Raw genomic sequence first — 57,169 nt, forward strand, 5'->3', positions numbered from 1 at the left:
GCCCGGTTACATTCCGAACCCGGAAGCTAAGCCTTTCAGCGCCGATGGTACTGCAGGGGGGACCCTGTGGGAGAGTAGGACGCCGCCGAACAATCTTTAGCCTCAACCCCCGGACTCTGTCCGGGGGTTGAGGCATTTTTGCGTTCAGCACTTGTCTGAGGCCCCAGGACCCCGGAGCTGCCGGGGAGTTCACGGAACCACCGGGGAGTTCAAGGGCCGGCGGGATACCTGTGTACGGGCGATGGACGGCGACCAGAGACCGGACTGAGTTGGTTGGGAACACACGCCAGTTCGGGGTATGATTCTTCTCGTTGCCGCGAGGGAAACCCCGCAGTCAACAGGCCCCTATAGCTCAGTCGGTAGAGCGTCTCCATGGTAAGGAGAAGGTCTGCGGTTCGATTCCGCATGGGGGCTCTTACGAAAGAAGGCCCCCCGCCCAACGGCGGGGGGCCTTCTTCGTGTTCAGCGCTGGTGGGGCTCCGGGAGGCGCATCGCCAGGATGGCCATGTCGTCGGAGGCTGGTTCCGCCGCGAAGCGTTCGACCGCGCGGAGGATGCGGGCGGCGACGGCGCCGGCCGTCAGGCCCGTACAGGTCGTCAGGACGTCGCTCAGGCCGTCGTCGCCGAGCATGCGGGAGCCCTCGCGGCGTTCGGTGACTCCGTCGGTGACGCACAGGAGGACGTCGCCCGGGTCCAGGGTGACGGTCTGTTCGTACAGCTCCAGGTCGTCCATGACGCCGAGCAGCGGCTGGGGTTCGGCGGCGGGTTCCACCGTGCCGTCCTGCCGCAGGCGCAGCGGGAGCGGATGGCCGGCGCAGACGATTTTGAGGATGGCGCTGCCGTCCTCCTGGGGCCACAACTCGCCGTAGAGCAGGGTGAGGAAACGGCTGCGGGCGCCCTCGTCGAGGATCGCCGCGTTCAGTCGCTCAAGGACCGCGGGGCCGCCGAAGCCCTCGCGGGCCAGCAGGCGCAGGGCGTGGCGGGCGAGGCCGGTGACCGCGGCGGCCTCCGGGCCCGTGCCGCAGACGTCGCCGATGGCGAAGCCGTACACGCCGTCGCGGATCGGGAAGAGGTCGTAGAAGTCTCCGCCGACCTCGTTGCCCTCGCCGGCCGCGCGGTAGATGACCTCGACCTCGACGCCGGGGATCTGAGGCTGGTCCGGCGGGAGGAGGCTGCGCTGGAGGGACTGGCTGATGGCCGTGCGCTCAGAGTAGAGGCGGGCGTTGTCCAGGGCGAGGGCGGCCCGGCGGGAGAGGTCCTCGGCCAGCTCCAGGATCTCCTGGCGGAAGTGGTCGTCCGAGGGCTTGCCGAGGGTGAGCATGCCGATGACGCGGTTGCGGGCGACGAGGGGGAGGACCACGGTCTCGCCGCCGACTGCCGCGGCGGTGGCGAGGGTGGAGCCGATGCCGGAGGAGAGCGGGCTGGACGCGCCGTCCAGTTCACGCCTGGACGTGCGCAGGGCAGCCTGGTGGGCCTCGTCGGCGGGGGCGGTCCAGACGCGGGCGCCGGGGGTGGGGACCGGGTCGGGCGGGGCGATCCTGGACAGGAGTGCCTTGAGGCCGTCGATGCGGTCCTCGTCCTCGTGCAGCACGTAGGAGAGGTACGGGTCCGACGACTGGTCCGCGATCGTGTAGACGGCGCACCAGGTGGCGAGCGTCGGGACGGTCATCTGGGCCATGAGGGCCAGTGTCTGGTCGCGGTCGAGGGTGCCCGCGAGGAGGTCGGAGGCCTCGACCAGGAAGCTGAGGGAGCCGCGGCGGAGGCGTTCGAGCTCGCCGAGGCGGGCCGACTCGACGGCGAGGGCGATCCGGTCGGCGGCGAACTGGAGGCGGAGGGCCTGTTCGTTGGTGTAGCGGCCGGAGGCTTCGGCGGCGACGCCGAGGGAGCCGGTGAGGCGCCCCTCGACCTTGAGGGGGACGGTGACGACCGACCTCATGCCGGTGCCGTTGAGCAGTGGTACGGCGCCGGGGACGGCCGCGAGGTCGTCGTGGACGGCGGGCATGCGGGCGGAGCCGTACCGGCCGGTGCCGGCCTCGACGGGGACGCGGGCGAAGCGCTGGCGGGCGGAGGGGAGGCCAGTGGTGGCCCGTACTTCCAGTTCCGTCTCGTCGTCGGTGGCCAGCAGCAGGAAGGCGGAGTCGCCGTCGAGCATGTCGCGGGCGCGTTCGACCGTGCGCTGGAGGAGGCCGTCCAGGTCGTCGGGGGCCGGGGAGCCGATGAAGACCTCGAAGGGGTCGGTCGGGTGCTTCTCGGCGCTGGAGTCGACGGGGGTGCGGGGCGGGGACTGGAGCACGGCGCGTTCGTAGTCCCGTACGAGCAGACAGACCGTGGAGGGTTCGCCCTGGGTGTCGCGGACGCGCAGGTGGGAGGCGTAGACCGGGATGACGCGGCCGTCCGCGCCGCGGATTCCGTAGCTGCCCTCCCAGCGGGAGAGCTGGAGGGCCTCGGCCAGACCGGTGCCGATGCCGGGGGTCTGCGGCCAGGCGGCGAAGTCGCCGAGAGGCTTGCCGACGACCTGCTCGGAGGCGTATCCGAAGAGCTCCTCGGCGTCTTCGTTCCAGGCGGCGACGGCGCCGCCGCGGTCGATCTGGACGACGGCGACTCGGACGCGTTCGTCGGCGACGGGGAGCATGTCGACGGGGAGGACCGGGCCGGCGGAGCGGGTGCCCACCATGCGCTGCGGGAGGTCGAGTTGGAACCAGACCTGCTTGCGGGTGGGGGAGTATTCGACGCCCCAGCGGGTGGCGAGTGCGGCGCACAGGAGCAGTCCCCGGCCGTTCTCGCTGTCGAGGTTGGTCAGGTGGGGGCCGGTGCTCTGGATCGGGATCTCGCGTTCGGGGTAGCGGTCGGCGACCTCGACCCGGACGCCGTCCTCCGTACGCAGACACAGGACGTCCGCCGCGGTGCCGGCATGGATGACGGCGTTGGTGACGAGCTCGCTGGTGAGGACGACGGCGTCGTCGACGACATCGGTGTAGCCCCAGCCCTGGAGCGTGTCTCTGACGAAGGCGCGGGCGGTGGCGACCGACCGCCCCACGGGGTCGAAGCTGGCAGCCGCCCGCGCGGTGATCACAGAACTCCTCGTACGCGTCTCGACGCCCGGCTGTGCCATGGTCGGCCCTGCCCCTCCCGGTGCCCGGTTGTCGTCCACGCGCCATGCCGCCCCCGCCGGGCGGACGGGGCGGTTGGACAGCCGGATGCCAGGTTACTTACCTTCACTGTCCGAGCGGATGCCGGTCACCGCTGTTTCCGTCCCCCGAGGATGGGGACGTTATGCCAAGCTGCCGAAGTGTTATGGCCTGGTTCGGCTGCGGTGAAACACTGGGCAGGCTTCCAGAGACAACCCGAGCACTATGGTCAACCCCTGCGGGAGGGACACGGTGGAGTCTGGCGTGACGGCGCGGGGCATGAGCACGCGTACGAAAAGCGGACGGTCCCGGAGCAATGGGACGGTGGAGGTCGACGCCGCGGCGCTCGACCGGCTGCTGTCGGCCCTGGTGTCGATGCGTGACGGCAATTTCCGTAGGCGGCTGACCGTCTCCGGTGACGGTGTGATGACGGAGATCGCGGCCGTCTTCAATGAGGTCGCCGATCGGAAACTGCATCTGACCGGCGAGTTGTCCCGGGTCCGCCGGATGGTGGGGCGTGAGGGCAAGCTCTCCGAGCGGCTCGAGGTCGGGGCCAGTGAGGGCGCCTGGGCGGCCGCCATCGAGGCCGCGAACGCGCTGGTGGACGACATGACGCGGCCCGTCTCCGAGGTCGGGAGGGTGCTGTCCGCGGTCGCGGAGGGCGATCTGGACCAGCGGATGGAGCTGCGGTCCGAGGGGGCCGAGGGGCGTCCGCTGCGGGGCGAGTTCCTGAAGGTCGCGCGGACGGTCAACAACCTGGTCGATCAGCTGTCGGCGTTCACGGACGAGGTGACGCGGGTCGCACTGGAGGTCGGTACCGAGGGCAAACTGGGCGGCCAGGCCCAGGTGCGCGGTATGTCCGGTTCGTGGAAGGATCTCACGGATTCGGTCAACACGATGGCGTACCGATTGACCGCCCAGGTACGTGACATTGCTCTCGTCACCACGGCCGTCGCCAAGGGCGATCTGTCGCGGAAGGTCACGGCTCATGTGGCCGGCGAGATGCTTCAGCTGAAGAACACCGTCAACACGATGGTCGACCAGCTGTCCTCGTTCTCCTCCGAGGTGACCCGCGTCGCACGTGAGGTGGGTACGGAGGGTGAGCTGGGCGGCCAGGCCGAGGTGCCCGGCGTCGCCGGTGTGTGGAAGGACCTGACCGACTCCGTCAACACGATGGCGGGCAACCTCACGTCGCAGGTCCGGGGCATCGCCGAGGTGACGACGGCGGTCGCGAACGGTGACCTGTCCCAGAAGGTCACGGTCAGCGCGCGCGGTGAGGTGGCTCAACTCGCCGACACGATCAACCAGATGACCGAGACGCTGCGCACCTTCGCCGACGAGGTGACCCGGGTGTCGAGTGAGGTCGGCGCCGAGGGCGTGCTGGGCGGTCAGGCGCAGGTGCCGGGCGCGGCGGGGACGTGGAAGGACCTGACCGATTCGGTCAACACCGTCTTCCGCAACATCACCACCCAGGTGCGGGACATCGCGCAGGTGACCACGGCGGTGGCGAACGGTGATCTGTCGCAGAAGGTCACGGTGGACGTGGCCGGCGAGATGCTGGAGCTGAAGAACACCGTCAACACGATGGTGGACCAGCTCTCCGCCTTCGGTTCCGAGGTGACCCGGGTCGCCCGGGAGGTCGGTGTCGAGGGCCGGCTGGGCGGTCAGGCGGAGGTGCCGGGCGCGGCGGGGACGTGGAAGGACCTCACGGACTCGGTGAACACGGCGTTCCGCAACCTCACCGGCCAGGTGCGGGACATCGCGCAGGTGACCACGGCGGTGGCCAATGGTGATCTGTCGCAGAAGGTCACGGTGGACGTGGCCGGCGAGATGCTGGAGCTGAAGAACACCGTGAACACGATGGTGTCGCAGCTGTCGTCGTTCGCCGACCAGGTGACCCGTATGGCGCGGGACGTGGGCACGGAGGGCCGGCTGGGCGGTCAGGCGCGGGTCGACGGTGTCTCCGGTACGTGGAAGGAGCTCACCGACTCCGTCAACTTCATGGCCGGCAATCTGACGTCGCAGGTGCGCCAGATCGCGCAGGTGACCACGGCGGTGGCGCGTGGTGATCTGTCGCAGAAGATCGACGTGGACGCGCGCGGCGAGATCCTGGAGCTGAAGAACACCATCAACACGATGGTGGACCAGCTCTCCGCGTTCGCGGACCAGGTGACGCGGGTGGCCCGTGAGGTGGGTACGGACGGCCGGCTCGGGGGTCAGGCGCAGGTGCCCGGCGTCGCCGGTGTGTGGCGGGACCTGACCGACTCGGTGAACGGCATGGCCGGGAACCTGACGGCGCAGGTCCGCAACATCGCGCAGGTCGCGACCGCGGTGGCGCGTGGTGATCTGTCGCAGAAGATCGACGTGGACGCGCGCGGCGAGATCCTGGAGTTGAAGAACACCCTCAACACGATGGTGGACCAGCTCTCCAGCTTCGCCGAGCAGGTGACGCGGGTGGCCCGCGAGGTGGGTACCGAGGGCATTCTGGGCGGCCAGGCCGAGGTGCAGGGTGTCTCGGGCACCTGGAAGGACCTCACCCAGTCCGTGAACTTCATGGCGAACAACCTGACCATCCAGGTGCGCAACATCGCCGAGGTGACCACGGCGGTCGCCAAGGGCGACCTGTCGAAGAAGATCACGGTCGACGCCAAGGGCGAGATCCTGGAGCTGGTGACGACCGTCAACACGATGGTCGACCAGCTGTCCAACTTCGCCGACGAGGTGACCCGGGTGGCCCGCGAGGTGGGCACGGAGGGCATCCTCGGCGGCCAGGCGCGAGTGCGCGGGGTCACCGGCATCTGGAAGGACCTCAGCGACAACGTCAACCTGATGGCCAACAACCTGACCAGCCAGGTGCGGAACATCTCCCGCGTCTCGTCCGCGGTCGCCAACGGTGACCTGACCAAGAAGGTGACGGTCGAGGCGCGCGGCGAGGTCGCGGAGCTCGCCGACACCGTCAACACGATGGTGACGACCCTGTCCTCGTTCGCGGACGAGGTGACCCGGGTGGCCCGCGAGGTGGGCACGGAGGGCGAGCTGGGCGGCCAGGCCCGCGTACCGGGCGTCTCCGGTACGTGGAAGGACCTGACCGAGTCCGTGAACTCGATGGCCTCCAACCTCACCGGCCAGGTGCGGCAGATCGCGACCGTCACCACCGCCATCGCCAAGGGCGATCTCACCAAGAAGATCGACATCGATGCCCAGGGCGAGATCCTGGAGCTGAAGAACACCATCAACACCATGGTCGACCAGCTCTCCTCGTTCGGTGAGGAGGTGACCCGGGTGGCCCGTGAGGTGGGTACGGAGGGCATCCTCGGCGGCCAGGCCCGGGTCCGGGACGTCGACGGCACCTGGCGCGACCTCACCGAGTCGGTGAACGAGATGGCCGGGAACCTGACCCGTCAGGTGCGGGCCATCGCGGCCGTCGCCACGGCGGTGACCAGGGGTGATCTCAATCTGAAGATCGACGTGGACGCGGCCGGGGAGATCCAGGTCCTCCAGGACAACATCAACACCATGATCGCCAACCTGCGCGACACCACCCTCGCCAATGAGGAGCAGGACTGGCTGAAGGGCAACCTGGCCCGTATCTCCGGTCTGATGCAGGGCCGCCGGGACCTCGACGACGTCGCCTCGCTGATCATGAGCGAGCTGACGCCGGTGGTCTCGGCGCAGCACGGCGCGTTCTTCGTGGCGATGCCGACGGGCGGCTCGGAGCTGGGCGCGCCGGGGGAGGGTTCGTACGAGCTGCGGATGCGCGGCAGTTACGGGTACTCGGCCGGTTCGATGCCGACGTCCTTCCGGCCCGGGGAGACCCTGATCGGTACGGCCGCCGAGGAGAAGCGGACGATCCAGGTCAATGTGCCGCCGGGGTATCTGAAGATCTCCTCCGGGCTCGGCGAGGCGTCCCCGGCGCATGTGATCGTGCTGCCCGTCCTCTTCGAGGGGAAGGTCCTCGGGGTGATCGAGCTCGCGTCGTTCCAGCCGTTCACGCAGATCCAGCGGGACTTCCTGAACCAGCTCGCCGAGATGATCGCGACCAGCGTCAACACCATCAGCGTCAACACGAAGACCGAGGTGCTGCTGAAGCAGTCGCAGGAGCTCACCGAGCAGCTGCGCGAGCGGTCGGCCGAACTGGAGAGCAGGCAGAAAGCACTTCAGGACTCCAACGCCGAACTGGAGGAGAAGGCCGAGCTGCTGGCCCGCCAGAACCGTGACATCGAGGTGAAGAACACCGAGATCGAGGAGGCCCGGCAGGTGCTGGAGGAGCGGGCCGAGCAGCTCGCGGTGTCCATGCGCTACAAGTCCGAGTTCCTGGCGAACATGTCCCACGAGCTGCGGACGCCGCTCAACTCGCTGCTGATCCTCGCGAAACTGCTCGCGGACAACGCCGACGCGAATCTGTCGCCGAAGCAGGTGGAGTTCGCCGAGACGATCCATGGCGCCGGCTCCGATCTGCTCCAGCTGATCAACGACATCCTCGATCTGTCGAAGGTCGAGGCGGGCAAGATGGACGTCAGCCCGACCCGTATCGCCCTGGTGCAGCTCGTCGACTATGTGGAGGCGACGTTCCGGCCGCTGACCGCGGAGAAGGGGCTCGACTTCTCCGTACGGGTGTCGCCGGAGCTGCCGGCGACGCTGCACACCGACGAGCAGCGGCTGCTGCAGGTGCTGCGCAATCTGCTGTCCAACGCGGTGAAGTTCACGGACACCGGGGCGGTGGAGCTGGTGATCCGGCCGGCCGGGACGGATGTGCCGCAGTCGATCCGGGAGCAGTTGCTGGAGGCGGGTTCGCTGCGCGACCCGGAGGCCGATCTGATCGCCTTCTCGGTGACCGACACCGGTATCGGCATCGCGGCGAGCAAGATGCGCGTCATCTTCGAGGCGTTCAAGCAGGCGGACGGGACGACGAGCCGCAAGTACGGCGGCACGGGTCTGGGGCTGTCGATCAGCCGTGAGATCGCGCGGCTGCTGGGCGGCGAGATCTACGCGGCCAGTGAGCCGGGCCGCGGCTCGACCTTCACTCTCTTCATGCCGCTGCACGCGAGTGAGCTTCCGCCCAACGGCTACGGGCAGACGATGCCCGGCGCTCCGGACGAATACGGCGACACGGAGGACGCCGGGATCGACCTGGCCCTGCAGGCGCCGTCGTTCGCTCCCGCGCCCGGCTCGGCCGATCCGCGCTCGGGCACGGGGGCGCTGTTCCGGCACCGCCGCAAGGTGCTGGGCAGTGTGGAGCGGCGGCCCGCGGTGCCGGGTCAGCCGGCCGGGTCGGCGGGGCAGGACAACTGGGCCGAGGGCGCCCAGGAGGAGCCCCAGCCCAGGCGTACGTTCGAGTTCGGCGGCGAGAAGGTGCTGATCGTCGACGACGACATCCGTAACGTCTTCGCTCTGACGAGCGTGCTGGAGCAGCACGGCCTGTCCGTGCTGTACGCGGAGAACGGCCGCGAGGGCATCGAAGTCCTTGAGCAGCATGACGATGTGACGGTCGTCCTGATGGACATCATGATGCCCGAGATGGACGGGTATGCCACGACGACGGCGATTCGCCGGATGCCGCAGTTCTCGGGGCTGCCGATCATCGCGCTCACGGCCAAGGCGATGAAGGGCGACCGGGAGAAGGCGATCGAGTCCGGGGCGTCCGACTACGTGACGAAGCCGGTCGACCCCGACCATCTCCTCTCCGTGATGGAGCAGTGGATGCGCGGGGAGTGAGCGGCCGACGCCCGGACCCCGGCGCGGTGTTGACTCGCTGTGGCCGAGGGCGTGTGAGACGGCGGTATTCGGGGAACCTTCTGGTCTCCCACCGCGTTTCTGCTACGTGCACAGTGACATCGCGGTGACAGGGTGTGGCGACGGGCGGGGTGCGGCTACCATGACCGGCACAAGGACGGACGGCGCAAGGGAGCCGTCCCCTGGGGCGGCGCCCGGTGCTTCCCCCGGCTCGGCGAGTCGGGGTGAGACCGTGCCGGGGCGAGGAGGACGGGGCATGGTGCAGAAGGCCAAGATCCTCCTGGTCGATGACCGGCCGGAGAATCTGCTGGCGCTGGAGGCCATCCTCTCTGCGCTCGATCAGACGCTGGTGCGGGCATCGTCAGGGGAGGAAGCGCTCAAGGCGCTGCTGACGGATGACTTCGCGGTCATTCTGCTCGACGTCCAGATGCCGGGAATGGACGGTTTCGAGACGGCCGCGCACATCAAACGGCGGGAGCGGACCCGGGACATCCCGATCATCTTCCTCACCGCGATCAACCACGGCCCCCACCACACCTTCCGGGGATACGCGGCGGGCGCGGTCGACTACATCTCCAAGCCGTTCGACCCCTGGGTGCTGCGCGCCAAGGTGTCGGTCTTCGTCGAGCTGTACATGAAGAACTGCCAGCTGCGCGAGCAGGCCGCACTGCTCCGGCTCCAGCTGGAGGGCGGCGGCCAGGGCGGCATGGCCAAGGAGTCCGCCGGTCTCCTCGCCGAACTCTCCGCACGCCTCGCCGCAGTTGAGGAGCAGGCCGAGGCGCTGTCCAAGCAGCTGGACGACGACTCGGCGGACGCCGCGGCCGTCGCCACCGCCGCCCACCTGGAGCGCAAGCTCACCGGACTGCGGCGCGCGCTGGACGCGCTGGAGCCGGGAGCCGGTCCCGGCGGCGGCGCGCACACCCTTCCCTCGCAGAGCTGACGGGCACGGCCGCACGGCCGAGCCCTGTCGGTCATCGCCGTACCGCCCGTCAGTTCACCGTCCCCGCAAGGGCGACACGAACGGGTGAAGCGGTACGCACGCGTGTCCACCGCCGTTCACACCGGTAACCTCACCCCCATGGCCTCACGTACGTCCGGCAAGGGTTCCCAGGGCACGGCGGGCACCGCGAAGCCGCGTGCCGGCCGTACGACTGGCGCCGCGAAGAAGGCGGCCCCCGCCAAGGCTCCCGCGAAGAAGACCGCGGCAGCCAGGAAGACCGCCCCCGCGAAGAAGGCAAGGAAGGCCGCCGCGAAGAGGGCGGCGCCCAGGCCGGCCCCGTCACCCACCGGGGGCGTGTACCGGCTCGCGCGCGGGCTGTGGCTCGGTCTCGCCCACGCCATCGGCGCGCTGTTCCGGGGGATAGGGCGGGGCGCGAAGGGCCTCGACCCCGCGCACCGCAAGGACGGTCTGGCGCTGCTGCTGCTCGGCGTCGCCCTGATCGTCGCGGCCGGAACCTGGTCCAACCTGCGGGGCCCGGTCGGCGACCTCGTCCAGATGCTCGTCACCGGGGCCTTCGGCCGCCTCGACCTGCTCGTCCCGCTGCTGATCGGCGCGATCGCGATCCGGCTGATCCTGTATCCGGAGAAGCCCGAGGCCAACGGGCGGATCGTCATCGGCCTCTCCGCGCTCGTCATCGGTGTGCTCGGCCAGGTGCACATCGCCTGCGGCTCCCCCGGCCGCGGTGCGGGCACCGCCGCCATGCAGGACGCCGGCGGGCTGATCGGCTGGGGAGCCTCCAAGCCGCTGATCTTCATGATGGGCGAGGTCCTCGCCGTCCCGATGCTGGTGCTGCTCACCGTCTTCGGTCTGCTCGTCGTCACGGCCACCCCCGTCAACGCCATCCCGCAGCGGCTGCGGGCGCTCGGCGTCCGGCTCGGCATCCTGGAGGCTCCGTACGAGCCGGAGCACGGCGAGCCCGACGCGTACGACGAGGAGTGGCGCGAGGCGGGTCCCGTCCGGGGACGGCGGCGCGGGCAGGCCCCCGCGGGCCACGACCCCGAGCGGGCCGAGGAGGACGCGCTCAGCGGGCGCAGGCGGCCGCGCAGGTCCTCCGTCCAGCCCTCCTTCGACCGGCCGATGGACGCGGTCGACGTGGCCGCCGCGGCGGCGGCCGCCCTCGACGGAGCCGTACTGAACGGAATGCCGCCCTCGCCGCTGGTCGCGGACCTCACACGGGACGTCACCGCGGACCGGGACCGGGCGGTCACGGCGTCCGCCCCCGAGGCCCCTGCCGCCGCGCCCGTCCCGCCGGCCCGCGACTCCGAGCGGCCGCGCGCGGGCGGGGCCGTACCGGATCTCACCAAGCCCGCGCCCGAGCGGTCCGAGCCGCTGCCGCCCCGCGCCGAGCAGTTGCAGCTCTCCGGGGACATCACCTACTCCCTGCCGTCGCTCGACCTGCTGGAGCGCGGCGGGCCCGGAAAGACCCGGAGCGCGGCCAACGACGCGGTCGTCGCCTCGCTCAGCAATGTCTTCATGGAGTTCAAGGTCGACGCGGCCGTCACCGGCTTCACCCGCGGCCCGACGGTCACCCGCTACGAGGTGGAGCTCGGTCCCGCCGTGAAGGTCGAGCGGATCACCGCCCTGACCAAGAACATCGCGTACGCCGTCGCCAGCCCGGACGTCCGGATCATCTCGCCCATCCCCGGAAAGTCGGCCGTGGGCATCGAGATCCCGAACAGCGACCGGGAGATGGTCAACCTCGGAGATGTCCTGCGGCTCGCCGCCGCGGCCGAGGACGACCACCCGATGCTGGTGGCGCTCGGCAAGAACGTCGAGGGCGGCTACGAGATGGCCAACCTGGCGAAGATGCCGCACGTCCTGGTCGCCGGTGCCACCGGCTCCGGAAAGTCGTCCTGCATCAACTGCCTGATCACCTCGGTGATGATAAGAGCGACTCCGGAGGACGTCCGGATGGTCCTCGTCGACCCCAAGCGGGTCGAGCTGACCGCGTACGAGGGCATCCCGCACCTGATCACGCCGATCATCACCAACCCCAAGCGGGCCGCCGAGGCCCTCCAGTGGGTCGTGCGCGAGATGGACCTGCGCTACGACGACCTGGCCGCCTTCGGCTTCCGGCACATCGACGACTTCAACGCGGCCATCCGCAGCGGCAAGGTGAAGCTGCCCGAGGGCAGTGAGCGCGAGCTTCAGCCGTACCCGTACCTGCTGGTCATCGTGGACGAGCTGGCGGACCTCATGATGGTCGCGCCGCGCGACGTCGAGGACGCCATCGTCCGCATCACCCAGTTGGCCCGCGCGGCCGGAATCCATCTGGTGCTCGCCACCCAGCGCCCGTCGGTCGACGTCGTCACCGGTCTGATCAAGGCGAATGTGCCCTCCCGGCTCGCCTTCGCGACCTCCTCGCTCGCCGACAGCCGGGTCATCCTCGACCAGCCGGGCGCCGAGAAGCTGATCGGCAAGGGCGACGGGCTGTTCCTGCCCATGGGGGCGAACAAGCCGATCCGTATGCAGGGCGCCTTCGTCACCGAGGACGAGGTCGCGGCCGTCGTGCAGCACTGCAAGGATCAGATGGCCCCGGTCTTCCGGGACGACGTCACCGTCGGAACCAAGCAGAAGAAGGAGATCGACGAGGACATCGGCGACGACCTGGACCTGCTGTGCCAGGCCGCGGAACTGGTCGTCTCCACGCAGTTCGGCTCGACCTCGATGCTCCAGCGCAAACTGCGCGTCGGTTTCGCCAAGGCGGGCCGGTTGATGGACCTGATGGAGTCGCGCAACATCGTCGGGCCGAGCGAGGGCTCCAAGGCCCGCGATGTGCTGGTGAAACCGGACGAACTGGACGGAGTCCTCGCGGTGCTCCGCGGAGAGGATTCCGCCTGACGGACGCCGAGGCTCACTCGTAAGGGAACAGTGGGCAACCGTTTCCCTTGGTCGTACGTCAAGTTGGAGGGAGGGACAGAAGCTTGTCCCGACCTCCCCGTCTCCGGCGGCCGCACAACAGCCATTCCGATGGCGTACAAAGTGCGTCCGCCCGGTTGCCCCACCCTTTCGTACCACCCATAGACTGAACATCCAGCAGGTGGTTACACGCTCGAAAGGCGCCCTCGTGTCCATCGGCAACTCCCCCGAAGACGACCGGCCTTCCGACCGGTCTTCCGACCGGCCCTCCGAGCGGCCTCCCATCGGCCGCACACTCCAGCAGGCCCGTATCGCCTCGGGTCTGACCGTGGACGAGATCAGTGCGTCCACACGGGTGCGCATCCCGATCGTGCACGCGATCGAGGAGGGCGACTTCTCGCGCTGTGGCGGCGACGTCTACGCCCGCGGCCACATCCGCACGCTCGCCCGCGCCGTCGGGCTGAATCCCGCTCCGCTGGTCGAGCAGTACGACGCCGAGCACGGCGGCCGGCCGTCGCCGACGCCCGCCGCCCCGCTCTTCGAGGCGGAACGTATCCGCCCCGAGCCGCGCCGCCCCAATTGGACCGCCGCCATGGTCGCGGCGATCGTCGCCGTGATCGGTTTCGTCGGCTTCACGATGTTCAACGGCGACGACGGCGACGACCGGGCCCACCACGTGGCCGAGGGCCCGGCGCCGGAGAAGAAGCCCGCCCCCAAGCCGACCCCGACCAAGCCGGCGCCCAAGCCCGCCCCGTCCGAGAGCGCCATCGCCGCGGCGCAGGACAAGGTCACGGTGATGATGACCGCGGTCGGCGACAAGAGCTGGATCTCGGCCAAGGCGCACGACGGCAAGCTGCTCTTCGACGGTCTGCTGCTCAAGGGCGAGACCAAGACCTTCCAGGACGACGAGCGGATCGACCTCATCCTGGGCAACGCCGGGCCGATCGAGCTCTTCGTCAACGGCAAGAAGGTCGAGGAGAAGTTCGAGGACGGCCAGGTGGAGCGCCTGACGTACACCAAGGCGGACCCCGAGGTCGGCTGATCCGCGCTGATCCACTCGGGGGGTCAACCCTGAGCGGCGGGGGCGGGGCCGGGACGAAGTAGTCTTGAGCCCATGCCCGAACGCCGTACCGTCGCCCTTGTCACTCTTGGCTGCGCCCGTAACGAGGTGGACTCGGAGGAGCTCGCAGGCCGCTTGGCAGCGGACGGCTGGGAGCTCGTCGAGGACGCCTCCGACGCGGATGTCGCCGTCGTCAACACCTGCGGGTTCGTCGAAGCCGCCAAAAAGGACTCCGTCGACGCCCTCCTCGAAGCCAATGATCTGAAGGACCACGGCCGGACCCAGGCCGTGGTCGCCGTCGGCTGCATGGCCGAGCGGTACGGCAAGGATCTCGCCGAGGCGCTCCCCGAGGCCGACGGAGTCCTCGGCTTCGACGACTACGCCGACATCTCCGACCGACTCCAGACCATCCTCAACGGCGGCATCCACGCCTCCCACACCCCGCGCGACCGCCGCAAGCTGCTGCCGCTCAGCCCGGTGGAGCGCCAGCAGGCCGACGTCGCCCTCCCCGGCCACGGCCAGCCCGCCGACCTCCCCGAGGGCGTCGCGCCGGCGTCCGGGCCGAGGGCGCCGCTGCGCCGCCGTCTCGACACCAGCCCCGTCGCCTCCGTGAAGCTGGCCTCCGGCTGCGACCGGCGCTGCTCCTTCTGCGCCATCCCGTCCTTCCGCGGCTCCTTCGTCTCCCGCCGCCCCGGCGATGTCCTCAGCGAGACGCGCTGGCTCGCTGAGCAGGGTGTGAAGGAGGTCATGCTGGTCTCCGAGAACAACACCTCGTACGGCAAGGACCTCGGCGACATCCGCCTGATGGAGACGCTGCTGCCCGAGCTGGCGGCGGTCGACGGGATCGAGCGCGTCCGGGTCAGCTATCTGCAGCCCGCCGAGATGCGCCCCGGGCTGATCGACGTCCTGACCTCGACCGAGAAGGTCGCGCCGTACTTCGACCTCTCCTTCCAGCACAGCGCCCCCGCCGTGCTGCGCTCGATGCGGCGCTTCGGTGACACCGACCGCTTCCTGGAGCTCCTCGACACCATCCGGAGCAAGGCGCCGCTGGCCGGTGCCCGGTCCAACTTCATCGTCGGCTTCCCCGGCGAGACCGAGGCGGACTTCGCGGAGCTGGAACGCTTCATCACGCACGCGCGGCTCGACGCCATCGGCGTCTTCGGCTACTCCGACGAGGACGGCACCGAGGCGGCCACCTACGAGCACAAGCTCGACCAGGACGTGGTCGACGAGCGGCTCGCACATCTGTCGCGGCTCGCGGAGGAGCTGACCGCCCAGCGCGCGGAGGAGCGACTCGGCGAGACACTGGAAGTACTGGTCGAGTCGGCCGGTTCCGACGAGGAGGAAGAGCCCGCGGTGGGCCGCGCCGCCCACCAGGCCCCCGAGACCGACGGGCAGGTCGTCTTCACCACGAACGAGGGACTCGTCCCCGGCCGTATGGTCACGGCCAAGGTAGTGGGGACCGAGGGCGTCGACCTCGTGGCCGAGTGCGTCGAACTTCTGGGGAGCGACCCCCGGACCCCTTGTAGGGAGGCGGGCAGATGACGGGAGTCCCGGCACCCGCCGCGGGCGGCACGGGCAGGCCTGCGCCCGGCGGCAAGCTGGGCGCCGCGGCCGTCAATCAGGCCAGCCTCTGGAACATCGCCAACATCCTGACCATGGTGCGGCTGGTACTCGTCCCCGGCTTCGTGCTGCTGCTCCTGCAGGACGGCGGATACGACCCCGTCTGGCGTGCCTGGGCCTGGGCGGCCTTCGCCGTCGCCATGATCACCGACATCTTCGACGGGCACCTGGCCCGTGCCTACGACCTGGTCACGGACTTCGGGAAGATCGCCGACCCGATCGCCGACAAGGCGATCATGGCGGCCGGTCTGATCTGTCTCTCCTGGCTCGGCGATCTGCCCTGGTGGGTGACCGGAGTGATCCTCTTCCGGGAGCTCGGGATCACGCTGATGCGGTTCTGGGTGATCCGGCACGGTGTGATTCCGGCCAGCCGCGGCGGAAAGATGAAGACCCTCGCCCAGGGCGCCGCGGTCGGTATGTACGTCCTGGCACTGACCGGGCCGCTCGCCACCCTGCGCTTCTGGGTGATGGCCGTGGCCGTCGTGCTGACGGTCGTCACCGGCCTCGACTATGTGCGCCAGGCGGTGGTCCTGCGGCGCCAGGGGCTGGCCGCGGAGCGCGCGACGGCGGCCGCGGCGGGCTCCCCGGCGGGGCCGGCGCGATGAAGACGGCCGCCCGCGTCCTGCGACTGCTCACCGAGCGTCGCCAGACGGTGGCGGCCGCGGAGTCCCTCACGGGCGGTCTGGTGGCCGCGGAGCTCACCGACGCCCCCGGAGCCTCGGTCGCCTTCCGCGGGTCCGTCACGGCCTACGCGACGGCTCTCAAGGACGAGCTCCTCGGTGTGGACGGGACCCTCCTGGAGGAGCGCGGGGCGGTCGACCCCGAGGTCGCGCTGCAGATGGCAAGGGGTGTCCGCAGCCGGCTCGGCGCGGACTGGGGAGTCTCCACGACCGGAGTCGCGGGTCCGGAACCACAGGACGGACAGCCCGTCGGCACGGTGTACGTGGCCGTGGCGGGTCCGGTCGGAGCCGGGAAAGTGGCCGCTCTGCGGTTGAACGGCGGCCGGGAGGAAATCCGTAGAGAGACTGTACGGAGCGTGCTGGAATTGCTCGCGGACGAACTGTCGGGGAATGCGCGGGCACAGGATACGGAACAGAACGGGGGGAATTGATGTTTGCAGCCCTGAGTGAACACGACATCGCTCCCCGCACGGCCGCAGCGCGAGGCGGTACGGTGGGGCGTGAAGGATGCGGCTACGCGGTCCGAGGAGGGAGCCACCGATGATTCTGCTCCGTCGCCTGCTTGGTGACGTGCTGCGTCGGCAGCGCCAGCGCCAGGGCCGTACTCTGCGCGAAGTCTCCTCGTCCGCCCGAGTTTCGCTCGGCTATCTCTCCGAGGTGGAGCGGGGGCAGAAGGAGGCTTCCTCCGAGCTGCTCTCCGCGATCTGCGACGCGCTTGACGTACGGATGTCCGAGCTCATGCGGGAAGTGAGCGACGAGCTGTCCCTGGCCGAACTGGCCGAGTCGGCACGGGCCAGTGAGCCGGTGCCTGCGCCGGTGCGCCCGATGCTCAATTCCGTATCGGTGACGTCGGTGGCGGGTGTGCCGACGGAGCGGGTGACCATCAAGGCACCCGCGGAAGCGGTCGACGTCGTCGCTGCTTGAAGGTGAAGTGGGCTGAGCCCTGGTCAGTGCCCGAGTGGCGGACCGGGGCTTTCGCCATTTCCGGGACGTCGTGTCCCCGCTCTCCCGCCCGGAACCACGCCTTTCGGCCTTTCCTTCCGGCACCTTTCGGCCGCCCTTCCCGGCTGCTTCCCGGGCACTCTCCAAGTGCCTGGTTTAGGTCAAATGTGCAAAGGTAGACGGTACGTACGACCGTTGCACGACTGTTGGGAGAGTACGTATGTCCGTCGTGAAGAGCCCGCTGTCCGACACGGATCTGAAGACCGTCGGCGAAGCCCTGCGAGGCGCGCTGGTGGATCTGGTGGACCTCGGCCTGGTGGCCAAGCAGGTGCACTGGAATGTCGTCGGACCGCGTTTCCGCTCCGTCCATCTCCAGCTCGACGAGGTCGTCGACACGGCGCGCCAGCACTCCGACACCGTGGCGGAGAGGGCGTCCGCGATCGGTGTCGCGCCGGACGGGCGGGCCGCGACGGTGGCCGCCGCCAGCGCGATCAAGGCGGTGCCGGAGGGATGGATCAAGGACACGGACGCGGTACGCATCCTCGTCGACGGCTTGGCGGCCGTGATCGTGCGCATGCGGGAGCGGATCGAGGCGACCGCGGAGCCGGACCCGATCAGCCAGGACATCCTCATTGGACTGACCGCCGACCTGGAGAAGCACCATTGGATGTTCCAGGCGGAGAGCGCGTAGGGCGGGCGCCGCGTGGTGCGCATACGCGCCCGTGAAGTCACCCGTGCGCCCTGCCGCCGTGTGATCGGTCCGGTCTAGCGTCGACCGGAGGAGGCGGCATGGCACGGCGACGGGTCTCGCTCATAGCACTTGCGCTGATAGTGGGCGGGCTGTGGTGGTGGGCGGTACTGCGGGTGACGCTCGAACCGGAGCGCGCCGGGCTCGTCGAGGGTGCGGTGGCGGCCGGTGGCTGGGGTCTGAGTCTTCTTCCGGTGCATGTGACGGCGCCTCCCGGGCGGCGGACCACGGGGTCCGCATCCGGCGGCGCCGCCTCGGCGTTGAGGATTCTCTCTACCAGGGCATCGCCACGCCGCCGTTGGGGCGCAGGATCTGGCCGGTCGTGAAGGCCGAGGCGTCCGAGGCGAGATGGAGGACCGCGTGCGCGATGTCCTCCGGCTCGCCGACCCGACCGAGCGGCGACATCCGGACCATGGCCGACTCGATCCGCCGGCGCATGTCTGTCTCGTGGCGGTCCGTCATGGGCGTACGGATCCAGCCGGGCGCCACCGCGTTGACCCGGATGCCTTGGGGGCCGACCTCGGTGGCCAGGGTCTTCGTCAGCTGGACCACCGCCGCCTTGGCCGCGCTGTAGCAGAGCAGACCCGCGCTCGCCGCGTCCATCGCGCCCGAGGCCATCGTGATGATGGAGCCGCGCGTGCCGGCGTCGATCATGGAGCGGGCCGCTTCCTGGCAGGCGTACAGCACTCCCTTGAAGTTCACGGCCAGGACCCGGTCGAGGTCCTCGTCGCGGGTCTCCAGGACCGTGCTGGTGTGCATGATGCCGGCGATGGCGGCCATGACGTCGATCGGGCCGGCCCGGTGGACCGCTGCCCGCAGCTGGGCGCGGTCGGTGACGTCGAGCGGGTACAGATGGGCGGCGCCGCCCCGCTGGGTGACGAGGGAGCGGGTCTCCTGCAGGCCGACCTCGTCACGGTCCGCGCAGTGGACATGGGCGCCCGCCTCCGCGAGGAGGACGGCGGCCGCGCGGCCGATACCGCTCGCGGCGCCGGTGATGAACGCGGTCCGGCCGGTGAGGTCGTACGCGGTGAGGGGCATGCCGGGACGGTACGACTGTATCTGACGGGTCGTCAACCAGTGGGTCCGCTCTGGCAGCCGGGGCACCAGTAGGTGACCCGGTCGCCCAGTTCGGCCTTGCGGACGGCGGTGCCGCAGCGCAGGCAGGGGCGGCCCTCGCGGCCGTAGACGTAGAGCTGCTGGGCTGGATGCCTCGCCGTCGTGGTGCGCCGTTCGAACTGGTTCTTGTTCGCCTCCAGGAGGCGGTGTGCGGTGGCGACCAGGCGTTCGGGGATGCCGGGGGCCAGTTCACCGAACGGCAGCCAGGGGGTGACGCCCGCCAGGAATGCGAGCTCCGACTTGTAGACATTGCCGATGCCGGCCAGGTTCCGCTGGTCCAGCAGTGCGTCACCGAGGGGTCGTTCGGGGGCGGCGGCCAGTCTGCGGACCGCCTCGTCCGGGTCCCAGTCCGGACCGAGGAGGTCGGGTCCCAGATGGCCGACGGCGTTCTCCTCGTCGGAGGTGCGGAGCAGTTCCAGGACCGGGAGGCGGTAGCCCACGGCGGTGTGGGCGGCGTTCGCGAGGATCGCCCGGATCTGGTGATTGGGGCCGCCGCGCCACCGCTCGTCGGGGTCGTAGATCCGCCAGGCGCCGTCCATCCGCAGATGCGAGTGCAGGGTCAGGCCGCCCTCGACACGGGTGAGGAGGTGCTTGCCGCGCGGGGTGACGTCGAGGACCGTCCGGCCGGTGAGGTCGGCGGTGGCGAACCGCGGAACCCGCAGGTCGGACCGGGTCAGCACCCGGCCGGCGAGAGCCTGGTGCAGATGGCGGGCGGTCAGCCAGACGGTGTCTCCTTCAGGCATGGCATCCATGATGCGGGACGGGCGGCCGGGGGGCGGGATCCTGGGTCGGTTGTGGGGGCCGGCAGCGCGGGAGGGCGGCTCCCGGGGCCGCAGCCCCAAGCGGTGCGGCCCCTGGGCTGGGGCTCATCGGGGTGCCAGGCGGCCGGCCCTCCCGTTACGCGCGCAGGCGGAGGCCTCTTGGTGTCGCGTGGAAGCCGGCCGTCTCGAGGGTCCGGGACAGCGGTGAGGTGAGGGCCGCCTCGCCGTTGATCCGTTCCACCGTGACCGTGCCGAGGGAACCCGCGTGCGCTGCGGATGCCAGTGTCTCGGCGGCCGCCGCCAGTGCGGGATCGTCCGGGGCGGTCCGCCAGCACAGCAGCGACTTGCCGCCGCGCTCCATGTAGAGCGTGAGCTCGCCGTCGACCAGGACGACCAGGGCGCCCGCCTTGCGGCCCGGCTTGTGGCCGGCGCCCATGGGGGACTCGGGCCAGGGAAGCGCCGCACCATACGCGTTGGCGGGGTCGGCTGCGGCGAGGACCACCGCGCGCGGAGCGGTCGTCTGCTCGGCGCGGTCGCGGGCGGTCGCCGCCGCGCGCAGTCGGTCGACGGCGCCGTCCATCGCGAACTGCGCGGCGCCCAGACCCTCCACCACATAGCCGCGCCTGGCCTGCCCGCTGTCCTCGAAGGCGGAGAGGATCCGGTACGTGGCCGAGAAGCCGCCCTCCACGCCCTCGGCGGCGACCGCGCCCCGGGTGACGACGCCGTGCCGGTCCAGCAGCGTGCGGGCCAGCGCGTGCGCGCGGTGGGTGGGATCCGGCTCGGCGGGGGGCAGCAGGGACCAGCGCCCGCTCACGGTGGGCGGGCCCGTCCGGGACGCGGTCCGGGCGGCCGCGGTCAGCGTCCCGTACCGCCCGCGGGGGATCGTGCGCCGGGCACGGTGCGCGGTGGAGCCCGCCGTGCGGCCGGAGCCGAGCAGGGCGCGCAGGGGGGAGAGCGTGTCGTTGGTGAGTCGGCCCGACCACGCCAGGTCCCAAAGGGCGTCCGCGAGCTGGGGATCGGTCGCGTCGGGGTGGGTGGTGGCGCGGACCTGGTCGGCGATCTGCCGGAAGAACAGTCCGTAACCGCCGCTGAGGGCGGTCAGTACGGATTCGTGCAGGGCGGTCAGCTCCAGCGGGTGGGCCGGAGGGAGCAGCAGGGGCGCGGCGTCGGCGAGGTAGAGCGAGACCCAGCCGTCCTTGCCCGGCAGGGCGCCGGCCCCGGCCCAGACGACCTCGCCCGTTGTGGTCAGCTCGTCGAGCAGGGCGGGGGAGTAGCCGGTGACCCGGGACGGCAGGATCAGCTTCTCGAGCGCCGAGGCGGGCACGGGCGCGCCCTGGAGCTGCTCGATGGCCCGTGCCAACCCGTCGATGCCCCGTAGGCTGCTGCTGCCCAGGTGCTGCCACTGGGGGAGGAACGTGGCGAGCGCGGCCGGCGGGACCGGTTCGAGCTCATGGCGCAGGGCCGCGAGCGAGCGGCGGCGGAGCCGTCGCAGTACCGCCGCGTCGCACCACTCCTGGCCGATCCCGGACGGATGGAACTCGCCCTGGACCACCCGGCCCGCGGCGGTGAGACGCTGGAGCGCCCCGTCGGTGACGGCCGCGCCGAGGCCGAAGCGGGCAGCTGCCCGCGTGGAGGTGAAGGGGCCGTGCGTGCGGGCGTACCGGGCGAGCAGGTCGCCGAGCGGATCCTTCACCGGCTCGGTGAAGGCTTCGGGGACACCCACCGGGAGCGCGGTGCCCAGCGCGTCGCGCAGCCGGCCCGCGTCCTCGACGGCCGCCCAGTGGTCCGTTCCCGCGATACGGACGCGGATCGCGCGGCGCGTCTCGGCGAGCCGTCCGGGCCAGGCCGGATCCGCGCCCCGCTCCACCAACTCGGCCTCGGTGAGCGGGCCGAGGACCCGCAGCAGGTCCGCGACGCCCTCCACGTCCTTGATCCGGCGGTCCTCGGTGAGCCACTGGAGCTCCTGCTCCAGCTCCGTGAGGACGTCCACGTCCAGCAGCTCGCGCAGCTCCGCCTGGCCCAGCAGCTCGGCCAGCAGCCGGGAGTCCAGGGAGAGCGCGGCGGCGCGCCGCTCGGCGAGCGGCGAGTCGCCCTCGTACAGGAACTGCGCCACATAGCCGAAGAGCAGCGACCGCGCGAAGGGGGACGGCTCGGGGGTGGTGACCTCGATGAGGCGGACCCGCCGGGATTCGATGTCCCCCATCAGTTCCGTGAGCCCGGGGACGTCGAAGACGTCCTGCAGGCACTCCCTGACCGCTTCGAGAACGATCGGGAACGAACCGAACTCGCTCGCCACCTGGAGCAGTTGCGCCGCGCGCTGGCGCTGCTGCCACAGCGGCGTGCGCTTGCCCGGGTTGCGCCGTGGCAGCAGCAGGGCGCGGGCGGCGCACTCACGGAACCGGGCGGCGAACAGCGCGGAGCCGCCGACCTGGTCGGTGACGATCTGGCTGACGTCACCCTTGTCGAAGGCGACGTCGCCCGCCCCGATCGGGGCCTGCTCGCTGTCGTACTCCAGGCCGGGCGCCGCTGGATCCTGGTCGAGGAAGTCAAGCCCCATCAGGTCAGCGTCGGGCAGCCGCAGGACGATGCCGTCGTCGGCGTGCATGACCTGGGCGTCCATGCCGTACCGCTCGGCGAGGCGGGCGCCGAGCGCCAACGCCCACGGGGCGTGGACCTGAGCGCCGAAGGGGGAGTGCACCACCACGCGCCAGTCGCCCAGTTCGTCCCGGAACCGCTCGACGAGGATCGTGCGGTCGTCGGGGATGTGTCCGCAGGCGCGCCGCTGCTCGTCCAGGTACGCGAGGACATTGCCGGCGGCCCAGTCGTCGAGCCCCGCCGCCAGCAGACGCAGGCGTGCGTCGTCTGGGGCCATGGACCCGACCTCGCGCAGGAACGCCCCGACCGCGCGGCCCAGTTCGAGCGGCCGGCCCAGCTGGTCACCCTTCCAGAACGGCAGCCGTCCCGGGACGCCCGGGGCCGGCGACACCAGGACCCGGTCGCGGGTGATGTCCTCGATGCGCCACGAGGTGGTCCCCAGGGTGAAGACATCGCCGACCCGCGATTCGTAGACCATCTCCTCGTCGAGCTCACCGACCCGGCCGCCGCCCTTCTTCGGGTCGGCGCCCGCCAGGAAGACCCCGAAGAGCCCCCGGTCCGGGATGGTGCCGCCCGAGGTGACGGCGAGCCGCTGCGCGCCCGGGCGGCCCGTGACCGTGCCCGCGACGCGGTCCCACACCACACGGGGGCGCAACTCCGCGAAGGCGTCGGACGGATAGCGCCCGGCCAGCATGTCCAGTACGGCGGTGAACGCCGACTCGGGCAGCGAGGCGAACGGCGCGGCCCTGCGGACCACGGTCAGGAGGTCGTCGACCTGCCAGGTGTCCAGGGCGACCATCGCCACCAGCTGCTGGGCCAGCACGTCCAGCGGGTTGGCGGGGATGCGCATCGACTCGATGGAGCCACTGCGCATCCGCTCGGTGACGACCGCCGCCTGCACGAGGTCGCCCCGGTACTTGGGAAAGACGACACCGGTCGACACCGCGCCGACCTGGTGTCCGGCGCGGCCCACCCGCTGGAGGCCGGAGGCGACCGAGGGCGGTGACTCGACCTGGACCACCAGGTCCACCGCACCCATGTCGATCCCCAGCTCCAGGCTGGAGGTGGCCACGACGGCGGGCAGCCGGCCCGCCTTGAGGTCCTCCTCCACCAGGGCGCGCTGTTCCTTGGAGACCGAGCCGTGGTGCGCCCGGGCCAGCAGCGGCGGCGCGCCCTGCGCGGCGCCGGACTGGGCCATGATCTCGGCCGGGGGCGAGCCCTCCGGAAGGGGCTCGCCCATGGCCCGTTCGTACGCGATCTCGTTGAGCCGGTTGCACAGCCGCTCGGCGAGCCGCCGCGAGTTGGCGAAGACGATCGTCGAGCGGTGCGACTGGACGAGATCGGCGATCCGCTCCTCCACATGCGGCCATATCGACGGCTTCTCGGCCTGGCCGGCATCCGACGCGGGTGAGCCGCCGAGCTCGCCGAGATCCTCCACCGGCACGACCACGGAGAGATCGAACTCCTTGCCGGAGGCCGGCTGGACGATCTCCACCTTGCGCTGCGGGGAGAGGTAGCGGGCGACCTCGTCCACCGGCCGCACGGTCGCGGACAGGCCGATCCGGCGGGCCGGGCGCGGCAGCAGCTCGTCCAGCCGCTCCAGGGAGACCGCGAGATGAGCGCCCCGCTTCGTCCCGGCGACCGCGTGCACCTCGTCCAGGATCACCGTCTCGACACCGGACAGCGCGTCGCGTGTGGAGGACGTGAGCATCAGGAACAGCGACTCGGGCGTCGTGATCAGGATGTCCGGCGGCTTGGTGGCCAGCGACCGGCGCTCGGCCGGCGGGGTGTCGCCCGAGCGGATGCCCACCCGCACCTCCGGCTCGGGCAGCCCGAGCCGCACGGACTCGTGCCGGATGCCCGTGAGCGGGCTGCGCAGATTGCGCTCGACGTCGACCGCGAGGGCCTTGAGCGGCGACACGTACAGCACCCGGCAGCGCTTCTTCGTCTCCGCGGGAGGCGGGGTGGACGCCAGGCCGTCCAGCGCGGCGAGAAAGGCGGCCAGCGTCTTTCCGGAGCCGGTCGGGGCCACCACCAGGACGTCGGAGCCCTCCTGGATCGCCCGCCAGGCGCCCTCCTGGGCGGCGGTGGGCGCGCTGAAGGCCCCCGTGAACCAGGCGCGGGTCGCGGGGGAGAAGGAGTCGAGCGCAGTCCTGGCCATGCCCCCCATCGTGCACCCGGCCACTGACAACCGGCGTCCACGGCATGGACGAGCAAATCAGCGGCGTGCGGTCCGGCGCAGAATGGGGGTATGGCGAGCGAGCCGACGGGCGAACGGAAGGACGAGTGGGCCAGACACTGGCAGTACCCGGGCGTGCCGGGACTCGATCTGCTCAGGGCCCGCTATGTGCGCCACTCCTTCACTCGCCACAGCCACGAGGGATTCGTTCTCGGCGCCGTCCGGCGGGGGGTCGAGGACGTGGTCATGCCGCAGGGAACGATCCGGGCCCGCCCCGGCACCGTCGTCATGATCAACCCGGAGGTGCCGCACGCCGCGCACGCGGGAGTGCCCGAGGGCTGGTCGTACGCCACGCTCTACCCGTCGTCGCAGCTGGTGGCCTCGATCGCCGCCGAGGAGACGACCCTGCGCGGCACACCCGGGTTCGCCGAGACCATCATCGAGGACGAGGACACCGCGCTGCTGGTCCGCGCGGTGCACCGGGCGGCCGAGGAGGGCAACGCGCTCGCCGCCGACAGCGTGCTGCGGGTCGCCGTCGCCCGGTTGCTGCGACGCCACGGCCAGTCGCTGCCCGTCCGTACGCCGCAGGCGGCCGGAGCCCGTACCGCCGCCCTCGCCAAGGAGCTCCTTCAGGAGCGGATGGCCGAGCCGCCGTCCCTGGAGCAGCTCGCCCAGGAGCTCGGCACCAGTCCTTTCGCCCTGTTGCGCGCCTTCAAGGGCTCCTACGGCATGCCGCCGCACGCCTGGCTCACCAACGCGCGCGTGCGCACCGCACGCCGTCTCCTCGAAGCCGGCACGGCGCCCGCCGAGGCCGCCACCGCGGTCGGCTTCACGGACCAGCCGCACCTCAACCGGCATTTCACCCGGATCGTGGGAGTTCCGCCGGGTGCGTACCAGCGTGAGCGCGCAAGAACGTACAAGACCCGAGACGATCTTTCCTCGTAGCGTCCTTGACGTGGCAGAACAGACAGCACCTCCAGTCGTACGGGACGAACCGAAGCCGGACGCGGCCGTCGTCCGTGACGCGCTCGGCGTCGGTGTCGCCGTCGGACTCTCCGGATTCGCCTTCGGGGTGACCTCCGCGGGAGCGGGGCTCGGCATCCTCCAGACCTGCGCGCTCAGCCTTCTCGTCTTCACGGGCGCCTCCCAGTTCGCGCTCGTCGGGGCGCTGGCGGCCGGCGGAAATCCGTTCACGGCCGCGGCCGGCGCGTTCTTCCTCGGTACCCGCAACGCCTTCTACGGGCTGCGGCTGTCCCAGCTCCTGTCCCTGCCCCGGGCCGTACGCCCCCTCGCCGCGCTCTGGGTCATCGACGAGACGACAGCCGTCTCCCTGGCCCAGCCGACCCGGCGCGCCGCCCGGATCGGCTTCACGGTCACCGGCCTCACGCTCTATGTGCTGTGGAACCTCACCACCCTCCTCGGCGCGCTGGGTGCCGAGGCCATCGGTGACACCGAGGCATGGGGCCTGGACGCGGCCGGCCCCGCCGTCTTCCTCGCCCTGCTGGCGCCGATGCTGCGGAGCACCACGGAACGGCTCGTCGCCGCACTCGCCGTCGTCCTTGGTCTGGGCTTCCTGCCGGTACTGCCGGCGGGGGTGCCGGTACTGGTGGCCGCGCTCGCCGCGCCCGTCGTGCTCTGGTTCGAGGGGCGCGGGATCGCCGACCGTCGGGCAGGCCGCACCAAGGAGGAGGACCGTTGAGCGTCTGGATCGCGATCGGGCTGACCGCCGCCGGCTGCTACCTGGTCAAGCTGGCCGGGCTGCTGGTCCCGGACGGGGCACTCGAGCGGCCCCTGGTGCGGCGGCTGTCCGCGCTGCTTCCCGTGGCGCTGCTGGCCGCGCTGACCGCTCAGCAGACCTTCAGCGCGAACAGCTCCCTGGTCATCGACGCCCGGGCCGCGGGCCTCGCCGCGGCGGCGGTCGCCCTGGTGCTGCGGGCGCCGTTCCTGGTCGTCGTCGCAGCCGCGGTCGTGGTGACGGCTGGGGTACGGGCCCTCGGCGGCTGAGGAGCCACCGAGGCCGCGGGCGGGCCGCTGGTGCCCGCTGCCCCGGGGGCCCGCCTGCTCAGTCGATGGGGCGGCCGTGCGCCCGGAGCGTACGAAGGGCCTCGATCGTCACGATCGGCCGCCATTCCAGGGACGCGCCAGGCGCCCACTCGCGCCAGTTGACCGGCCAGCCGCCGTCCTCCTGCTGCTCGGCCGTCAGGTGGTCCAGGGAACGCCCCATCTCCTCGTCCGTGAACCACCGACGGGCCAGCGAATCGGGCACGCGCGCGTAGTCGTGGGGAAAGTGGCGCTCGCCGGGTGCGTACCCCGGGGCCGGGGGATAGGCCTCGGGATGCGCCGGGTCCAGTACCGCGAGCCGCTGCTCGCGCACCAGCCGGCCGAGGCGGTCGGCCGCCGCCTCCGCGCGCGCCCGGTCGGGCACCCCGTCGAGGAAGGCGATCGCCGCCTGGAGCTCATAGGGATGCGACTTCTCCAGCGCGTCCACGGCGGCCCAGCAGAAGTCCGTCGCGCGAAAGAGCCAGGCGTGCCAGACCTGGTTTCGGTGGAGCAGCCCCACCACCGGTCCGGTCGCCAGCAGATCACCCGGCGGGTGGTCGGTGAGCGGCAGGAAGGGCGCGTACGGATAGCCGCGCAGCGACGGATGGAGCGCCGGGAGCGCCCCTTCGTGCGTGGACACCTCCGTCAGATAGCGGCAGATCCGCTCCACCCGCAGCCCGCCGCAGCGGCCGATGGACTCCAGCACCCGCAGGGCGTGCGCGGTGTGCAGGGGCTGGCTGACCGGACCGCGCAGATCGGGCTCGAGGGCGTGGCCGTAGCCGCTGTCCTCGTTCAGATACGCGCTGAGCGCGACCTCGACGGGATCGGCGCTCGCGCGCAGGAAGTGGTAAGCGAACCGTCGCTGTTCGAGCACGCGGGCCGTCAGCCAGATGAAATGTTCGGCTCGTGCGAGGGGAGTTCCAGCCATGGTCCGACCGTAGGGGGCAATGCCGTCCGGACAAGCCCTACGGACAGGGCTGCACTCTCAGGAGCGGGATACTGGAGTCATGCGGTTGACGATTTTCTGGGAGCGGATGGCGGACCACTTCGGTGAGTCGTACGCCGAATCCTTCGCGCGCGACCATGTCATGTCCGAGCTGGGGGGCCGCACGGTCCGTGAGGCGCTGGACGCGGGATGGGAGACCAAGGACGTGTGGCGGGCGGTGTGCGCTGCCGTGGGCGTCCCCGAACACAAGCGCTGACATGTACTGACATATCCGTGTCCGCGGTGGTGGGGCGAACGGCACAGGGGCGGGATGTCGGTCCGGTGCGCGAGACTGGCGGGGTGGCCCCGACTGACGAGACCGAGAAGTATCCCCAGCCGGCAGCGAGCCCAGGCCCGGGGACCGGCCCCGAGCCCCGGACGAGTGCCGGGACCGAGAAGCCCGCCGGCGCGGTGAACCAGCCCGTCGAGACCGTCGGCAAGGCACCGGCCGCCGAGGCCACCGCCGGGACGGCCGCCGCCGAGGACTCCGCCGCGGTGTCGGCGGACCCGCCCGGGGACTTCCGCGCTGCGTCGTCGAATCCGCCGGGAAGCGGGCCTCCGGAGCAGCCCCCCACGGGCGGCCCGGCCGCTGCGGCCCGTATGCCCCGCTGGCTCCCCCGCGCCATGGTCCTCGCCCTCGCGCTCTTCGCCTGCTTCCAGCTCGGCAGCTGGGCCTTTCACCAGCTCATCGGTCTGCTCCTCAGCATCCTCATCGCGTTCTTCATCGCCCTCGCCATCGAGCCGGCGGTGGGCAGGATGGCCGCCCGGGGGATGCGCCGGGGCCTCGCCACCTTCCTGGTCTTCTTCGTGGTCATGATCGTCGGCGTCGGCTTCGTCGTACTGCTGGGATCGATGCTGGCGGGCCAGATCATCGACATGGTCGAGGACTTCCCCCGGTATCTCGACTCGGTGATCAAATGGATCAACCAGCACTTCCACACGGACCTCTCCAGGGTCGAGGTCCAGGACAGCCTCCTGCGGTCCGACTGGCTGCGGAAGTACGTGCAGAACAGCGCGAGCGGAGTGCTCGACGTCTCCGCCACCGTCCTCGGAGGGCTGTTCAAGCTACTGACGATCTTCCTGTTCTCGTTCTACTTCGCGGCCGACGGGCCGAGGCTGCGCCGGGCTCTGTGTTCCGTGCTGCCGCCCAGCAGACAGGCCGAAGTGCTGCGCGCCTGGGAGATCGCCGTCGACAAGACCGGCGGCTACCTCTACTCGCGCGGGCTCATGGCGCTGATCTCCGGCGTCGCCCACTTCGTCCTGCTGGAGATCCTGGGGGTGCCGTACGCCCCGGCCCTCGGCGTGTGGGTCGGCCTGGTCTCGCAGTTCATCCCGACCATCGGCACCTACCTGGCGGGCGCCCTGCCGATGCTGATCGCCTTCACCGAGAACCCGTGGTACGCGCTGTGGGTGCTGGGGTTCGTCGTCGTCTACCAGCAGTTCGAGAACTACGTCCTGCAGCCCAAGCTGACCTCCAAGACCGTCGACATCCATCCGGCCGTGGCCTTCGGGTCCGTCGTCGCGGGCACGGCGCTGCTCGGCGCCATCGGTGCGCTGATCGCGATTCCCGCCGTCGCCACGCTCCAGGCCTTCCTCGGCGCGTATGTGAAGAGGTACGCGGTGACGGAGGACCCGCGCGTCCACGGCCACCGGCGGTACGGCGAGGCGGTGCTCGCGCGCGTCCAGCGGGCGCTGCACCACAGCAAGAAGGACCAGGCGTCGCCCCCGGAGTCGCGCGACGACTCCTGACGGAGCGTTTGGCAGGGGGAGTCCAGGGCACTCGCGGTACCACCGAACGACATGACGCGCACCCTGGAGGAGCCGATGTCCACCAGCACCCTGATCGCTGTCATCGTCCCGGTCGCCGTCGTGCTGATCCTCATAGGCGTGGCCGTGTGGATGATGCGGCGCAGGCGCCGGCTGCAGGAGCAGTTCGGCCCCGAGTACGACCGGACGGTAGAGCGCGAGGGCGGTATGCGCGCGGCGGACCGGGAGCTGCGCAGTCGTGCGCAGCGGCACGACAAGCTCGACATCAAGGAGCTGCCGCCGGAAGCCCGCCACCGGTACACGGACGAGTGGGGCCGCGTCCAGGAGCACTTCGTCGACCGCCCCGACGGCGCCGTGGCCCAGGCGGACGAGCTGGTCACGCGGCTGATGCGGGATCGCGGCTACCCGACCGAGGGCTTCGAGCAGCAGCTCCAGGACCTGTCCGTGGAGCACGGCCGCACCCTGGAGCACTACCGCTCGGCCCATGACGTCAACGTACGCAGCAGCGACGGCAGGGCGACCACCGAGGAACTCCGCGGGGCGATGGTCCACTACCGCGCTCTCTTCGAGGAACTGATCGGCGACCAAGGCCGCACGAGGTGATGTGAGATGCGACAGGACGACATACGCGAACCGGCGAACGGAGACGGCGTGACGACCGAGCAGCTCGCGGGCGCGGGCGGTACGGAACAGAGCGCGGAGCCCGGGGCGGGACAGGCGGTCTACCCCGGGGAGGCGACGTCGGGCGACCGGGCCGAGGTCTACGAGCGGGGCCGCCGGGACACCGACAACGGCACGGGCCCGGATACGGACCGAGACACCTCCGCGGACGCGGGTGCGGGCGCGGACGCCGGTGTGGGTGCGGACGACGAGGGAGCGTTCGGCCGGAGCGACCGGGACCTCGAGGAGAAGAGGGCCGGGGAGGACCAGCCTCTGCTCGACGCGGGCCAGGCCGAGGGTTTCCGCGTCTCCTGGGGCGAGATCCAGGGGCGCTTCGTGGACGACCCCCGTGAGGCGGTCCGTTCCGCCGACGGGCTGGTCGCCGAGGTGATGCAGACCCTGGCGGCGTCCTTCTCCTCCCACAAGCAGGACCTGGAGGGCCAGTGGCAGCGCGGCGAGGAGGTTCCCACCGAGGACCTGCGCCTCGCCCTTCAGCGCTACCGCTCGTTCTTCAATCGGCTCCTCAGCACCTGAGACGACTCCGGACGAGAGCAGTCCGAACCCCTGGCACGGACCGACGCGGGCACTCAGCCGGAGTGCCCGCGTCGGCGTGTGGGGTGTCGCTTGACACCAAAATCGAACATCCATTCTTATGGGTCTCCGGCCCGGTTCTTCCCGGGGGCGGCAAGGCGTGGGGCAAGCTGTTTGGTGAGGGAGTTATCCACAGGCCGGACGGACGCCGGGGCCCATTGTCAGTGGCAGGGGTTAGCGTCTTTCACGTGAAGCGATCGACTCAAGCAAATCGGGTGGAACCCATGGCAGGAACCGACCGCGAGAAGGCGCTCGACGCCGCGCTCGCGCAGATTGAACGGCAGTTCGGCAAGGGCGCAGTGATGCGTCTGGGCGAGCGACCGAATGAGCCCATCGAGGTCATCCCCACCGGGTCGACCGCGCTGGACGTCGCGCTCGGAGTCGGCGGCCTGCCGCGCGGCCGGGTGGTGGAGGTGTACGGACCGGAGTCCTCCGGTAAGACGACGCTGACGCTGCACGCCGTGGCCAACGCGCAGAAGGCCGGCGGCCAGGTGGCCTTCGTGGACGCCGAGCACGCCCTCGACCCCGAGTACGCCAAGAAGCTCGGCGTCGACATCGACAACCTGATCCTGTCCCAGCCGGACAACGGCGAGCAGGCCCTGGAGATCGTCGACATGCTGGTGCGCTCCGGCGCGCTCGACCTCATCGTCATCGACTCCGTGGCGGCTCTGGTGCCCCGCGCCGAGATCGAGGGCGAGATGGGCGACTCGCACGTGGGTCTCCAGGCGCGTCTGATGAGCCAGGCCCTCCGGAAGATCACCAGTGCGCTCAACCAGTCCAAGACCACGGCGATCTTCATCAACCAGCTCCGCGAGAAGATCGGCGTGATGTTCGGCTCGCCGGAGACGACGACCGGTGGCCGCGCCCTCAAGTTCTACGCCTCGGTGCGCCTCGACATCCGGCGGATCGAGACGCTCAAGGACGGCACCGACGCGGTCGGCAACCGCACCCGCGTCAAGGTCGTCAAGAACAAGGTCGCGCCGCCCTTCAAGCAGGCAGAGTTCGACATCCTCTACGGCCAGGGCATCAGCCGCGAGGGTGGCCTGATCGACATGGGCGTCGAGCACGGTTTCGTACGCAAGGCCGGCGCCTGGTACACGTACGAGGGCGACCAGCTGGGCCAGGGCAAGGAGAACGCCCGCAACTTCCTGAAGGACAACCCCGATCTCGCCAATGAGATCGAGAAGAAGATCAAGGAGAAGCTGGGCGTCGGGGTCCGCCCCGAGGCACCGACGGCCGAGCCGGGCGCGGACGCGGCGGCCGTGGCCGCCACCGACGAGTCGGCGAAGTCCGTCCCCGCCCCGGCGAGCAAGGCCACCAAGGCGACCAAGGCCACGACGGCCAAGGGCTAGCCCGTGACCGGCCGCACCGAATGGCCGGGCGACAGCACCGACTCGTCGAGGGCCGAGAAGGAGCTGTCGCCCCAGGATCCCGCTGAGCGGGCGCGGGCGATCTGCCTGCGCCTGCTCACCGGGACCCCACGCACCCGAAAGCAGCTCGCGGACGCCCTGCACAAGCGGGACATCCCGGATGAGGTCGCCGACGAGGTCCTCTCCCGCTTCGAGGACGTCGGTCTCATCGACGACGCCGCGTTCGCCGGGGCCTGGGTGGAGTCCCGGCACCACGGCCGGGGCCTCGCCCGCCGTGCGCTCGCGCGGGAGCTGCGTACCAAGGGCGTGGATCCGGCACTGATCGACGAGGCCGTCGGGCAGCTCGACTCCGAGCAGGAGGAGACGACCGCCCGGGAGCTGGTCGACCGAAAGCTCCGAGCCACCCGGGGGCTCGAGCGGGACCGTCGACTCCGCAGGCTCGCGGGCATGCTCGCCCGCAAGGGATACCCGGAGGGCATGGCGCTACGGGTGGTCCGGCAGGCACTGGAGGAAGAGGGCGAGGACACCGAGGGCCTGGACGAGCCCTTCTAGGCACTGGGGGGATCAGCGCCTGGAAGCGCTCGGGGCCCGGGGCCGTGCCCGCTGGGCCGCCCCCGGCCCACAGGGGGGTTCACCACGAGCCGGTGGCCCCGCACGCAGGCCGTCCGAATGCACCCGGGCCCGGCCCCCGGGGGCTCACCCCGACCCGCTGGGCCGCCCCCGGCCGACAGAGGTTCACCACGAGCCGGTAGCCCCCGTACGCAGGCCGCCCCTATGCGCCCGGGCCCGGCTCCGACCCGTCGGGGCTCACCCCCAGGACCCCGGGGTACTGCCCATACGCCTGGGCGCCGCCGTACCCGCCGGCCCGCCCCCGGCCCCGACCCGTCGGGGCTCGCCCCCAGCCCGGGTCTGCCATATGCCCGGGCCCCACCCTCACGCCTGGGCCCCACGCGTATCCGGCGGCCCGCCCCCCGGCCCCGGCTCAGGGCGTGGAAGTGACGACCGGAAGCCCGGCTGCCTTCCAGGCCTGGAAGCCGCCGACCAGATCGGTCGCCCGGTGCAGGCCCAGTTGGTGCAGGGAGGCCGCCGCGAACGACGACGCGTATCCCTCGTTGCACAGCACCACCACCTGCCGGTCGTGGCTGTCGGCCTGGGGCAGGCGGTGGCTGCCCTGCGGATCCAGCCGCCACTCAAGCTCATTGCGCTCCACCTGCAGTGCCCCGGGGATCACCCCGTCGCGCTCGCGCTGTGCCTGATAGCGGGTGTCCACCAGAAGCGCGTGGCCGGCCCGGTAGGCCTCGAAGGCCTCATGCGGTGAGATCCGTGTGAGACCTCCTCGCGCGCTCTCCAACAGTTCGTCGACGGATACCTTCTTCTCACTCACTGCCAGTCCTCCGGACGCTCGACCTGCTCAAGACGGAGTACCGCGCCCGTCCGGCTGTAACGCCGGATCAGAGGCAGCGGCGGATAGTACGCGTGGACGGACACAGCGTGTTCCTCGGGCGACTCGTTGAGCACTTCGTGCACATGGAACTGACCGAAGGCACGCCCCTCGCCGGCGGTCAACCGCCGCTCCCGGTCCACGCCTTCGTGGAGTTCGAGGGTCTTCCAGCCGCCGGTGGGCAGCCGGACGGCGAGCGAGTTCTCCTTCAGCTCGCCCCGCGCGGTGGCGAAGGCGCCGAGGGAGTCGGCGTGGTCGTGCCAGCCGGTACCGGTGCCCGGCGGCCAGCCGATGAGCCAGGCCTCGCTGCCGCCGGGCCCTTCGAGCCGTACCCAGGTACGGCCCTCGGGGTCGAGGGGGAGCGAGGCGACCAGTTCGGCGTCGGCGGCGGTGCGGTGAACGAAGTCGAGGAGGTCGGCGGCGGTGGGCGCCGAGGGCGCGGCGACGGGCAGGGGCGCAGACGTGGACATGAGAACCGTCCTGAGAGTTCGCGGAGGCGCGTGCGGCGTCACAGAGCGCGCGAGGGCGCGGCGGCACGCGAAGGGAAGGGCGAAGTCAGCAGGAGGGACGACACACGCAGCCCGCATAGCGGACGAGGTCCATATGGACCCTCCGCCACAGACGCGCATAGGTGTCGGTCATGATCCGGAGTACACCACGCGCGCCCGCGACGGTCAATTGACGTCCGCCGTACGGTCGCTTCCCGTGGCCCCCGACCCGGAAGCCGACCCGGACGTGGCTCCGGACCCCGCCCCCGACCCCGCCCCGGCCCCCGACCGCGTTCCCGGCCCCGCGCCCGACGACGTCCTCGCCCCGGTGGCCCCGGTCGTCGGCGCGCCACCCCGTACCGCGTCCGCCGCCTCGTACAGCTCGGCCGGGCGGACGCCGGAGAACGCCGCGGCCAGATGTCCGTCGGGGCGCACCAGCAGCACGGTGTGCGCCGCGGCGCCCGGATACCCCTCGGTCACCAGCACCTCCGCCCTGACCGGCAACGCGGTCACCGCCGCGGCCAGCCGGGGCATCACCCCGGCGGTCATCCAGTGCCTGCGGTCCCACACCCCGGTACCGGGCGCGACGAGGACGACGAGCAGCCGTCCCCGTCCCAACCGGTCCCGCAGGCGTACGGTCGTGCCGTCGGGCGCCGTCACCCGGACGTCCTCGACCGGCGCGCCCACGGGCGTGCCCACCGGCGTCTGGCCGTCGGTGTACGGAGGCGCGAGGGGGGAGTGCGGGTAAGCGGGGGGAGCGCCCAGCGGGCCGCGCCCCAGATGGCCGTCGGCGAGCAGGCTGTCGTACCCGCGCGTGCTCCCCGGGATGTACGTGCGCAACCCGCCGCCTCCGCGCAGGACGGGGAGTGACTGGTCGGCCGCACGCAGGCGGGAGGCAACCGCGCCGCGCCGCTCGGTCTGGTAACTGTCGAGCAGGGTGTCGGAGGGCCCGTGGTGCCAGGCGTGTCCCAGTTTCCACGCCAGGTTGTCGACGTCCCGCAGCCCCTCGTCCACGCCCTGGGTGCCGACCGCGCCCAGCAGATGGGCCGCGTCCCCGGCGAGGAAGACCCGGCCGACGCGCCAGCGGCGGGCCAGGCGGTGGTGCAGGGTGTGGACGCCGGTGTCGATGAGTTCGTACGGCGGCGTCTCACCGCACCAGCCGGCCAGAGTGTCGCGGATACGGGCCACCAGCGCGTCGGGAGTGACCAGGTCGCCGCGTGGCGGCAGGAGCCAGTCGATGCGCCAGGTGCCGTCCGGCAGGGGGCGGGCGTTGATCTCCTCGCCGCCGCCGGGCCACGGAGGCTGACGGTGCAGCAGGGCCTCACCGGGCCAGGGAAGTTCGGTACGCAGCGCGGCGACGGCGTGACGTTCGACGGCCGTACGCCCCGGGAACCGCACGCCCAGCAGCTTGCGCACCGTGGAGCGGGCCCCGTCGCAGCCGATCAGATGGCTTCCGCGCCACCAGGTGGCCTCCGGGCCGCGGGTGTGGGCGGTGATGCCGTGCCCGTCCTGCTCGACGGAGTCCAGGCGACTGTGCGTGACGATCTGGATCAGGTCGTGGGCGGCGACGGCGTCGCGCAGGCCGCGGGTCAGGGCGTGCTGCGGGATGTGCAGCGGCGCGAGCAGCGCCTCGGCGCCCGGCGCGTCCTCGGCCGGCGGCGCGTCCCCACCGGCGTCGTGGTCGTCGCCCCCGTCGAGGGCGAAGGGCCGCAGTTCGACGTGGCGCATCTGCTGTTTGCGCCGCAGGGACCGCCAGCCGATCCATCGGGTGCCCTCGTCGCGGACGGTGGCACAGCCGAGGCGTTCCACCAGAGCGGCCATGTCGGGCCGCAGGACGACGGTGCGGGCGGGGCGGGGTTCGTCCTTGCCGGGGCCCTCGTCCAGTACGACGGAAGGAACGCCCTGGGCGGCCAGGGCGAGGGAGAGCGTGAGCCCGACGGGCCCCGCTCCGACGACGATCACGGGGTCCACGGAGTGGCTCCTGAAGCACATTCGGTCATGCGGGATGCACGGAAGAGTGTGGCGGGAGCCCGGTGCGTGGTCACAGAACGTATGCAACCCACTGCGGGTGCGTGCGTCAAGCGACGGGGGCAGCGGCGCGACTGCCACTGCCCCCGGATGATGTCACATACCGTCAGGTGTTCGTGTTACTGCCCCGCGGCCCCGTCACCCGCGATGCCCGCGACGCCGGCATCCGCGACGACCGCCCCCTGCTCGAAGCTCGCGCCGGCCACCACGGCCTGGCCGGCAGCGGACGAACCGCCGATCCCGGTCTTGGCGCGACGGCCGCGCTTCTCGATCCAGGTGGCGAGCGCGGCGAGCAGCAGACACATCGCGATGTAGATCGTGCCGATGACCACGATCGTCGAGACGTACGGGTACTGGCCGTTCACCTGGGTGTTCGAGGCGATGAGCCGAGCCGTCGCGAGCAGCTCCGGGTACAGGATGATGAAGCCGAGCGAGGTGTCCTTGAGGGTCACCACCAGCTGGCTGATGATCGTCGGGAGCATCGCCCGGATCGCCTGCGGCATCAGCACATTGGCCATCACCTGGGACTTGCTCATGCCGAGCGCGTACGCCGCCTCCCGCTGGCCCTTGGGCACGGAGTTGACGCCGGCGCGCAGCACCTCGGCCTGGACACAGCCGTTGTAGATCGACAGGCCCAGCGCCAGCGCCCACATCGAGTAGTCGGGGAGGAAGCCGATCCACACGGCGTAGATCGTGATCAGCAGTGGGATGGAGCGGAACATCTCGATGAAGCCGGTGGACACCCAGCGGACCGGCTTGTGGTCGGAGAGCCGGGCGACGGCCAGGGCCACGCCGAGCACCAGGGAACCGACCGCCGCGAGACCGAACGCCTTCAGCGTGGCGAGCACCGCGTCGGCGATGTTCTGCCGGATGCCCGCGTAGTTGAAGATGTCCCACATCTCGGGGGCGAGGTGCCCCTTCTCGCTCAGCCGCATGATGCTGACGACGATGAGCGCCAGGATGGCGAGGGACCCGACGACGGAGTAGATCCGGTTGCGTACGACGGCCTTGGGGCCGGGAGCGTCGTAGAGAACGCTGGCACTCATCGGGCGACCTCCATGCGGCGCTCGAGGACGCGGAAGATCCCGCTGATGGTGAAGGTGACGACCAGATAGGCGGCCGCCACCCAGACGAAGATGGGAAGGATGGCGTAGCCCTGCTCGCTCATCAGCGTCTGCCAGCCGAAGAGCTCGGTGTTGCTGAAGGCGCCGGCGATGGCCGAGTTCTTGGTCAGTGCGATGAAGATCGAGCTCAGCGGCGGCAGCACCGTCCGGGTGGCCTGCGGCAGCACGATCATGCGCAGCGTCTGCGAGAAGGTCATACCGAGCGAGCGGGCGGCCTCGGCCTGTCCGAGCGGCACGGTGCTGATGCCGGAGCGGACGGCTTCGCAGATGAACGCGGAGGTGTAGAAGCCGAGGGCGAGCGAGCCGAGAACGAAGGGGCTCATGCCCGGGAAGAGGATCTCCGGGATCACGAAGGTCGCGACGAGGAAGAGCAGGGTCAGCGGGGTGTTGCGCAGCAGGTTGACCCAGAGCGTTCCGAAGAAGCGCAGCGGTGGAATGGGGGAGACCCGGAAACCGGCGATGACGACGCCGAGGACCAGTGCGATGACCGAGCTGACGGCGGTGATCGACACGGTGCCTATGAAGCCGTCGCGGAACTCCGGGAAATAATCGAGCAGTACGTTCATGAGGTCTCCGCGTCGGCGGTCAGCGGCTTGGGGGGGCAAGAAAGCAGGGCAGGGGAGGGGCGCCCCATACGCACGTCGTACGGGGCGCTCCACGTCAGGCGGTGATCAGGCGGTGATCAGTAGCGGACGATCGCCGGCGGCGCGACGAAGGCGGAGCCGGAGAGCCCCAGGGTCGCCTCGTAGATCTTCTTGTACGTGCCGTCCTTGATGTGCGTCTCCAGCGACTTGTTGATCGCCTCGCGCAGCTCCTTGTCGTCCTTGTTCACGCCGACGCCGTAGGGCTCCTCGGTGAACGGCTTGCCGACGACCTTGAGCTTGCCGGAGTTGGCGGCGGCGTAGCCCTTGAGGATGGAGTCGTCCGTGGTGACGGCGTCGACCTGCTTGGTCAGGAGCTGCTGGACGCAGTCGGAGTACTTGGCGAGCTCGGTGGTCTTCGCGCCGTACTCCGGCTTCTTGATCTCCTGGAGCGGGGTGGAGCCCGTGATCGAGCAGACCTTCTTGCCCTTGAGGCTCTGCGGGCCGGTGATCGAGGTCTCGTCCTTGCGGACCAGGAGGTCGGCGCCGGCCTTGTAGTACGGGCCCGCGAAACCGACCTGCGCCTTGCGCTTGTCGTTGATCGTGTAGGTGCCGACGTAGTAGTCGACCTGGCCCGTGGCGATCGCGGTCTCACGGGACTTGGAGTCGACGGTCTTCCACTCGATCCGGTCCTCGGTGAAGCCCAGGTCGGCGGCGATCATCTTGGCGATCTCGACGTCGAAGCCGGAGCGCTTCTTCGTGGCCTGGTCCTCGAAACCGAGGTAGGGCTGGTCGGCCTTGGAGCCGATGATCAGCTTGCCGCGCTCCTTGGCCTTCTTGAAGGTGGGCGACTCCAGCTTCACGTCGGAGGCGACGACGTACTTGGGCAGCTGCGGCGCGTTCGTCGCACCCGGCTTGATCCCGGTCGGCTTGTCGCCGGCGGAGCCTTCCTTGCCACCACAGGCGGTCGCGGTCAGCGCGAGCACAGCAACGGCCACGGCGGCCGTCTTGCGGAGCTTCATGGTGAACATCCCTTAAGTCGTGGGTCGTTGGTCGCGTTGGTCGTCAGTGGTGGACGTCCACGAGGACGTCGGCGGTGTACCTCGTCGGCACACCGCGTCAGTACACGTCGAAAGTGCACGCCAGCAGTACACCGCGTCAGCGCACCCCTGCGGGTGCACTTCGGCAGTACACGTCAGTGGTGAAGGATCTTCGACAGGAAGTCCTTGGCCCGGTCGCTGCGCGGACTGCTGAAGAACTGGTCCGGAGTCGCCTCTTCGACGATCTTTCCGTCGGCCATGAAGACGACCCGGTTCGCGGCGGAGCGGGCGAAGCCCATCTCGTGCGTGACGACGACCATCGTCATGCCGTCGCGGGCCAGCTGCTGCATGACCTCCAGGACCTCGTTGATCATCTCCGGGTCGAGCGCCGACGTGGGCTCGTCGAAGAGCATCACCTTCGGATCCATCGCCAGGGCACGGGCGATGGCGACGCGCTGCTGCTGCCCGCCCGAGAGCTGCGCCGGGTACTTGTCGGCCTGCGAGCCGACACCCACCCGGTCCAGCAGGGTTCGGGCCTTCTCCTCCGCGGCCTTCTTCTCCGCCTTGCGGACCTTGACCTGGCCCAGCATCACGTTCTCCAGCACAGTCTTGTGCGCGAAGAGGTTGAACGACTGGAAGACCATGCCCACATCGGCACGCAGCCGGGCGAGCTCCTTGCCCTCCTGGGGCAGCGGCTTGCCGTCGATCGTGATGGAGCCCGAGTCGACCGTCTCCAGGCGGTTGATGGTGCGGCACAACGTGGACTTGCCGGACCCGGAGGGCCCGATGACGACCACGACCTCGCCACGGGCGATGGTCAGGTCGATGTCCTGGAGCACATGCAGCGCGCCGAAGTGCTTGTTGACGTTGCTCAGCACGACCAGGTCGCCCGACGCCGCCACGGCGTCCTTGTCGCCCTTGGTCACTGAAACTCCGCTCATCGGCTTCTTGCTCCGTCCTCCTCGGTTGGGAGGACACTAATCACGCCTTGCGAACAGCGTCATTACATCTGAGCGGAAATTGAGCATAACGATCCGGCTTCGACCGGACACTCCGCGTGAACAGGGCGGTGGGCGGAGTACCGGGTGGATAACGGAAACCCCGCTGCGACGGGTAGGCCCTTGACTGCCACGCCGACCATCGGCGTTCATGCCCTGATAGACACGAAGACACGGGATGATCAGACGGCTGGACCGACGCCCCCGCGGGCAGACCGAGCGGGACGATCACACACGCGACCGCACGATCGGAGGGGGGCCATGAGACTGCTGCTCGTCGAGGACGACGACCATGTCGCCGCCGCCCTGTCCGCCGTGCTCGCCAAGCACGGCTTCGCCGTCACGCACGCGCGCAGCGGCGAGGAGGCGCTCCAGGCACTGCTGCCCTCCGTGCAGGGCGACAAGCCGCCGTTCGGCGTGGTCCTGCTGGACCTCGGGCTGCCCGACCAGGACGGCTACCAGGTCTGCGGGAAGATCAGGAAGCTCACCACGACGCCGGTGATCATGGTCACCGCGCGCGCCGACGTGCGCTCCCGCATACACGGCCTCAACCTCGGCGCCGACGACTATGTCGTCAAGCCGTACGACACCGGCGAACTGCTCGCCCGTATCCACGCCGTGAGCCGGCGCACCACCGGCGGCGATGAGTCCGGCGCCGGCGCCGCGGACGCGCTGAGCCTCGGTTCCGTCACCATCGAACTGCCGACCCGCAGGGTCAGTGTCGACGGGACGACCGTGCAGCTCACGCGCAAGGAGTTCGACCTCCTCGCGCTGCTCGCCCAGCGGCCCGGAGTGGTCTTCCGGCGGGAGCAGATCATCAGCGAGGTGTGGCGCACCAGCTGGGAGGGCACCGGTCGCACGCTCGAGGTGCATGTGGCGTCGCTGCGCTCCAAGCTGCGTATGCCCAGCCTGATCGAGACCGTGCGCGGCGTCGGCTACCGCCTGGTCGCACCGGCCGCGTAATTCCCTGTGCGTACTCGCCTCCTTCCGCTCCTCATCGTCCTGATGGCCGGTGTACTGCTGGCCCTCGGCTTCCCGCTCGCCGTCAGCCTCGCCGCCGCCGAACAGCAGCGGGTCGTCGTCGACCGGATCGACGACGCGGCGCGGTTCGCCGCGCTGGCGCAGTTCGTCACCGAGAACGACACCGGCATCGACGAGCGGCGCAGCACCCTGGCCGGCGAACTCACCAGCTACCACGAGGTGTACGGGATCCGGGCGGGCGTCTTCTACCGCGACAACCGCGCCATGGGGGTCGCCCCGCACGACTTCACCCTGCCCTCCTCCGGGGAGGAGCGCCGGGCCTTCAAAGAGGCGCTGGCCGGCCGCCGCAGCCATGACCCGCCCCAGGTCTGGCCGTGGCAGAACAACGGCCGTCTCGCCGTCGCCTCACCGGTCGTACGCGACGGGGACGTCGTGGCCGTCGTGGTCACCGACTCGCCCACCGGGCAGCTGCGTTCGCGGATCCTGCACGGCTGGCTGCTCATCGTGGCGGGCGAGTCCGCGGCGATGCTGCTCGCCGTCGGCGCGGCGTTCCGGCTCACCGGCTGGGTACTGCGACCCGTGCGTGTACTCGACGCGGTCACCCACGACATCGCGACCGGACGGATGAACTCCCGCGTCGCGGCGGCCGGCGGCCCACCCGAACTGAGGCGCCTGGCCCGCTCGTTCAACGAGATGGCCGACAACGTCGAAGACGTACTGGAGCAACAGCGCGCGTTCGTCGCCGACGCCTCCCACCAGCTGCGCAACCCCCTGGCCGCGCTGCTGCTGCGGATCGAGCTCCTCGCGCTCGAACTCCCCGAGGGCAACCCGGAGATCGCCTCCGTCCGCACCGAGGGCAAGCGGCTGGCCCAGGTACTGGACGACCTCCTCGACCTCGCCCTCGCCGAGCACGCCGCGGCCGACCTCCAGCTCACGGACATCGGCGAACTCGCCGCCGAACGCGTCGCGGCCTGGCGCCCCCTCGCCGAGGAGAAGGGTGTCGCACTCACCGGCGACGGCGTCGCCGTCACCGCCTGGGCCGACCCCGTGGCACTCTCCAGCGCACTCGACGCGGTGATCGACAACGCCCTCAAGTTCACCCCGGCGGGAGAGGAGGTCACCGTCTCCGTCGCCTCCAACGGAGAGACCTCCACGATCGTGGTCGCCGACCGGGGGCCCGGCCTGACCGAGGAGGAGCTGACCCGCGTGGGCGACCGCTTCTGGCGCAGCAACCGCCACCAGAACGTCAAGGGGTCCGGGCTCGGCCTGTCGATCTCACGGGCCCTGCTCTCGGCCGGCGGCGGCTCGATCACCTACGCCCCGCACGAGCCGCACGGCCTTCGGGTGACGGTGACCCTGCCCCGGACGGCGCCGCACTCCCGCTAGCCGCCGCGCCGTCCCGGCCTGCCGCCGCCTCCGGCGCCGCGGCGATGCCGCTCGCCGCCGGCGCGGCGTTCCGGCCTGCTGCCGCCTCCGGCGGCCTACGGCTTGACCGAGCGGTAGTAGCGCCTGGCCCCTTCGTGCAGCGGTATCGGGTCCGTGTAGATCGCCGTCCGCAGATCCACCAGCTGCGCCGGGTGGACCTTGCTGCCGATGCGGTCGCGGCTGCGGATCACCGTGCCGGTGAAGCCCTCCGCAAGGTCCGGATCCGTACGGTCCGTGGTGACGAGCAGGTTCGCCACCGCCACCGTCTCCACCGACTTGCCGTCCTGCGCCAGCGCGTAGGCGTCGGCGGGCACGACCGCCGAGCGGTAGTAGCGCGTGCTCTCGCCCGCCGAGTGGAGCCGGTCGACCAGCGCCCCGTCGAGCGGGACCAGCCGGATCGGAAGCCGCTCCGAAAGCGCCTGCACCCCGCTGGTGGGCAGACCGCCCGACCAGAAGAAGGCGTCCAGCTCCTTGCGCTCCAGCTTCCCCGGCATGGTGTCGATGCCCGCCGAGACCGGGATGATGTCTTTCGCCGGGTCGAGCCCCGCGGCCGTCAGGAGACGGTCGGCGATCAGTCGCACGCCCGAGCCCTCCTGGCCGACACCCACGCGCAGTGAGCGCAGGTCGCTCGCCTTCTCGACCTTGGAGGACTTGCGCACGATCAGCTGCACATAGTCGTCGTAGAGGCGCGCGCAGCCGCGCAGCCGGTCGGAGCCGGGCTTCCGGTTGCGCTGGTAGGTCGCCACGGCGTCCGCCGTCGCGACGGTGAAGTCGGCCTCGCCGGACGCCAGCCGCGCCAGGTTCTGCTGGGACCCCTCGCTGTTGCGCAGCTCCACGGCGACCTCCGGCAGGTCACGGGCCAGGGCGTGCTGCAACAGCTCCCCGTAGCGCTGGTACACCCCCGTCGGTACGCCCGTACTGAACGTGACCCGCCCACTCGGAGCCGACCGCCCGAGCGGCATCAGCCACCACGCGAGCAGTCCGAGCGCCACCAGGACGGCGGCCGAGCCCATGAGGGCGCGGCGACGGCCGATGCGGGACAGTGCGGGAAGCATGGCGCGATCCTGCCAGCTCACTCGCCGTAATGGCCAGGGGATGAGTTCCCGAGGGACGAGTCTCACGGCCGGGACTCTCACGGTCCGAGGACGAGGTACTCCGGGCACCGCCTACCCTTGTCACATGACCAGCAGCGACCGGAGCCCGGCAGTGGACACCCAGCGAACGTACGAAGTGCGCACCTACGGGTGCCAGATGAACGTCCACGATTCCGAGCGGCTCTCCGGCCTGCTGGAGGACGCCGGCTACGTCCGCGCGCCCGAGGGTTCCGACGGTGACGCCGACGTCGTCGTCTTCAACACCTGCGCCGTCCGTGAGAACGCCGACAACAAGCTGTACGGAAACCTCGGCAGGCTCGCCCCGATGAAGACCTCGCGCCCGGGCATGCAGATCGCCGTCGGTGGCTGCCTGGCCCAGAAGGACCGCGACACCATCGTGAAGAAGGCCCCCTGGGTCGACGTGGTCTTCGGCACGCACAACATCGGCAAACTGCCGGTCCTCCTGGAGCGCGCCCGGATCCAGGAGGAGGCGCAGATCGAGATCGCCGAGTCGTTGGAGGCGTTCCCCTCCACGCTGCCGACCCGGCGCGAGTCCGCCTACGCCGCCTGGGTCTCGATCTCCGTCGGCTGCAACAACACGTGCACCTTCTGTATCGTCCCCGCGCTGCGGGGCAAGGAGAAGGACCGCCGGCCCGGTGACATCCTCGCCGAGATCGAGGCACTGGTCGGCGAGGGCGTCTCCGAGATCACCCTGCTCGGCCAGAACGTCAACGCGTACGGCTCCGACATCGGCGACCGCGAGGCCTTCTCCAAACTGCTGCGCGCCTGCGGGAAGATCGAGGGCCTGGAGCGGGTCCGTTTCACCTCGCCGCATCCGCGCGATTTCACCGATGACGTGATCGCGGCGATGGCCGAGACGCCGAATGTGATGCCGCAACTGCACATGCCACTGCAGTCCGGCTCGGACACCGTGCTCAAGGCGATGCGCCGCTCGTACCGTCAGGAGCGCTTCCTCGGCATCATCGAGAAGGTGCGTGCCGCGATCCCGCACGCCGCCATCTCCACCGACATCATCGTGGGCTTCCCCGGCGAGACCGAGGAGGACTTCGAGCAGACCATGCACACGGTCCGTGAGGCCCGCTTCGCGAACGCCTTCACCTTCCAGTACTCCAAGCGGCCCGGGACCCCGGCGGCCGACATGGACGGCCAGATCCCCAAGGAGGTCGTCCAGGAGCGCTACATGCGCCTCGTCGCCCTCCAGGAGGAGATCTCGTGGGAGGAGAACAAGAAGCAGGTCGGCCGGACCCTGGAGGTCATGGTCGCCGAGGGCGAGGGCCGCAAGGACGGCGCGACGCACCGCCTCTCCGGCCGTGCCCCCGACAACCGCCTGGTCCACTTCACCAAGCCGGACCAGGAGGTGCGGCCGGGCGACGTCGTGACCGTCGAGGTGACGTACGCGGCCCCGCACCACCTTCTGGCGGAGGGCCCGACGACCGGGGTCCGCCGCACGCGCGCGGGTGACGCCTGGGAGAGGCGCAACGCGGCCCCGCAGCAGCAGTCCGGCGTGATGCTGGGCCTGCCGGCCGTGGGCGCACCGGCTCCCCTCCCCGCGATGACGGGCGGCTGCTCGGCGCTGTGACTCCACCGCGGGCCGCCGCCCCGGAGACCCGGTCACCCGGGACCGGGACCCTGGGCACGGGGCGTCGCCCGGCCACGCCGCGTCCGGCGCCGCACCCCGGCTAGGCTGCGGATCATGCTTGTCGCCGCCGCCGTCTGCCCCTGTCCGCCCCTGCTGGTCCCCGACATCGCCGCCGGAGCCGCGCCCGAGCTGGACCCGGCCCGCAGGGCCTGTCTGGACACGCTCGGCGTGCTCGCCGCCTCCCGGCCCGACCGGCTCGTCGTTATCGCGCCGACCGGGGAGGACGCACAGGGCCCGTACCCCGAGGGCTCCACGGGTTCCTTCCGCGGCTTCGGAGTGGAGCTCGCGGTACGACTCGGCGGCGCGAACGCGAACCGCGCCGCGAACCGGGACGGGGAAACCGACGCGGACGCGGGCAGGGACGCGTCCGCCGAGGCCCGTCCACTGCCCGCCGCTCTCTCCGTCGCCTCCTGGCTGCTGGCGCGCGCGGACTGGGCCGACGCACCGATCGAAGGCCTCGGCGTCGACGAGCGGCTCGCTCCCGACCGCTGCGCCGCCACCGGCCGGGAACTGGCGGCACGGGCCGGCCGCGTCGCCCTCCTCGTGATGGGCGACGGCAGTGCCTGCCGCAGCCTGAAGGCGCCCGGCTATCTGGACGAGCGGGCCGCCGATTTCGACGCCGCGGCGGCCCGTGCGCTCGGCTCGGCGGACACCGGCGCCCTCATGACACTGGACGAGCACCTCGCGCATGAACTGAAGGTGGCCGGCCGCGCCCCCTGGCAGGTCCTCGCGGGCGCTGCGGAGGGCGCGAACCTGGAGGGCCGGCTGTTGTACGAGGACGCGCCGTACGGCGTCGGCTACGTCGTCGCCACCTGGTCCTAGCGGAACCCCCCCTCGAAGCACCCTGGAGGCACACCTCTGAGGCCGGCCCTCTCGAGGGGACGGCGAACGGCGGACGGCCGCGGAGGGTGATGCTCCGCGGCCGTCCGCCGTGATGAGGGTGAGGCAGGTGACGCCCGGACGTCAGGGGGCCGGCGGCTGGGGCGGCGGCGTGCTGCCGTCGTCCTTGTGTGCGATCCGGTCCAGGGCACCCTTGGCCTTGCCCGTGCCCGATTCGATCTTCCCGTGGTACTTGCCCTTGGTCTTCTCGTCGACCATTCGCGCGGCTTTCTCCAGCCCATGGTCGATCTTGGGCGCGTGCTGCTGCGCGAGGTCGGAGACCTTGTCCTTGGCCGGGGAGAGCTTGGCCTTCAGCGAATCCATGAGGCCCATGGGTCACCTTCCCTCGAAATGGGTTCGTATGGCGTGCCGACGCTACGTGCGGGCGCCCTCGCCGGCTTCGTTGTCCGCCGCCTCGTCGGCCGACTGCTGCTTGGGGATCTCCACAGCCTCGCCGGTCGCACCCTCGGTGGCCTCGGCCTCCGGCGCGTCCGCGGCTTCCTCGACCTGCTCCGCCTCCGACGCGTCTTCGGCCGTCTCCGGTTCGGCCGTCGGGGTGGAGGCCTGCGCCTCCTCCGTTGACGCCGCGGAAGTTTCCTTCCCCTTCCGGAGAAACCTTGCAAAAACGCCCATATCTACTCCATAGCGTACTCGTGTGGGCGAAATTCCGCGTCGCCCGGAGCGCCCTGTTGCGCCGCCCGGTGGAGCCGGTCCAGAAACCGGCGGTCGGAACCTCGCAACAGGCAACGAACCCGGCTGCGGACCGTCACGTAGCTCGTTCGGGGACGCGTCCGGAGGTTTGCGAGACTGGGGCAGTGAGAAGTGCAGCTCCCGCTCCGCGGGTCATCGCCGTCGTCGGTCCCACAGCGGCCGGAAAGTCCGATCTGGGCGTCTTCCTCGCCCAGCGACTCGGCGGCGAGGTCGTCAACGCCGACTCCATGCAGCTCTACCGGGGGATGGACATCGGCACCGCCAAGCTGACGCCCGAGGAGCGTGGCGGCGTCACGCACCACCTCCTCGACATCTGGGACGTCACCGAAGCCGCCAGCGTCGCCGAGTACCAGCGCCTGGCCCGGGCCGAGATCGACCGGCTGCTCGCGGCGGGCCGTACGCCCGTCCTGGTCGGCGGCTCCGGCCTCTATGTGCGCGGCGCCATCGACTCCCTCGAGTTCCCCGGCACCGACCCCGTCGTCAGGGCCCGGCTGGAGGCCGAGCTGGAGGAGCGCGGTTCCGGCGTGCTCCACGCCCGGCTGGCCGCCGCCGACCCCGGGGCCGCGCAGGCCATCCTGCCCAGCAACGGCCGCCGTATCGTCCGCGCGCTGGAGGTCATCGAGCTCACCGGCAAGCCCTTCACCGCCAACCTCCCGGGCCCCGACCCGGTCTACGACACCGTGCAGATCGGCGTCGACGTCGAGCGCCCCGAACTCGACGAACGGATCACCACGCGTGTGGACCGGATGTGGGAGGCCGGGCTGGTCGACGAAGTGCGGGCCCTGGAGGCCCGGGGCCTGCGCGAGGGACGTACCGCCGCCCGCGCCCTCGGCTACCAGCAGGTGCTCACCGCGCTCGCGGGGGAGTGCACCGAGGACGAGGCGCGCGCCGAGACCGTGCGCGCCACCAAGCGTTTCGCCCGCCGCCAGGATTCGTGGTTCCGCCGCGACCCGCGCGTCAACTGGCTCAGCGGCGCCGCGGAACACCGGGCGGAACTCCCCGAGCGGGCGCTGACGTTGGTCGAACGAGCGGTTACAGCCTGATCACGTGATGGCATCGGGACGCTCCGGCGTTCAATTCGGTGCCCGGCGGCGTGCCATCATCGAGCATCGATCGACCAGTGGAATCCGAGTGGGGAGGGCGCGTGGCGATGGAGGCCGGCCCTCGCGACAGAGAACAGCGGCAGCAGGCACGGAACGACGTTCCCCGCCTGAGCCCCGACGGTCCCGACGACGACCAGAACGGACCCCCGGAGATGACTCCGGACGAGGTCGAGGTCGAGCTCCGGCCGCAGCGCCGACTGCGGATCTGGCAGCTCGCCCCGATCGTGGGACTCGCCGCTGTCGGATCCCTGATGTTCGCCTTCCCCCTGGCCTTCGGCTCGGGGGACGGCGGCGCCGTCGTCGCCATGCTGGGTCTGCTGATCAGTTGCTGTGCCGCGGGCTGGGGCATGATGGCCGCCCGCCGCGTCGGCCACACCTGGCCCGGACTCCCGGCCCGCGCCTCCGGGGAGCGCCCGAACTGGCGCGTCCTCGCGCTGTACCTGGCCGCGAGCGGAGTGCTCGTCGCGCTCGCCGTCCTGCGCGTGGCCCGTCTCCGCTGACGCCCGCCGTCGCCCGGCCCGCGCGCCCGTCCGGCGGGATCCCCGTCGCCCGGCCCGCGCGCCCGTCCGGCAGGATCCCCGCGCTCGTCCCGCGCCCCGCCCGCGATCGTCCTGTCGGACCCTCCCCTTACGATTGATCCCGTGACCACCAAGCAGACCTCGCCGATCGCTTTCCTCAAGGGCCACGGCACGGAGAACGACTTCGTGATCGTCCCCGACCCGGACAACGGCATCGAGCTGCCCGCGGCCGTCGTCGCCCGGCTCTGCGACCGTCGCGCCGGTATCGGCGGGGACGGGCTCCTGCGCGTCGTGCGCAGCGCCGCCCACCCCGAGGCCCGGGCGATGGCCGACGAGGCCGAGTGGTTCATGGACTACCGCAACGCCGACGGCTCGATCGCCGAGATGTGCGGCAACGGCGTGCGTGTCTTCGCCCGCTATCTGCAGCACGCCGGCCTCGTCACCGCCGGCGATGTCGCCATCGCCACCCGCGCCGGTGTCAAGCGGGCCCATCTCGCCAAGAACGGCGACGTCACGGTCTCCATGGGCCGCGCTCTGCTCCCCGAGGACGGCGTCACGGTCACCGTCGACGGCCGCAGCTGGCCCGCCCGCAATGTGAACATGGGCAATCCGCACGCCGTCGCCTTCGTCGAGGACCTGCGCCACGCGGGCGACCTGCTGTCGGTTCCGCCGTTCGCCCCGGCGGAGGTCTACCCCGAGGGTGTGAACATCGAGTTCGTCGTGGACCGGGGCCCCCGCCACGTGGCCATGCGCGTCCACGAGCGCGGCGCCGCCGAGACCCGCTCCTGCGGCACGGGCGCGTGCGCCGTGGCCGTCGCGACGGCCCGCAGGGACGGCGCCGACCCGGCGACGACCGGCGCCCCCGTCACGTACACCGTCGACGTGCTCGGCGGGACCCTGGTGATCACCGAGCACCCGGACGGCGACATCGAGATGACGGGCCCCGCGGTCATCGTCGCCGAGGGGACCGTCGACGCCGACTGGCTCAACGCGAAGGAAACGGCCGCGGCCTGAACCTTCGCTCGAATGGGTGATCCGTTTCACGCTGAGCGAGAGCGTGACTGCGCCACGTGGTGGGGTCGGTAGCATCAAGCACCGGCCCGGCGGGCACGCCTTGCCCGCCCACCGCCGGTCGACCCCGCCGGAGGTGCCCCATGAGCGCAGAGGCCACCAACCCCGACGCGCCGAGCCGCAGGCGCGGCCGCCCGAGGATCGACCTTCGCAGGCTGGGCCGTGCCGCACTGCTCGGCCCCACCGCGCGCGACCGGCTGCCGGACGCCATCGGCCATGTCGCCGAAGCCCACCGCGCCCACCACCCCGACGCGGATCTCGCCGTGCTGCACCGGGCGTACGTCCTCGCGGAGTCCTCGCACCGCGGCCAGTTCCGCAAGAGCGGCGAGCCGTACATCACCCACCCCCTGGCCGTCACCCTGATCCTCGCCGAGCTGGGCGCCGAGACCACGACCCTGACCGCCTCCCTGCTCCACGACACCGTCGAAGACACGGAAGTGACCCTGGATCAGGTGCGGGCGGAGTTCGGCGACGAGGTCTGCTATCTCGTCGACGGCGTGACGAAGCTGGAGAAGGTCGACTACGGCGCCGCCGCCGAGCCCGAGACCTTCCGGAAGATGCTCGTCGCCACCGGGAACGACGTCCGCGTCATGTCGATCAAGCTGGCCGACCGGCTGCACAACATGCGCACCCTCGGGGTGATGCGCCCCGAGAAACAGGCGCGGATCGCCAAGGTCACCCGCGACGTCCTCATCCCGCTCGCCGAACGGCTCGGCGTCCAGGCGCTCAAGACCGAGCTGGAGGACCTCGTCTTCGCGATCCTGCACCCCGAGGAGTACGAGAACACCCGCGCCCTGATCGCAGAGAACTCGGCGTCCGGGGAGGCCCTCTCGGCCCTCGCGGAGAACGTCACCACCGTGCTGCGCGAAGCCGGTATCGGCGCCGAAGTCCTGGTCAGACCCCGGCACTTCGTGTCCGTCCACCGCGTCAGGCTCAAGCGCGGCGACCTTCGAGGCACCGACTTCGGCCGGCTCCTCGTGCTGGTCGCCGACGACGCCGACTGCTACGCGGCCCTAGGCGAGCTGCACACCTGTTTCACCCCGCTGATCTCGGAGTTCAAGGACTTCATCGCCGCGCCCAAGTTCAACCTGTACCAGTCGCTGCACACGGCGGTCGCCGCACCCGACGGCGCGGTCGCCGAAGTCCTCATCCGTACGCACCAGATGCACAAGGTCGCCGAGGCCGGCGTCATCGCCCTCGGCAACCCCTACGCCTCGCCGGCCGACGGCGCCGAACCCACCGAGGACGGCGAACGCGTCGACCCCACCCGTCCCGGCTGGCTCTCCCGTCTCCTCGACTGGCAGCAGTCCACCCCGGACCCCGACACCTTCTGGACCTCCCTGCGGGACGACCTCGCCCAGGACCGGGAGATCACGGTCTTCCGTTCCGACGGCGGCACCCTGGGCCTTCCCGCCGGGGCGACCTGCGTCGACGCCGCGTACGAACAGCACGGCGAGGCCGCCCACACCTGTGTCGGGGCGAGGGTCAACGGCCGCCTGGTGACGCTCAGTACGGTGCTCAGCGACGGGGACACCGTGCAGCTGCTGCTCGCCCAGGACGCCACCTCCGGGCCCTCGCCCGACTGGCTGGACCATGCCCGTACGCCCACGGCCCGCATCGCCATCACGCGCTGGCTCGCCATCCATCCCGAGGGCGCCAAGACACCGGCGGCCGCCCCCCGGCCGCCCGCCACCGTCACAGCCGGCCGCCGGGCCGCCGCGGGCGCCGTCGCGGACCTCCCGGACGCCGCCGTGCGGCTCGCGGGCTGCTGCACCCCCGTACCGCCTGACGCGATCACCGGATTCGCCGTACGCGGCCGCACGGTCACCGTGCACAGGGAAGGCTGTCCGGGCGTCGCTCGGATGAAGTCTCTCGGCCGTGAACCGGTCGGTGTCCGCTGGGGCGCCGCCGCGGAGTGCCGGGTCACCCTCGTCGCCGAGTCCTTCGGACGGCCCCGGCTCCTCGCCGATCTCACGGAGGCCATCGCCACCGCGGGCGCGGCGGTCGTCTCGGCCACCGTCGAGCCGCCCCTGGAGCAGCGAGTACGCCACACGTACACACTGCAACTCGCCGACGCCGCCGAACTGCCCGCCCTGATCCGGGCGATGCGCGATGTGCCCGGGGTCTACGACGTGAGCCGCGCCCAGCACCCGGCGGCGAACGGCTGAGCCCGCGGCGGCCCCGGCATGACCCCTTCGTGACCCCTTCGGGTGGGAACGGAGCGCGTCGGCACAGATGGAGGGCGGGGCACTGATAGCCGTTGCACCATGCTGCTCTCCCGTCGCCACCCCTCCCGCCCCACCGCCCGCCGTACGTCACGGCGCCTGCGTGCCGCCGTACTGGTCGCCGCCTCGGCCGGGCTCGTCGCCGCCGCCCTGCCGGCCCCCGCGCCTCTGGGCATCGGCGACCCGCTCTTCCCGCATCTGGGCAACCCCGGCTACGACGTCCAGACGTACGACATCGCCTTCACGTACCAGGGCGACAACAGCACCCCGCTCAACGCCGTGACCAGGATCGAGGCGGTGGCGACCGAGCGGCTGGAGCGCGTCAACCTCGACTTCACCCATGGCAAGGTCCGCTCCGTCGAGGTCAATGGACACAAGGCCGCCTTCGTGACCAGCGGCGAGGACCTGATCGTCACCCCCGCCGACGCGGCCGAGACCGGTGACTCCCTGCACATCACCGTGGAGCACACCAGCGACCCCTCCGGACCCCAGGACAGCGGCGGCTGGGTACGGACCACCGACGGGCTCGCCATGGCCAATCAGGCCGACGCCGCGCACCGGGTCTTCCCGGGCAACGACCACCCCGCGGACAAGGCCTTCTTCATCTTCCGGGTGACCGCTCCGAAGGATCTGACGGTCGTCGCCAACGGGCTCCCCGTCGCGCGGACCCGGGCCGCCGGAGCCGCCACCACCTGGGAGTACCGCACGGTCCACCCCATGGCCACCGAGCTCGCCCAGGTCTCCATCGGCCGCTCCACGGTGGTCCACCGCGAGGGCCCGCACGGGCTGCCCGTGCGGGACGTGGTGCGGACCGCCGACCGGGCCGTCATGGAGCCGTGGCTCAAGCGGACCCCGGACCACCTGAAGTGGATGGAGGGCAAGATCGGGCCCTATCCCTTCGAGACGTACGGAGTGCTCGTCGCCGACGCGTCGACCGGCTTCGAGCTGGAGACGCAGACCCTCTCGCTCTTCGAACGTTCCCTGTTCACGCGGACGGCGTTCCCGCAGTGGTACGTCGAAGCGGTCATGGTCCATGAACTCGCCCACCAGTGGTTCGGCAACAGCGTCTCCCCGCGCACCTGGTCCGATCTCTGGCTGAACGAGGGGCACGCCACCTGGTACGAGGCGCTGTACGCGCAGGAGAGGGCCAAGCAGCCCTTGGAGCGCCGGATGCGAGAGGCGTACGCGGCGTCGGACGGCTGGCGCGCTGCGGGCGGCCCCCCGGCGGCCCCCGAGCCGCCCGCGCCGGGCCAGAAGATCAGCCTCTTCCGGCCGGTGGTCTACGACGGCAGCGCCCTGGTCCTCTACGCGCTGCGCCAGGAGATCGGAAAGGAAGCCTTCGAAACCCTGGAGCGACGCTGGGTGACCGAGCACCGCGACGGGACGGCGACCACGGCGGACTTCACGGCTCTCGCCGCACGCATCGCGGGCCGTGATCTGACGGCGTTCTTCGCGCGCTGGCTGTACGCGAAGAAGACGCCGCCGATGCCGGGCCACGCCGACTGGAGCAGGGACCGGGCGGCGAAGCGCTCGAAGCCCTGAAAACCCGGGCGACGGGCGCCCCGAAAACCTGGGTGACGGGCCCGGGCGTACCGTGTCACCATCAACAGGTCGGCGGCGCGGCCGGGCCTCACCGAAGGCACGGAATGTTGGACGGCCCCAGCGGGAATCATCCCCGGTGGTAACGCGTTGTGACTGACACAACGAACCTCTCTATCGACGTAAGGATCCAATGACCTCCTCTTCTTCCCCTTCCCAGGACGAGCAGAGCTTCGCGGACACCAACCGCACCGAGAGCCTTCGGGCCGATGCCCTGATGGAAGAGGACGTCGCCTGGAGCCACGAGATCGACGGAGAACGGGACGGCGATCAGTTCGACCGCTCCGAGCGCGCGGCGCTTCGGCGTGTGGCGGGCCTCTCCACCGAGCTCGAGGACGTCACCGAGGTCGAGTACCGACAGCTGCGCCTGGAGCGCGTCGTGCTGGTCGGTGTCTGGACCACGGGGACGGTGCAGGACGCGGAGAACTCCCTCGCGGAGCTGGCGGCACTCGCCGAGACGGCGGGCGCGCTGGTGCTCGACGGCGTGATCCAGCGCCGTGACAAGCCCGACCCGGCGACGTACATCGGTTCGGGCAAGGCCAACGAACTGCGCGACATCGTGCTCGAGACCGGGGCCGACACCGTCGTGTGCGACGGTGAACTCAGCCCTGGCCAGCTCATCCATCTCGAGGATGTCGTCAAGGTCAAGGTGGTCGACAGGACCGCCCTGATCCTCGACATCTTCGCCCAGCACGCCAAGTCCCGGGAGGGCAAGGCGCAGGTCGCGCTCGCGCAGATGCAGTACATGCTGCCGCGACTGCGAGGCTGGGGTCAGTCGCTCTCCCGTCAGATGGGTGGCGGCGGCGGTGGTGGCATGGCCACCCGTGGTCCCGGTGAGACCAAGATCGAGACGGACCGGCGACGGATCCGCGAGAAGATGGCGAAGATGCGCCGGGAAATCGCGGAGATGAAGACCGGCCGTGACATCAAGCGGCAGGAGCGCCGGCGCAACAAGGTGCCGTCGGTCGCGATCGCCGGTTACACCAACGCCGGAAAGTCGTCCCTGCTGAACCGGTTGACGGGCGCGGGCGTGCTCGTGGAGAACGCGCTGTTCGCCACCCTCGACCCGACCGTGCGCCGGGCCGAGACGCCCAGCGGCCGGCTCTACACGCTGGCCGACACCGTCGGATTCGTCCGGCACCTGCCGCACCACCTCGTCGAGGCGTTCCGCTCCACCATGGAGGAGGTCGGTGACTCCGACCTGATCCTGCACGTCGTGGACGGGTCGCACCCGGCACCGGAGGAGCAGCTGGCCGCCGTGCGCGAGGTGTTCCGTGACGTCGGCGCGGTGAACGTGCCGGAGGTCGTGGTGATCAACAAGGCGGACGCGGCGGACCCCCTCGTCCTGCAGCGGCTGCTGCGGGCCGAGCGGCACTCCATCGCGGTGTCGGCGCGGACCGGTGAGGGCATGCGGGAGCTGCTCGCGCTGATCGACGACGAACTGCCGCGGCCGAAGGTGGAGATCGAGGCGCTCGTGCCGTACACGCAGGGCGGGCTCGTCTCCCGGGTGCACGCCGAGGGCGAGGTGCTCTCCGAGGAGCACACGGCGGAGGGCACGCTGATCAAGGCACGGGTGCACGAGGAGCTCGCCGCCTTCCTCGCACCGTACGTCCCCGCCGCGCACTGACGTTCTCCGCACCCGTCACGGCCGAAGGCCCGCCCCCTCGTCGAGAGGGGGCGGGCCTTTTGTTCATCCGTGCGTGCGGCGGCGCGTGCCTACTTGGCGAACTTCTTGCTCACCATCTCGTGGGCCTGCTTGGCGCTCTGCCCCAACTGCGGTCCGGCGAGCCAGCCGTTGCCGCCCGCCGGGCCGATCGAGGTGTTCGACACCAGCGCCAGCTTGCCGTTCGGCATCGTGTGGAACCAGCCGCCGCCGGACGAGCCACCGGTCATGGTGCAGCCGATGCGGTACAGCGTCGGCATGTTCGGCGCCACCGACAGACGACCGGGCCGGTCCACGCACTTGTGCATGATCAGGCCGTTGTACGGCGGCGCGGCCGGGTAGCCCCAGGCGCCCATCGCGTTCACCTGACGGGCCGCGGGGGCGGAGAAGTCGACCGGCAGGGCGACGCCGACGGTCTCCTCCAGCGACTTGCTGCCCCGCTCGGGCTTCACGTGCAGGACGGCGTAGTCGTACGCCCAGGCGCTGTTCGTGCCGCCCTTGTTGATCCAGTCACCGGATGTCACGGCCCAGTCGGCCCAGTACGTGCCGTACGGCGCGATCTCGTGCTGCTTGGCGTTCTGCAGCGCGGCCGGCGACTTGCCGAGGTTGTTGTAGGCCGGGACGAAGGCGATGTTGCGGTACCAGCCGCCCCGCTGACCGGCGTGCACGCAGTGACCGGCCGTCCACACCATGTTGGACTTGCCGGGCCTGCGGGGGTCCTTCACCACGGTGGCCGAGCAGACCATCGAGCCCTTGGGGGAGTCGAAGAAGACCTTGCCGACCGGGGCCGCGTTGCGGGTGTAGGGCGTCTTCTCCCGCTGGGCCCGGACCGGCCGCGGCGTGGGATCGGTGGTGCCGGTGGTGCCGGAGGTGGCCGCGATCGTCTGGTCCGGGCTCTGCGCGGTCTTCATGCGCTCGGGGTCCCAGAGTCCCTCGATCACCGGGTTGACGAAGTCCGAGGCCTCACGGAGCCACTTGTCCTTGTCCCAGTTCTTCCACTCGCCGTTCTTCCACTTGTCCGGGTCGACGCCGTGCTTCTTGAGCTTGTCGGCCAGGTCCGTGGGAAGCGCGCCGCCGTCCTGCGCGCCGCTCTGCCCGGCGGCGGGGCTGGAGGCGGCCGGCTTGTCGGCGGCGGCGTCCTCGGTCGGGCCGCAGGCCGTGGCCGACAGCGCGAGGGCCGCGGCCAGGCCGACGAGGGCCGGCATGGGACGTATGGATCGCATGAGAACGATTCCCCCTGAAGTGCTCGGATGTCCGGCGGAGTCGTACGGCATCACGCCGCGCGCACCTCCGCCCTGCTGCAAAAACTTGCCATGAACGTGTCACGCAACGGGGCGGTCTTCGAACGACCGCCCCGCAGGTGCGGTGACACTTTATGCCGTGCGTGCGGATGCCGTACGCGGGGACGGACCGCGGCCCGGCGGGTCCAGGGCGCACTCGCCGAGGACCCGCCGGACGACCGGCGCGGAAAGCCCGCGCCCCAACGCGCCTAGCGGCCCGCGTACTTCTTGCTGACCTCCTCGTAGATGCCCTTGGCCTCCGCGCCCAGTCGCGGACCGGCCAGCCAGCCGGCCGTCACCGGACCGATCGAAGTGTTCGAGACCAGCGCCGGCTTGCCGTCCCGGCCCTTGGCGATCCAGCCGCCTCCGGACGCACCACCGGTCATGGAGCAGCCGATGCGGTACATCGTCGGCTGCTTCGCCTTGAGCGACAGCCGGCCCGGCTTGTCCTGGCACTCGAACAGCTTCTGGCCGTCGTACGGCGGCGCCGCCGGGTAGCCCGTCGCCCTGATGTTCGTGATCTTCGGCACCGCCGGGGCGTTGAACTCCACCGGAAGAGCCGAACCCACCGTCTCCTCCAGCGACTTGCCGTTGCCGCCCTTCTCCGGGGTCACATGGATGACCGCGAAGTCGTAGGGCGCGCCCTGGCCGCCGGTAGAGGCGCCCTGGGAGATCCACTGCTCCGACGTCTGCGCCCAGTCGCCCCACCACGCGCCGTACGGAGCGATCTGCTCGCGCGTGGCCTTCTCCAGCTCCGAGGTCGGCTTCCCGCCGTTGTTGTACGACGGCACGAAGGCGATGTTCCGATACCAGCCACCGTTCTTACCGGCGTGCACACAGTGACCGGCGGTCCAGACCATGTTGGACTTGCCGGGATGCGCCGGGTCCTTCACCACGGTCGCCGAGCACACCATCGAGCCCTCGGGGCCATCGAAGAACACCTTCCCGGCCGCGGCCGCGTTGGCGTGGTACGGCGTCTTCACGCTCTTCGCGGCCACCGGCCTCGGTGTGGGGTCGGTGATGTTCTCGTCGCCGGAGATGTCCTCCTCCTCGACCGGCTTGTCGGGCTGCTCGGCATCCCGCATCCGGTCCGGGTCCCAGAGGTCCTCGATGATCGGGTTCACATAGTCCGTGGCCTCACGGAGCCACTTGTCCTTGTCCCAGTTCTTCCACTCGCCGTTCCTCCACTTGTCCAGGTCGATCCCGTGCTTCTTCAGACGGTCCTTCAGATCGTCCGGAATCTTGACCGTGCCGTCGGAGGGCCGGCTCGCGGGCGCGCTGGGCTTGTCCGTCGCCGTGTCCTCACTCGGGCCGCAGGCAGTGGCCGTCAGTGCCAGCGCCGCGGCGACGGAGGCTGCGGCGAGCAGCGGGCGGATGGGTCGCATGTGGTGATCCCCCTGGGACTACGTCTTCAAATGCACTTG

Annotated in this window: 47 protein-coding genes, 1 tRNA gene and 1 rRNA gene; 31 read left to right on the plus strand and 18 right to left on the minus strand. The window is 70.9% G+C overall.

Features of this window, described 5'->3' with window-relative positions; all coding sequences use genetic code 11:
* Positions 1-91, plus strand: a 5S ribosomal RNA gene (gene rrf / locus ACZ5VC_RS16955); the annotation flags it as partial.
* 250 nt (positions 92-341) lie between these two features.
* Positions 342-414: transfer RNA gene (locus ACZ5VC_RS16960), tRNA-Thr, on the plus strand.
* Positions 415-462: 48 nt separating this feature from the next.
* Here ACZ5VC_RS16960 and ACZ5VC_RS16965 read toward each other — a convergent pair.
* Positions 463-3,111, minus strand: a complete 2,649-nt coding sequence (locus ACZ5VC_RS16965) for a SpoIIE family protein phosphatase (RefSeq protein WP_469120828.1) — start codon at positions 3,109-3,111, stop codon at positions 463-465.
* 295 nt (positions 3,112-3,406) lie between these two features.
* Here ACZ5VC_RS16965 and ACZ5VC_RS16970 point away from each other — a divergent pair, with 295 nt between their 5' ends.
* From ACZ5VC_RS16970 to ACZ5VC_RS17015, 10 genes are all read left to right on the plus strand, one after another.
* Entirely contained in the window at positions 3,407-8,842 is a 5,436-nt protein-coding gene (locus ACZ5VC_RS16970; protein WP_469120829.1) for a HAMP domain-containing protein, read from the plus strand.
* 274 nt (positions 8,843-9,116) lie between these two features.
* Positions 9,117-9,800: a response regulator gene (locus ACZ5VC_RS16975; protein ID WP_468704757.1), complete on the plus strand. Its 684-nt coding sequence runs from the start codon at positions 9,117-9,119 to the stop codon at positions 9,798-9,800.
* 138 nt (positions 9,801-9,938) lie between these two features.
* Positions 9,939-12,701 carry a DNA translocase FtsK gene (locus tag ACZ5VC_RS16980; RefSeq protein ID WP_469120830.1) on the plus strand — a complete coding sequence of 921 codons (2,763 nt, stop codon included), beginning with the start codon at positions 9,939-9,941 and terminating at the stop codon, positions 12,699-12,701.
* A 226-nt stretch (positions 12,702-12,927) separates the two neighbouring features.
* Entirely contained in the window at positions 12,928-13,761 is an 834-nt protein-coding gene (locus tag ACZ5VC_RS16985; protein ID WP_469120831.1) for a helix-turn-helix domain-containing protein, read from the plus strand.
* Between the two features lie 72 nt (positions 13,762-13,833).
* On the plus strand, positions 13,834-15,324 hold the full coding sequence (rimO, locus tag ACZ5VC_RS16990; RefSeq protein ID WP_469120832.1) for a 30S ribosomal protein S12 methylthiotransferase RimO: 1,491 nt from the start codon (positions 13,834-13,836) through the stop codon (positions 15,322-15,324).
* Positions 15,321-16,007 (plus strand): CDP-diacylglycerol--glycerol-3-phosphate 3-phosphatidyltransferase, encoded by a 687-nt coding sequence (gene pgsA / locus ACZ5VC_RS16995; protein WP_469120833.1) that lies wholly within the window; start codon positions 15,321-15,323, stop codon positions 16,005-16,007. Before rimO ends, pgsA begins: the two co-directional genes overlap by 4 nt.
* Positions 16,004-16,513 (plus strand): CinA family protein, encoded by a 510-nt coding sequence (locus tag ACZ5VC_RS17000; RefSeq protein ID WP_469120834.1) that lies wholly within the window; start codon positions 16,004-16,006, stop codon positions 16,511-16,513. The genes pgsA and ACZ5VC_RS17000 overlap by 4 nt, the downstream gene beginning before the upstream one ends.
* Positions 16,514-16,622: 109 nt before the next feature.
* Positions 16,623-17,006, plus strand: a complete 384-nt coding sequence (locus tag ACZ5VC_RS17005) for a helix-turn-helix domain-containing protein (RefSeq protein WP_345485190.1) — start codon at positions 16,623-16,625, stop codon at positions 17,004-17,006.
* Between the two features lie 238 nt (positions 17,007-17,244).
* Entirely contained in the window at positions 17,245-17,715 is a 471-nt protein-coding gene (locus tag ACZ5VC_RS17010; protein WP_469120835.1) for a Dps family protein, read from the plus strand.
* 98 nt (positions 17,716-17,813) lie between these two features.
* On the plus strand, positions 17,814-18,098 hold the full coding sequence (locus ACZ5VC_RS17015; protein ID WP_469120836.1) for a hypothetical protein: 285 nt from the start codon (positions 17,814-17,816) through the stop codon (positions 18,096-18,098).
* Here the strand turns inward: ACZ5VC_RS17015 and ACZ5VC_RS17020 are convergent.
* The 3 genes from ACZ5VC_RS17020 to ACZ5VC_RS17030 form a co-directional block, all read right to left on the minus strand.
* Positions 18,046-18,810, minus strand: coding sequence for an SDR family NAD(P)-dependent oxidoreductase (locus tag ACZ5VC_RS17020; RefSeq protein WP_469120837.1), 765 nt, complete (start codon positions 18,808-18,810; stop codon positions 18,046-18,048). The genes ACZ5VC_RS17015 and ACZ5VC_RS17020 overlap by 53 nt on opposite strands.
* Before the next feature lie 32 nt (positions 18,811-18,842).
* Positions 18,843-19,631 carry an Fpg/Nei family DNA glycosylase gene (locus ACZ5VC_RS17025; protein ID WP_469120838.1) on the minus strand — a complete coding sequence of 263 codons (789 nt, stop codon included), beginning with the start codon at positions 19,629-19,631 and terminating at the stop codon, positions 18,843-18,845.
* A 154-nt stretch (positions 19,632-19,785) separates the two neighbouring features.
* Positions 19,786-24,405 (minus strand): ATP-dependent helicase, encoded by a 4,620-nt coding sequence (locus tag ACZ5VC_RS17030; RefSeq protein ID WP_469120839.1) that lies wholly within the window; start codon positions 24,403-24,405, stop codon positions 19,786-19,788.
* 90 nt (positions 24,406-24,495) lie between these two features.
* Here ACZ5VC_RS17030 and ACZ5VC_RS17035 point away from each other — a divergent pair, with 90 nt between their 5' ends.
* From ACZ5VC_RS17035 to ACZ5VC_RS17045, 3 genes are read left to right on the plus strand one after another with little or no spacing between them, the layout of a single operon-like run.
* The gene (locus tag ACZ5VC_RS17035; RefSeq protein WP_469120840.1) at positions 24,496-25,368 is read left to right on the plus strand and encodes an AraC family transcriptional regulator; all 873 of its coding nucleotides are present in this window, start codon (positions 24,496-24,498) and stop codon (positions 25,366-25,368) included.
* A gap of 10 nt (positions 25,369-25,378) precedes the next feature.
* Positions 25,379-26,122, plus strand: coding sequence for an AzlC family ABC transporter permease (locus ACZ5VC_RS17040; protein ID WP_469120841.1), 744 nt, complete (start codon positions 25,379-25,381; stop codon positions 26,120-26,122).
* Positions 26,119-26,427: an AzlD domain-containing protein gene (locus tag ACZ5VC_RS17045; RefSeq protein WP_469120842.1), complete on the plus strand. Its 309-nt coding sequence runs from the start codon at positions 26,119-26,121 to the stop codon at positions 26,425-26,427. Before ACZ5VC_RS17040 ends, ACZ5VC_RS17045 begins: the two co-directional genes overlap by 4 nt.
* A 58-nt stretch (positions 26,428-26,485) precedes the next feature.
* On the opposite strand, the gene ACZ5VC_RS17050 is transcribed toward ACZ5VC_RS17045, so the two are convergent.
* Entirely contained in the window at positions 26,486-27,391 is a 906-nt protein-coding gene (locus tag ACZ5VC_RS17050) for a hypothetical protein (protein ID WP_469120843.1), read from the minus strand.
* 79 nt (positions 27,392-27,470) lie between these two features.
* Here ACZ5VC_RS17050 and ACZ5VC_RS17055 point away from each other — a divergent pair, with 79 nt between their 5' ends.
* From ACZ5VC_RS17055 to recX, 6 genes are all read left to right on the plus strand, one after another.
* Positions 27,471-27,665, plus strand: coding sequence for a DUF3046 domain-containing protein (locus tag ACZ5VC_RS17055; protein WP_469120844.1), 195 nt, complete (start codon positions 27,471-27,473; stop codon positions 27,663-27,665).
* Between the two features lie 278 nt (positions 27,666-27,943).
* Entirely contained in the window at positions 27,944-29,197 is a 1,254-nt protein-coding gene (locus ACZ5VC_RS17060; protein ID WP_469121310.1) for an AI-2E family transporter, read from the plus strand.
* A 75-nt stretch (positions 29,198-29,272) separates the two neighbouring features.
* Positions 29,273-29,818 (plus strand): hypothetical protein, encoded by a 546-nt coding sequence (locus tag ACZ5VC_RS17065; RefSeq protein ID WP_469121311.1) that lies wholly within the window; start codon positions 29,273-29,275, stop codon positions 29,816-29,818.
* Positions 29,819-29,824: 6 nt separating this feature from the next.
* Positions 29,825-30,409 carry a hypothetical protein gene (locus tag ACZ5VC_RS17070; protein WP_469120845.1) on the plus strand — a complete coding sequence of 195 codons (585 nt, stop codon included), beginning with the start codon at positions 29,825-29,827 and terminating at the stop codon, positions 30,407-30,409.
* Between the two features lie 281 nt (positions 30,410-30,690).
* Positions 30,691-31,818, plus strand: a complete 1,128-nt coding sequence (recA, locus tag ACZ5VC_RS17075; RefSeq protein WP_469120846.1) for a recombinase RecA — start codon at positions 30,691-30,693, stop codon at positions 31,816-31,818.
* Positions 31,819-31,821: 3 nt separating this feature from the next.
* Positions 31,822-32,388, plus strand: a complete 567-nt coding sequence (recX, locus tag ACZ5VC_RS17080; protein WP_468704719.1) for a recombination regulator RecX — start codon at positions 31,822-31,824, stop codon at positions 32,386-32,388.
* Positions 32,389-32,818: 430 nt separating this feature from the next.
* Here the strand turns inward: recX and ACZ5VC_RS17085 are convergent, their stop codons facing one another.
* The 8 genes from ACZ5VC_RS17085 to ACZ5VC_RS17120 form a co-directional block, all read right to left on the minus strand.
* Entirely contained in the window at positions 32,819-33,220 is a 402-nt protein-coding gene (locus ACZ5VC_RS17085; RefSeq protein WP_469120847.1) for a rhodanese-like domain-containing protein, read from the minus strand.
* The gene (locus tag ACZ5VC_RS17090; protein ID WP_469120848.1) at positions 33,217-33,747 is read right to left on the minus strand and encodes a cupin domain-containing protein; all 531 of its coding nucleotides are present in this window, start codon (positions 33,745-33,747) and stop codon (positions 33,217-33,219) included. The genes ACZ5VC_RS17085 and ACZ5VC_RS17090 overlap by 4 nt, the downstream gene beginning before the upstream one ends.
* Positions 33,748-33,832: 85 nt before the next feature.
* Positions 33,833-33,919, minus strand: a complete 87-nt coding sequence (locus ACZ5VC_RS17095) for a putative leader peptide (RefSeq protein WP_315986099.1) — start codon at positions 33,917-33,919, stop codon at positions 33,833-33,835.
* Positions 33,920-33,951: 32 nt separating this feature from the next.
* Complete coding sequence (locus ACZ5VC_RS17100) at positions 33,952-35,736, minus strand: FAD-dependent monooxygenase (protein ID WP_469120849.1); 1,785 nt, start codon at positions 35,734-35,736, stop codon at positions 33,952-33,954.
* 176 nt (positions 35,737-35,912) lie between these two features.
* Positions 35,913-36,839, minus strand: a complete 927-nt coding sequence (locus tag ACZ5VC_RS17105) for an amino acid ABC transporter permease (RefSeq protein WP_469120850.1) — start codon at positions 36,837-36,839, stop codon at positions 35,913-35,915.
* Entirely contained in the window at positions 36,836-37,483 is a 648-nt protein-coding gene (locus ACZ5VC_RS17110) for an amino acid ABC transporter permease (protein ID WP_469120851.1), read from the minus strand. The genes ACZ5VC_RS17105 and ACZ5VC_RS17110 overlap by 4 nt, the downstream gene beginning before the upstream one ends.
* Before the next feature lie 116 nt (positions 37,484-37,599).
* The gene (locus tag ACZ5VC_RS17115) at positions 37,600-38,520 is read right to left on the minus strand and encodes a glutamate ABC transporter substrate-binding protein (protein ID WP_469120852.1); all 921 of its coding nucleotides are present in this window, start codon (positions 38,518-38,520) and stop codon (positions 37,600-37,602) included.
* A gap of 173 nt (positions 38,521-38,693) precedes the next feature.
* Entirely contained in the window at positions 38,694-39,479 is a 786-nt protein-coding gene (locus ACZ5VC_RS17120; protein ID WP_469120853.1) for an amino acid ABC transporter ATP-binding protein, read from the minus strand.
* A gap of 318 nt (positions 39,480-39,797) precedes the next feature.
* On the opposite strand from ACZ5VC_RS17120, the gene ACZ5VC_RS17125 reads away from it, so the two are divergent.
* Both ACZ5VC_RS17125 and ACZ5VC_RS17130 read left to right on the plus strand, forming a co-directional pair.
* On the plus strand, positions 39,798-40,499 hold the full coding sequence (locus tag ACZ5VC_RS17125) for a response regulator transcription factor (RefSeq protein ID WP_469120854.1): 702 nt from the start codon (positions 39,798-39,800) through the stop codon (positions 40,497-40,499).
* A 6-nt stretch (positions 40,500-40,505) separates the two neighbouring features.
* Positions 40,506-41,903, plus strand: coding sequence for a sensor histidine kinase (locus ACZ5VC_RS17130; RefSeq protein ID WP_469120855.1), 1,398 nt, complete (start codon positions 40,506-40,508; stop codon positions 41,901-41,903).
* 95 nt (positions 41,904-41,998) lie between these two features.
* Here the strand turns inward: ACZ5VC_RS17130 and ACZ5VC_RS17135 are convergent, their stop codons facing one another.
* Positions 41,999-42,997, minus strand: a complete 999-nt coding sequence (locus ACZ5VC_RS17135) for a TAXI family TRAP transporter solute-binding subunit (protein WP_469120856.1) — start codon at positions 42,995-42,997, stop codon at positions 41,999-42,001.
* Positions 42,998-43,121: 124 nt separating this feature from the next.
* On the opposite strand from ACZ5VC_RS17135, the gene miaB reads away from it, so the two are divergent.
* On the plus strand, positions 43,122-44,636 hold the full coding sequence (gene miaB / locus ACZ5VC_RS17140) for a tRNA (N6-isopentenyl adenosine(37)-C2)-methylthiotransferase MiaB (RefSeq protein WP_469120857.1): 1,515 nt from the start codon (positions 43,122-43,124) through the stop codon (positions 44,634-44,636).
* A gap of 114 nt (positions 44,637-44,750) precedes the next feature.
* Positions 44,751-45,518 carry a class III extradiol dioxygenase subunit B-like domain-containing protein gene (locus tag ACZ5VC_RS17145; RefSeq protein WP_469120858.1) on the plus strand — a complete coding sequence of 256 codons (768 nt, stop codon included), beginning with the start codon at positions 44,751-44,753 and terminating at the stop codon, positions 45,516-45,518.
* Between the two features lie 141 nt (positions 45,519-45,659).
* On the opposite strand, the gene ACZ5VC_RS17150 is transcribed toward ACZ5VC_RS17145, so the two are convergent.
* Together ACZ5VC_RS17150 and ACZ5VC_RS17155 are read right to left on the minus strand one after the other, a co-directional pair.
* Positions 45,660-45,908 carry an antitoxin gene (locus ACZ5VC_RS17150; RefSeq protein ID WP_469120859.1) on the minus strand — a complete coding sequence of 83 codons (249 nt, stop codon included), beginning with the start codon at positions 45,906-45,908 and terminating at the stop codon, positions 45,660-45,662.
* A gap of 42 nt (positions 45,909-45,950) precedes the next feature.
* Positions 45,951-46,208, minus strand: a complete 258-nt coding sequence (locus ACZ5VC_RS17155; RefSeq protein ID WP_469120860.1) for a hypothetical protein — start codon at positions 46,206-46,208, stop codon at positions 45,951-45,953.
* Between the two features lie 182 nt (positions 46,209-46,390).
* Here ACZ5VC_RS17155 and miaA point away from each other — a divergent pair, with 182 nt between their 5' ends.
* From miaA to hflX, 6 genes are all read left to right on the plus strand, one after another.
* Positions 46,391-47,329: a tRNA (adenosine(37)-N6)-dimethylallyltransferase MiaA gene (miaA, locus tag ACZ5VC_RS17160; protein ID WP_469120861.1), complete on the plus strand. Its 939-nt coding sequence runs from the start codon at positions 46,391-46,393 to the stop codon at positions 47,327-47,329.
* 107 nt (positions 47,330-47,436) lie between these two features.
* Positions 47,437-47,889 (plus strand): hypothetical protein, encoded by a 453-nt coding sequence (locus tag ACZ5VC_RS17165; protein ID WP_469121312.1) that lies wholly within the window; start codon positions 47,437-47,439, stop codon positions 47,887-47,889.
* Positions 47,890-48,030: 141 nt separating this feature from the next.
* Entirely contained in the window at positions 48,031-48,921 is an 891-nt protein-coding gene (gene dapF, locus ACZ5VC_RS17170; protein WP_469120862.1) for a diaminopimelate epimerase, read from the plus strand.
* Positions 48,922-49,061: 140 nt separating this feature from the next.
* A complete protein-coding gene (locus ACZ5VC_RS17175) occupies positions 49,062-51,146 on the plus strand; it encodes a RelA/SpoT family protein (protein WP_469120863.1) in 2,085 nt (694 codons plus the stop codon).
* A gap of 99 nt (positions 51,147-51,245) precedes the next feature.
* On the plus strand, positions 51,246-52,745 hold the full coding sequence (locus ACZ5VC_RS17180; protein WP_469120864.1) for a M1 family metallopeptidase: 1,500 nt from the start codon (positions 51,246-51,248) through the stop codon (positions 52,743-52,745).
* 190 nt (positions 52,746-52,935) lie between these two features.
* On the plus strand, positions 52,936-54,429 hold the full coding sequence (hflX, locus tag ACZ5VC_RS17185; protein ID WP_469120865.1) for a GTPase HflX: 1,494 nt from the start codon (positions 52,936-52,938) through the stop codon (positions 54,427-54,429).
* Between the two features lie 89 nt (positions 54,430-54,518).
* Here the strand turns inward: hflX and ACZ5VC_RS17190 are convergent, their stop codons facing one another.
* On the minus strand, positions 54,519-55,688 hold the full coding sequence (locus ACZ5VC_RS17190; RefSeq protein WP_469120866.1) for a trypsin-like serine peptidase: 1,170 nt from the start codon (positions 55,686-55,688) through the stop codon (positions 54,519-54,521).
* 266 nt (positions 55,689-55,954) lie between these two features.
* A complete protein-coding gene (locus ACZ5VC_RS17195) occupies positions 55,955-57,130 on the minus strand; it encodes a trypsin-like serine peptidase (RefSeq protein WP_469120867.1) in 1,176 nt (391 codons plus the stop codon).
* Between the last annotated feature and the right edge of the window lie 39 nt (positions 57,131-57,169).

Source organism: Streptomyces sp. NPDC033174 (assembly GCF_055577795.1).

Excerpts from the sequence above, each read along its gene's own strand:
- ACZ5VC_RS16970 (WP_469120829.1), top strand. The coding sequence starts at position 3,407 with ATGAGCACGCGTACGAAAAGCGGACGGTCCCGGAGCAATGGGACGGTG.
- ACZ5VC_RS16975 (WP_468704757.1), top strand. The coding sequence starts at position 9,117 with ATGGTGCAGAAGGCCAAGATCCTCCTGGTCGATGACCGGCCGGAGAAT.
- ACZ5VC_RS17115 (WP_469120852.1), bottom strand. The coding sequence starts at position 38,520 with ATGAAGCTCCGCAAGACGGCCGCCGTGGCCGTTGCTGTGCTCGCGCTG.
- ACZ5VC_RS17125 (WP_469120854.1), top strand. The coding sequence starts at position 39,798 with ATGAGACTGCTGCTCGTCGAGGACGACGACCATGTCGCCGCCGCCCTG.
- pgsA (WP_469120833.1), top strand. The coding sequence starts at position 15,321 with ATGACGGGAGTCCCGGCACCCGCCGCGGGCGGCACGGGCAGGCCTGCG.
- ACZ5VC_RS17070 (WP_469120845.1), top strand. The coding sequence starts at position 29,825 with ATGCGACAGGACGACATACGCGAACCGGCGAACGGAGACGGCGTGACG.
- ACZ5VC_RS17095 (WP_315986099.1), bottom strand. The coding sequence starts at position 33,919 with ATGACCGACACCTATGCGCGTCTGTGGCGGAGGGTCCATATGGACCTC.
- ACZ5VC_RS17030 (WP_469120839.1), bottom strand. The coding sequence starts at position 24,405 with ATGGCCAGGACTGCGCTCGACTCCTTCTCCCCCGCGACCCGCGCCTGG.
- ACZ5VC_RS17190 (WP_469120866.1), bottom strand. The coding sequence starts at position 55,688 with ATGCGATCCATACGTCCCATGCCGGCCCTCGTCGGCCTGGCCGCGGCC.
- ACZ5VC_RS17065 (WP_469121311.1), top strand. The coding sequence starts at position 29,273 with ATGTCCACCAGCACCCTGATCGCTGTCATCGTCCCGGTCGCCGTCGTG.
- ACZ5VC_RS17110 (WP_469120851.1), bottom strand. The coding sequence starts at position 37,483 with ATGAACGTACTGCTCGATTATTTCCCGGAGTTCCGCGACGGCTTCATA.
- ACZ5VC_RS17055 (WP_469120844.1), top strand. The coding sequence starts at position 27,471 with ATGCGGTTGACGATTTTCTGGGAGCGGATGGCGGACCACTTCGGTGAG.
- ACZ5VC_RS17150 (WP_469120859.1), bottom strand. The coding sequence starts at position 45,908 with ATGGGCCTCATGGATTCGCTGAAGGCCAAGCTCTCCCCGGCCAAGGAC.
- ACZ5VC_RS17120 (WP_469120853.1), bottom strand. The coding sequence starts at position 39,479 with ATGAGCGGAGTTTCAGTGACCAAGGGCGACAAGGACGCCGTGGCGGCG.
- ACZ5VC_RS17050 (WP_469120843.1), bottom strand. The coding sequence starts at position 27,391 with ATGGCTGGAACTCCCCTCGCACGAGCCGAACATTTCATCTGGCTGACG.
- ACZ5VC_RS17090 (WP_469120848.1), bottom strand. The coding sequence starts at position 33,747 with ATGTCCACGTCTGCGCCCCTGCCCGTCGCCGCGCCCTCGGCGCCCACC.
- ACZ5VC_RS17195 (WP_469120867.1), bottom strand. The coding sequence starts at position 57,130 with ATGCGACCCATCCGCCCGCTGCTCGCCGCAGCCTCCGTCGCCGCGGCG.
- ACZ5VC_RS17035 (WP_469120840.1), top strand. The coding sequence starts at position 24,496 with ATGGCGAGCGAGCCGACGGGCGAACGGAAGGACGAGTGGGCCAGACAC.
- ACZ5VC_RS17145 (WP_469120858.1), top strand. The coding sequence starts at position 44,751 with ATGCTTGTCGCCGCCGCCGTCTGCCCCTGTCCGCCCCTGCTGGTCCCC.
- ACZ5VC_RS17175 (WP_469120863.1), top strand. The coding sequence starts at position 49,062 with ATGAGCGCAGAGGCCACCAACCCCGACGCGCCGAGCCGCAGGCGCGGC.
- recA (WP_469120846.1), top strand. The coding sequence starts at position 30,691 with ATGGCAGGAACCGACCGCGAGAAGGCGCTCGACGCCGCGCTCGCGCAG.
- ACZ5VC_RS16965 (WP_469120828.1), bottom strand. The coding sequence starts at position 3,111 with ATGGCACAGCCGGGCGTCGAGACGCGTACGAGGAGTTCTGTGATCACC.
- ACZ5VC_RS17105 (WP_469120850.1), bottom strand. The coding sequence starts at position 36,839 with ATGAGTGCCAGCGTTCTCTACGACGCTCCCGGCCCCAAGGCCGTCGTA.
- rimO (WP_469120832.1), top strand. The coding sequence starts at position 13,834 with ATGCCCGAACGCCGTACCGTCGCCCTTGTCACTCTTGGCTGCGCCCGT.
- ACZ5VC_RS17025 (WP_469120838.1), bottom strand. The coding sequence starts at position 19,631 with ATGCCTGAAGGAGACACCGTCTGGCTGACCGCCCGCCATCTGCACCAG.
- ACZ5VC_RS17005 (WP_345485190.1), top strand. The coding sequence starts at position 16,623 with ATGATTCTGCTCCGTCGCCTGCTTGGTGACGTGCTGCGTCGGCAGCGC.
- ACZ5VC_RS17000 (WP_469120834.1), top strand. The coding sequence starts at position 16,004 with ATGAAGACGGCCGCCCGCGTCCTGCGACTGCTCACCGAGCGTCGCCAG.
- ACZ5VC_RS17010 (WP_469120835.1), top strand. The coding sequence starts at position 17,245 with ATGTCCGTCGTGAAGAGCCCGCTGTCCGACACGGATCTGAAGACCGTC.
- hflX (WP_469120865.1), top strand. The coding sequence starts at position 52,936 with ATGACCTCCTCTTCTTCCCCTTCCCAGGACGAGCAGAGCTTCGCGGAC.
- miaB (WP_469120857.1), top strand. The coding sequence starts at position 43,122 with ATGACCAGCAGCGACCGGAGCCCGGCAGTGGACACCCAGCGAACGTAC.
- ACZ5VC_RS17155 (WP_469120860.1), bottom strand. The coding sequence starts at position 46,208 with ATGGGCGTTTTTGCAAGGTTTCTCCGGAAGGGGAAGGAAACTTCCGCG.
- ACZ5VC_RS17180 (WP_469120864.1), top strand. The coding sequence starts at position 51,246 with ATGCTGCTCTCCCGTCGCCACCCCTCCCGCCCCACCGCCCGCCGTACG.
- ACZ5VC_RS17165 (WP_469121312.1), top strand. The coding sequence starts at position 47,437 with ATGGAGGCCGGCCCTCGCGACAGAGAACAGCGGCAGCAGGCACGGAAC.
- ACZ5VC_RS16980 (WP_469120830.1), top strand. The coding sequence starts at position 9,939 with ATGGCCTCACGTACGTCCGGCAAGGGTTCCCAGGGCACGGCGGGCACC.
- ACZ5VC_RS17135 (WP_469120856.1), bottom strand. The coding sequence starts at position 42,997 with ATGCTTCCCGCACTGTCCCGCATCGGCCGTCGCCGCGCCCTCATGGGC.
- ACZ5VC_RS17020 (WP_469120837.1), bottom strand. The coding sequence starts at position 18,810 with ATGCCCCTCACCGCGTACGACCTCACCGGCCGGACCGCGTTCATCACC.
- ACZ5VC_RS17015 (WP_469120836.1), top strand. The coding sequence starts at position 17,814 with ATGGCACGGCGACGGGTCTCGCTCATAGCACTTGCGCTGATAGTGGGC.